The sequence below is a fragment of the Bacillota bacterium genome (assembly GCA_012837335.1).
Lineage (GTDB): Bacteria > Bacillota > Limnochordia > Darwinibacteriales > DTU012 > DTU012.
The window spans coordinates 1-57,671 of record DURM01000008.1 but is presented as its reverse complement, the minus strand read 5'-3'; the positions used below and the strand labels follow the sequence as shown (position 1 = coordinate 57,671).

At 48.4% G+C, this 57,671-nt stretch carries 49 protein-coding genes, 6 tRNA genes and 1 other RNA gene (1 of these 56 running past the window's edge); 49 read left to right on the top strand and 7 right to left on the bottom strand.

Features of this window, described 5'->3' with window-relative positions; all coding sequences use genetic code 11:
• From gap to secG, 17 genes are all read left to right on the top strand, one after another.
• Nucleotides 1–131, top strand: partial view of a type I glyceraldehyde-3-phosphate dehydrogenase gene (gap, locus tag GX019_01090; protein HHT35748.1) — the 3' end only. Its footprint begins 874 nt before the window's first position; the window shows 131 of its 1,005 coding nt (coding positions 875–1,005); its start codon lies beyond the left edge, outside the window; its stop codon occupies nucleotides 129–131.
• A 61-nt stretch (nucleotides 132–192) separates the two neighbouring features.
• Nucleotides 193–1,377 (top strand): phosphoglycerate kinase, encoded by a 1,185-nt coding sequence (locus GX019_01085; protein HHT35747.1) that lies wholly within the window; start codon nucleotides 193–195, stop codon nucleotides 1,375–1,377.
• A gap of 12 nt (nucleotides 1,378–1,389) precedes the next feature.
• Nucleotides 1,390–2,142 carry a triose-phosphate isomerase gene (locus GX019_01080; protein ID HHT35746.1) on the top strand — a complete coding sequence of 251 codons (753 nt, stop codon included), beginning with the start codon at nucleotides 1,390–1,392 and terminating at the stop codon, nucleotides 2,140–2,142.
• Between the two features lie 21 nt (nucleotides 2,143–2,163).
• Nucleotides 2,164–3,705, top strand: coding sequence for a 2,3-bisphosphoglycerate-independent phosphoglycerate mutase (locus GX019_01075; protein HHT35745.1), 1,542 nt, complete (start codon nucleotides 2,164–2,166; stop codon nucleotides 3,703–3,705).
• A 25-nt stretch (nucleotides 3,706–3,730) separates the two neighbouring features.
• On the top strand, nucleotides 3,731–5,014 hold the full coding sequence (eno, locus tag GX019_01070; protein ID HHT35744.1) for a phosphopyruvate hydratase: 1,284 nt from the start codon (nucleotides 3,731–3,733) through the stop codon (nucleotides 5,012–5,014).
• 179 nt (nucleotides 5,015–5,193) lie between these two features.
• Nucleotides 5,194–6,183 carry a LacI family transcriptional regulator gene (locus GX019_01065; GenBank protein HHT35743.1) on the top strand — a complete coding sequence of 330 codons (990 nt, stop codon included), beginning with the start codon at nucleotides 5,194–5,196 and terminating at the stop codon, nucleotides 6,181–6,183.
• A 75-nt stretch (nucleotides 6,184–6,258) separates the two neighbouring features.
• Nucleotides 6,259–7,617, top strand: coding sequence for an extracellular solute-binding protein (locus GX019_01060; protein HHT35742.1), 1,359 nt, complete (start codon nucleotides 6,259–6,261; stop codon nucleotides 7,615–7,617).
• 78 nt (nucleotides 7,618–7,695) lie between these two features.
• Complete coding sequence (locus GX019_01055) at nucleotides 7,696–10,599, top strand: extracellular solute-binding protein (protein ID HHT35741.1); 2,904 nt, start codon at nucleotides 7,696–7,698, stop codon at nucleotides 10,597–10,599.
• Entirely contained in the window at nucleotides 10,600–11,574 is a 975-nt protein-coding gene (locus GX019_01050) for a sugar ABC transporter permease (GenBank protein ID HHT35740.1), read from the top strand.
• Between the two features lie 3 nt (nucleotides 11,575–11,577).
• Nucleotides 11,578–12,435 carry a carbohydrate ABC transporter permease gene (locus GX019_01045; GenBank protein HHT35739.1) on the top strand — a complete coding sequence of 286 codons (858 nt, stop codon included), beginning with the start codon at nucleotides 11,578–11,580 and terminating at the stop codon, nucleotides 12,433–12,435.
• Between the two features lie 10 nt (nucleotides 12,436–12,445).
• Complete coding sequence (locus tag GX019_01040) at nucleotides 12,446–14,548, top strand: hypothetical protein (GenBank protein HHT35738.1); 2,103 nt, start codon at nucleotides 12,446–12,448, stop codon at nucleotides 14,546–14,548.
• On the top strand, nucleotides 14,538–16,727 hold the full coding sequence (locus GX019_01035; GenBank protein ID HHT35737.1) for a hypothetical protein: 2,190 nt from the start codon (nucleotides 14,538–14,540) through the stop codon (nucleotides 16,725–16,727). The genes GX019_01040 and GX019_01035 overlap by 11 nt, the downstream gene beginning before the upstream one ends.
• Nucleotides 16,724–17,587 (top strand): sugar ABC transporter permease, encoded by an 864-nt coding sequence (locus tag GX019_01030; protein ID HHT35736.1) that lies wholly within the window; start codon nucleotides 16,724–16,726, stop codon nucleotides 17,585–17,587. The genes GX019_01035 and GX019_01030 overlap by 4 nt, the downstream gene beginning before the upstream one ends.
• A 13-nt stretch (nucleotides 17,588–17,600) precedes the next feature.
• The gene (locus GX019_01025) at nucleotides 17,601–18,575 is read left to right on the top strand and encodes a carbohydrate ABC transporter permease (GenBank protein ID HHT35735.1); all 975 of its coding nucleotides are present in this window, start codon (nucleotides 17,601–17,603) and stop codon (nucleotides 18,573–18,575) included.
• A gap of 84 nt (nucleotides 18,576–18,659) precedes the next feature.
• The gene (locus GX019_01020; protein HHT35734.1) at nucleotides 18,660–20,135 is read left to right on the top strand and encodes an alpha-N-arabinofuranosidase; all 1,476 of its coding nucleotides are present in this window, start codon (nucleotides 18,660–18,662) and stop codon (nucleotides 20,133–20,135) included.
• Between the two features lie 2 nt (nucleotides 20,136–20,137).
• Complete coding sequence (locus tag GX019_01015; GenBank protein HHT35733.1) at nucleotides 20,138–20,404, top strand: hypothetical protein; 267 nt, start codon at nucleotides 20,138–20,140, stop codon at nucleotides 20,402–20,404.
• A gap of 84 nt (nucleotides 20,405–20,488) precedes the next feature.
• On the top strand, nucleotides 20,489–20,707 hold the full coding sequence (secG, locus tag GX019_01010; protein HHT35732.1) for a preprotein translocase subunit SecG: 219 nt from the start codon (nucleotides 20,489–20,491) through the stop codon (nucleotides 20,705–20,707).
• 53 nt (nucleotides 20,708–20,760) lie between these two features.
• On the opposite strand, the gene ssrA is transcribed toward secG, so the two are convergent.
• Together ssrA and smpB are read right to left on the bottom strand one after the other, a co-directional pair.
• Nucleotides 20,761–21,115, bottom strand: a transfer-messenger RNA (tmRNA) gene (gene ssrA, locus GX019_01005).
• A gap of 39 nt (nucleotides 21,116–21,154) precedes the next feature.
• Nucleotides 21,155–21,619 (bottom strand): SsrA-binding protein SmpB, encoded by a 465-nt coding sequence (smpB, locus tag GX019_01000; GenBank protein HHT35731.1) that lies wholly within the window; start codon nucleotides 21,617–21,619, stop codon nucleotides 21,155–21,157.
• 193 nt (nucleotides 21,620–21,812) lie between these two features.
• Between smpB and GX019_00995 the strand changes: the two genes are divergently transcribed.
• The 10 genes from GX019_00995 (at nucleotide 21,813) to GX019_00950 (ending at nucleotide 28,205) form a co-directional block, all read left to right on the top strand.
• Nucleotides 21,813–23,597, top strand: a complete 1,785-nt coding sequence (locus GX019_00995) for an AMIN domain-containing protein (GenBank protein HHT35730.1) — start codon at nucleotides 21,813–21,815, stop codon at nucleotides 23,595–23,597.
• Between the two features lie 22 nt (nucleotides 23,598–23,619).
• The gene (locus GX019_00990) at nucleotides 23,620–24,126 is read left to right on the top strand and encodes a GerMN domain-containing protein (GenBank protein ID HHT35729.1); all 507 of its coding nucleotides are present in this window, start codon (nucleotides 23,620–23,622) and stop codon (nucleotides 24,124–24,126) included.
• Nucleotides 24,127–24,149: 23 nt separating this feature from the next.
• Entirely contained in the window at nucleotides 24,150–25,022 is an 873-nt protein-coding gene (locus tag GX019_00985; protein ID HHT35728.1) for a glutamate racemase, read from the top strand.
• Entirely contained in the window at nucleotides 25,019–26,425 is a 1,407-nt protein-coding gene (locus GX019_00980; GenBank protein ID HHT35727.1) for a UDP-N-acetylmuramoyl-L-alanine--D-glutamate ligase, read from the top strand. Before GX019_00985 ends, GX019_00980 begins: the two co-directional genes overlap by 4 nt.
• Nucleotides 26,403–27,173, top strand: a complete 771-nt coding sequence (rph, locus tag GX019_00975; GenBank protein HHT35726.1) for a ribonuclease PH — start codon at nucleotides 26,403–26,405, stop codon at nucleotides 27,171–27,173. The genes GX019_00980 and rph overlap by 23 nt, the downstream gene beginning before the upstream one ends.
• Complete coding sequence (locus GX019_00970; protein ID HHT35725.1) at nucleotides 27,166–27,771, top strand: XTP/dITP diphosphatase; 606 nt, start codon at nucleotides 27,166–27,168, stop codon at nucleotides 27,769–27,771. Before rph ends, GX019_00970 begins: the two co-directional genes overlap by 8 nt.
• 66 nt (nucleotides 27,772–27,837) lie before the next feature.
• Nucleotides 27,838–27,915: transfer RNA gene (locus GX019_00965), tRNA-Pro, on the top strand.
• Nucleotides 27,916–27,926: 11 nt separating this feature from the next.
• Nucleotides 27,927–28,000, top strand: a tRNA-Gly gene (locus tag GX019_00960).
• A 13-nt stretch (nucleotides 28,001–28,013) separates the two neighbouring features.
• Nucleotides 28,014–28,089, top strand: a tRNA-Arg gene (locus tag GX019_00955).
• Nucleotides 28,090–28,128: 39 nt separating this feature from the next.
• Nucleotides 28,129–28,205 (top strand) — tRNA-His (locus tag GX019_00950).
• 19 nt (nucleotides 28,206–28,224) lie between these two features.
• On the opposite strand, the gene GX019_00945 is transcribed toward GX019_00950, so the two are convergent.
• Entirely contained in the window at nucleotides 28,225–29,100 is an 876-nt protein-coding gene (locus GX019_00945; GenBank protein HHT35724.1) for a diacylglycerol kinase family lipid kinase, read from the bottom strand.
• A gap of 128 nt (nucleotides 29,101–29,228) precedes the next feature.
• Here GX019_00945 and GX019_00940 point away from each other — a divergent pair, with 128 nt between their 5' ends.
• Nucleotides 29,229–29,390: a hypothetical protein gene (locus GX019_00940; protein HHT35723.1), complete on the top strand. Its 162-nt coding sequence runs from the start codon at nucleotides 29,229–29,231 to the stop codon at nucleotides 29,388–29,390.
• Between the two features lie 34 nt (nucleotides 29,391–29,424).
• Here the strand turns inward: GX019_00940 and GX019_00935 are convergent, their stop codons facing one another.
• Complete coding sequence (locus GX019_00935) at nucleotides 29,425–29,811, bottom strand: hypothetical protein (GenBank protein HHT35722.1); 387 nt, start codon at nucleotides 29,809–29,811, stop codon at nucleotides 29,425–29,427.
• Nucleotides 29,812–29,886: 75 nt separating this feature from the next.
• Between GX019_00935 and GX019_00930 the strand changes: the two genes are divergently transcribed.
• A complete protein-coding gene (locus tag GX019_00930; GenBank protein HHT35721.1) occupies nucleotides 29,887–30,999 on the top strand; it encodes a glycosyltransferase family 4 protein in 1,113 nt (370 codons plus the stop codon).
• The gene (locus GX019_00925; GenBank protein ID HHT35720.1) at nucleotides 30,993–33,170 is read left to right on the top strand and encodes a hypothetical protein; all 2,178 of its coding nucleotides are present in this window, start codon (nucleotides 30,993–30,995) and stop codon (nucleotides 33,168–33,170) included. The genes GX019_00930 and GX019_00925 overlap by 7 nt, the downstream gene beginning before the upstream one ends.
• On the opposite strand, the gene rodA is transcribed toward GX019_00925, so the two are convergent.
• Nucleotides 33,114–34,250 (bottom strand): rod shape-determining protein RodA, encoded by a 1,137-nt coding sequence (rodA, locus tag GX019_00920; GenBank protein HHT35719.1) that lies wholly within the window; start codon nucleotides 34,248–34,250, stop codon nucleotides 33,114–33,116. The two genes, GX019_00925 and rodA, sit on opposite strands and share 57 nt — an antisense overlap.
• Nucleotides 34,251–34,376: 126 nt before the next feature.
• Here rodA and GX019_00915 point away from each other — a divergent pair.
• The 11 genes from GX019_00915 to GX019_00865 all read left to right on the top strand — a co-directional run bounded on the left by GX019_00915 (nucleotide 34,377) and on the right by GX019_00865 (nucleotide 44,884).
• A tRNA-Lys gene (locus GX019_00915) sits at nucleotides 34,377–34,452 on the top strand.
• A gap of 7 nt (nucleotides 34,453–34,459) precedes the next feature.
• Nucleotides 34,460–34,545, top strand: a tRNA-Leu gene (locus GX019_00910).
• Nucleotides 34,546–34,693: 148 nt separating this feature from the next.
• Nucleotides 34,694–36,046: a trigger factor gene (locus tag GX019_00905; GenBank protein ID HHT35718.1), complete on the top strand. Its 1,353-nt coding sequence runs from the start codon at nucleotides 34,694–34,696 to the stop codon at nucleotides 36,044–36,046.
• Between the two features lie 54 nt (nucleotides 36,047–36,100).
• Entirely contained in the window at nucleotides 36,101–36,703 is a 603-nt protein-coding gene (gene clpP / locus GX019_00900) for an ATP-dependent Clp endopeptidase proteolytic subunit ClpP (protein HHT35717.1), read from the top strand.
• Between the two features lie 21 nt (nucleotides 36,704–36,724).
• Complete coding sequence (clpX, locus tag GX019_00895; protein ID HHT35716.1) at nucleotides 36,725–37,978, top strand: ATP-dependent protease ATP-binding subunit ClpX; 1,254 nt, start codon at nucleotides 36,725–36,727, stop codon at nucleotides 37,976–37,978.
• A gap of 89 nt (nucleotides 37,979–38,067) precedes the next feature.
• Nucleotides 38,068–39,777 (top strand): ATP-dependent protease LonB, encoded by a 1,710-nt coding sequence (gene lonB / locus GX019_00890; protein ID HHT35715.1) that lies wholly within the window; start codon nucleotides 38,068–38,070, stop codon nucleotides 39,775–39,777.
• 68 nt (nucleotides 39,778–39,845) lie between these two features.
• Nucleotides 39,846–42,251, top strand: a complete 2,406-nt coding sequence (gene lon / locus GX019_00885; protein ID HHT35714.1) for an endopeptidase La — start codon at nucleotides 39,846–39,848, stop codon at nucleotides 42,249–42,251.
• Nucleotides 42,252–42,253: 2 nt separating this feature from the next.
• Nucleotides 42,254–42,820, top strand: a complete 567-nt coding sequence (locus tag GX019_00880; GenBank protein HHT35713.1) for a YihA family ribosome biogenesis GTP-binding protein — start codon at nucleotides 42,254–42,256, stop codon at nucleotides 42,818–42,820.
• Nucleotides 42,821–42,840: 20 nt separating this feature from the next.
• Nucleotides 42,841–44,013 (top strand): GGDEF domain-containing protein, encoded by a 1,173-nt coding sequence (locus GX019_00875; GenBank protein HHT35712.1) that lies wholly within the window; start codon nucleotides 42,841–42,843, stop codon nucleotides 44,011–44,013.
• A 15-nt stretch (nucleotides 44,014–44,028) separates the two neighbouring features.
• Nucleotides 44,029–44,562, top strand: a complete 534-nt coding sequence (locus GX019_00870) for a hypothetical protein (protein ID HHT35711.1) — start codon at nucleotides 44,029–44,031, stop codon at nucleotides 44,560–44,562.
• Nucleotides 44,563–44,635: 73 nt separating this feature from the next.
• A complete protein-coding gene (locus GX019_00865; protein ID HHT35710.1) occupies nucleotides 44,636–44,884 on the top strand; it encodes a hypothetical protein in 249 nt (82 codons plus the stop codon).
• Nucleotides 44,885–44,911: 27 nt separating this feature from the next.
• On the opposite strand, the gene GX019_00860 is transcribed toward GX019_00865, so the two are convergent.
• Nucleotides 44,912–46,855 carry a pilus assembly protein PilM gene (locus tag GX019_00860; protein ID HHT35709.1) on the bottom strand — a complete coding sequence of 648 codons (1,944 nt, stop codon included), beginning with the start codon at nucleotides 46,853–46,855 and terminating at the stop codon, nucleotides 44,912–44,914.
• Between the two features lie 120 nt (nucleotides 46,856–46,975).
• Between GX019_00860 and pepF the strand changes: the two genes are divergently transcribed.
• Nucleotides 46,976–48,784, top strand: a complete 1,809-nt coding sequence (gene pepF / locus GX019_00855; GenBank protein ID HHT35708.1) for an oligoendopeptidase F — start codon at nucleotides 46,976–46,978, stop codon at nucleotides 48,782–48,784.
• Between the two features lie 69 nt (nucleotides 48,785–48,853).
• Here pepF and GX019_00850 read toward each other — a convergent pair whose 3' ends face one another.
• Complete coding sequence (locus GX019_00850) at nucleotides 48,854–49,714, bottom strand: hypothetical protein (GenBank protein ID HHT35707.1); 861 nt, start codon at nucleotides 49,712–49,714, stop codon at nucleotides 48,854–48,856.
• Between the two features lie 120 nt (nucleotides 49,715–49,834).
• Between GX019_00850 and xylB the strand changes: the two genes are divergently transcribed.
• The 7 genes from xylB to GX019_00815 all read left to right on the top strand — a co-directional run bounded on the left by xylB (nucleotide 49,835) and on the right by GX019_00815 (nucleotide 57,566).
• Nucleotides 49,835–51,361 carry a xylulokinase gene (gene xylB / locus GX019_00845; GenBank protein ID HHT35706.1) on the top strand — a complete coding sequence of 509 codons (1,527 nt, stop codon included), beginning with the start codon at nucleotides 49,835–49,837 and terminating at the stop codon, nucleotides 51,359–51,361.
• A complete protein-coding gene (locus GX019_00840) occupies nucleotides 51,336–52,886 on the top strand; it encodes a SpoIID/LytB domain-containing protein (protein HHT35705.1) in 1,551 nt (516 codons plus the stop codon). Before xylB ends, GX019_00840 begins: the two co-directional genes overlap by 26 nt.
• A 196-nt stretch (nucleotides 52,887–53,082) precedes the next feature.
• Nucleotides 53,083–53,514, top strand: a complete 432-nt coding sequence (locus GX019_00835; protein ID HHT35704.1) for a hypothetical protein — start codon at nucleotides 53,083–53,085, stop codon at nucleotides 53,512–53,514.
• A 122-nt stretch (nucleotides 53,515–53,636) separates the two neighbouring features.
• Complete coding sequence (locus tag GX019_00830; GenBank protein HHT35703.1) at nucleotides 53,637–54,356, top strand: cell wall-active antibiotics response protein; 720 nt, start codon at nucleotides 53,637–53,639, stop codon at nucleotides 54,354–54,356.
• A complete protein-coding gene (locus GX019_00825) occupies nucleotides 54,340–55,479 on the top strand; it encodes an iron-containing alcohol dehydrogenase (protein HHT35702.1) in 1,140 nt (379 codons plus the stop codon). Before GX019_00830 ends, GX019_00825 begins: the two co-directional genes overlap by 17 nt.
• Nucleotides 55,480–55,629: 150 nt before the next feature.
• The gene (locus GX019_00820) at nucleotides 55,630–56,760 is read left to right on the top strand and encodes a caspase family protein (protein HHT35701.1); all 1,131 of its coding nucleotides are present in this window, start codon (nucleotides 55,630–55,632) and stop codon (nucleotides 56,758–56,760) included.
• A gap of 11 nt (nucleotides 56,761–56,771) precedes the next feature.
• Nucleotides 56,772–57,566 (top strand): hypothetical protein, encoded by a 795-nt coding sequence (locus GX019_00815; GenBank protein ID HHT35700.1) that lies wholly within the window; start codon nucleotides 56,772–56,774, stop codon nucleotides 57,564–57,566.
• Nucleotides 57,567–57,671: the final 105 nt, after the last annotated feature.

Below are 57,671 nucleotides of genomic sequence, written 5' to 3'. Positions count from 1 at the left end.
CCATCGTTGACGCTCCCCTGACAACTGTTATGGACGGCAACATGGTTAAAGTAGTTGCTTGGTACGATAACGAGTGGGGTTACTCCATGCGCGTTGTTGACCTGATCGCCTACATGGATTCCAAGAAGTAATAAAACTGCAGAACAATGAGGGGGATTTTCCCCCTCATTAACTGAGTTAGGAGGTATCCGGATGAATAAAAAGATGATTCAAGACGTGGATGTAAAAGGCAAACGGGTGTTAATGCGTGTTGATTTCAACGTTCCCATGAATGACCAGGGAGAAATTACTGACGATAAACGGATTACCGCAGCCCTGCCCAGCATTCAATATTTAGTTGAGCAGGGTGCCAAAGTTATTTTAATGTCTCACTTTGGCCGTCCGAAGGGCAAAGTAGTTGACTCGATGCGAATGGATCCAATTGCCGAGCATTTAGGCAGGCTTTTGGGTAAAACTGTGATTAAAGTTGACGACTGCATTGGGCCTGAAGTTGAAGCTAAAGCGGCTGAAATGCAGGACGGCGACGTGATGCTGTTAGAAAATGTCCGTTTCTACGCTGAGGAAGAAGCCAATGATCCGGAATTTGCCAAGAAATTAGCAGCTTTAGGCGATGTCTACGTGAACGATGCGTTCGGAACAGCGCACCGCGCTCACGCTTCCACAGAGGGAGTTGCCCATTATCTGCCTGCAGTTGCCGGATTTTTAATGGAAAAAGAGCTGAAGTTCCTGGGCGGAGCGGTTAACGATCCAAAGCGGCCGTTTGTGGCAATCCTAGGCGGAGCTAAGGTTCAAGATAAAATTGCAGTGATTGAATCACTGTTGAATAAAGTTGACACATTAATTATCGGCGGCGGCATGGCTTACACATTCTTAAAAGCCAAAGGCTATGAAATCGGCAAATCTCTTCTGGATGCTGATCGCATTGATTTCTGCCGCACCATCATGGAGCAGGCTGAAGCTAAAGGCGTTAAGCTTCTGCTTCCTGTTGACATTGTTGTTGCGAAAGAATTTGCAGCTGATGCTGAGAACAAAGTCGTTGCAGCGGATCAAATTCCTGCTGACTGGGAAGGTCTGGATATCGGACCCAAGACTGTTGAACTGTTCAGCGAAGCGGTGAAAAGCGCAGCTACAGTAGTCTGGAACGGTCCAATGGGCGTGTTCGAGTGGGAAGCTTTTGCCAATGGCACCAAACAAGTTGCGCAAGCTATGGCTGAAAGCGATGCAATTACTATCATTGGCGGCGGAGATTCCGCAGCAGCGGTTGAGCAGGCCGGTTTAGCTGAAAAAATGACACATGTTTCTACCGGCGGCGGCGCTTCGTTAGAGTTTTTAGAAGGCAAGGAGCTGCCTGGTGTAGCTGCACTCAATGATAAATAGGAGGAAGGGCTAGTGCGTAAACCTATTATTGCGGGCAATTGGAAGATGCATAAAACGGTATCAGAAGCACTTGAACTCTGTGAGCGCCTGGAACGAGCTGTGGAGGATACTGATGTGGAAGTAGTAGTCTGCCCGCCTTTTACTGCTCTATCTGCAGTCTGCAGCTTAGGGATGGATAAGGTTAAAATTGGCGCTCAAAATGTAAGCATCGCTGAATCCGGTGCTTACACCGGTGAGATTTCACCAGAGATGCTGGTAGATGTCTGCTGTACCTATGTGATTATCGGTCACTCTGAACGGCGGCAGATTTTTGGCGAAACTGACGAAATGGTCAATCAAAAAATCCATTTGGCATTGAAGCACCATCTCAAACCTATCGTCTGTGTTGGCGAGACTCTAGAAGAGCGCAGGGCAGATCAGACAGAAGCAGTGGTTGTCAGGCAGACCAAGGCTGCTTTTGATGGCGTCAGCGCAGATAAAGCTTCAGAAATTGTTGTCGCATATGAGCCGATTTGGGCGATCGGGACTGGAGAAACTGCCAGTGCCGAGGATGCCAACGCAGTAATCGGTACCATCCGAAAAACCCTGGCTGAAATTTACGATCAGGCGACAGCCGATCAAATCCGCATCCAATACGGCGGCAGCGTCAAACCTGGCAATATCAAGGAATTAATGGCGCAGCCGGAAATCGATGGAGCATTGGTTGGCGGCGCCAGTTTAGATGTTCAAGACTTTACTGCCATTGTACGATATAAAGAGCAGTAAAGCAGGATAGGGGGCTTTGTTATGAACAAGAAAGGACCGGTTGCACTAATCATTCTTGATGGTTTTGGTCTCAGCGGCTATCCAGAAGGTGATGCAACTAAAGCAGCGAATACTCCGACAATCAATTGGTTGTGGGAGAACTGTCCCCATGCCACTTTGAAAGCCAGTGGTGAAGCAGTGGGATTGATGGAAGGACAAATGGGAGATTCTAACGTCGGCCATTTAAATTTGGGCGCTGGCAGAATCGTTTATCAAGATGTGGCGTTAATTTCTAAAGCAGTGCGGGATGGAGACTTCTTCCAAAACGAGCAGCTGTTAACTGCTATTAACCACGCCAAAGAGCAGGGCACTAAACTGCACTTAATGGGTTTGGTTTCTCCCGGCGGGGTGCACAGCCACTCCACCCATTTATATGCGCTGCTGAAGATGGCTAAGGACAGCGGATTGACAGATGTTTATGTCCACGCCTTTTTAGACGGCAGGGATGTTCCGCCATCCAGTGCTAAAGAATATTTAGCCGAGCTTGAAGCAGAAATGCAGAAAATAGGCGTAGGCAAAATTGCCACAATTTCCGGCAGATACTATGCCATGGACCGGGATAAACGCTGGGATCGGGTAGAAAAAGCGTATCTGGCTCTAACCGCAGGGCAGGGACGCTTCTCCGACTCAAGTTCTGCAGCCATTACTTACGCTTATGAAAATGGCGAAACTGATGAGTTTGTAATTCCGACTGTCATTGTTGATGAGAATCAGCAGCCTACAGCCAAAATTGAAAACAATGATGCGGTAATCTACTTTAACTTCCGCGCTGATAGGGCTCGGGAACTTACCTGGGCATTTACCAATGATGAATTTGACGGTTTTGCGCGTCCCGGCGGCAAGCTTGATCTCTGCTTCATTACCATGACTCAATATGATGTAACTGTTAAAGCGCCGTACGCGTTTCCCCCTCAAGACCTGAAAAACACTCTCGGCGAATATGTGTCCAGCCTGAACTTAAAGCAGCTGCGCATCGCCGAGACTGAAAAATATGCCCATGTTACCTTTTTCTTTAACGGCGGCATCGAGCAGCCATTCCCCGGCGAAGATCGGAAACTGATTCCTTCGCCCAAGGTGGCTACCTATGATCTCCAGCCTGAGATGAGTGCCCCGGAAGTAACCGAAGCGGTAGTGGAGTTGATCAATGAAGGCAAGTATGATTTGATCATCCTCAACTACGCCAACTGCGACATGGTTGGGCATACCGGTGTGATGGAAGCGGCGGTGAAAGCGGTAGAAGCAGTTGACACAGGCCTGGCAAAGGTCTTGGAAGCGCTGAAACAGCAGAACGGCGCAGCGCTTGTTACCGCTGACCACGGCAATGCTGAGCAGATGGTGGATCCAGATACAAAAGAGCCGCACACTGCTCATACCACTAACCTGGTTCCCATTTGGCTCTTTAACGCCGGTGAAGGCAAGCAGTTAAAATCCGGAATTCTGGCGGATATTGCTCCCACACTTTTAGATTTAATGGGACTGGAAAAACCGCAGGAAATGACCGGAGAGAGTCTTGTTACCAGCTAGTTACCATAGTAAAGGAGGAAATTAAATGATTATTCAAGATGTATGGGCCCGCGAAGTGCTTGACTCCCGCGGCAATCCAACAGTTGAAGTTGAAGTTTGGCTTGAAGATGGCATCGTAGGCAGAGCAATTGTACCTAGCGGTGCCTCAACCGGACAGTTTGAAGCAGTAGAGCTTCGCGATGGCGATCAGGACAGATACTTAGGTAAAGGTGTTCAACAAGCAGTTGACAATGTTAACGATGTAATTGCACCTGAGCTGATCGGTATGGATGCCACCAGACAAGTAGAGATCGACAAGCTGTTAATCGAGCTGGATGGCACTCCCAATAAAGGCAAATTAGGCGCCAACGCAATTTTAGGCGTTTCCCTGGCAGTTGCTCACGCTGCTGCTCAGTGGGTTGGACTGCCTTTGTATCAGTACATTGGCGGAACCAATGCCCAAGAGCTGCCTGTGCCGATGATGAACATCCTCAATGGCGGCGCTCACGCTGATAACAACGTGGATATTCAGGAATTTATGATTATGCCGGTGGGAGCCAAATCCTTCAAAGAAGCTCTCCGCATGGGCGCAGAAGTTTTCCACAGCCTGAAGAAAGTGCTTGCTGGTAGAAACTTGAACACCGCAGTGGGCGATGAGGGCGGGTTTGCTCCGAACTTAAGCTCTAACGAAGAAGCGATTGAAGTGATCATCGAAGCCATCACTGAAGCGGGCTACAAACCAGGCGAAGACATCTGCCTTGCCCTCGACGTAGCTGCTACTGAAATGTTCAAAGACGGCAAGTATGAGTTAGCCGGCGAAGGTAAAACCCTCACCACTGATGAAATGATTGCTTTCTATGAAAACCTGGTTGATAAATACCCAATCATTTCGATTGAAGACGCTTTAAGCGAAGATGAGTGGGAAGGCTGGCTTAAACTGACTGAAGCTATCGGCGATCGGGTACAGCTCGTTGGCGACGACCTGTTTGTAACCAACACTGAGCGCTTGGCCAAGGGTATCGAGATGAGAGTTGCTAACTCCATTCTCATTAAAGTGAACCAAATCGGTACTCTCACCGAAACCCTCAATGCTATTGAAATGGCTAAGAGAGCGGGCTACACAGCAGTTATTTCCCACCGCTCCGGTGAAACTGAAGATACCACCATTGCTGACCTGGCAGTAGCCACTAACGCAGGCCAGATTAAGACCGGTGCTCCAAGCCGGACTGACCGTGTTGCTAAATACAATCAACTGCTTCGGATTGAAGAAAATCTGGACGATGTTGCTAAATACAGCGGAATCAAGACTTTCTACAATCTCCGCAAATAGACTTCAATTATGAAAAGACTATCGCTCCTGCAGCGGTAGTCTTTTTTAGTTTACTTTTTTTGGAAATGATGAAGGAAGATTGTTAAGAAAGTAGAATGATTAATTAACCGTAAACGTTTGCGTGTTAATAATTTCTTCACAATGTAAACGTTTCCGATTATTTTAAAGGAGATAGAGATATGGCACCAGCTACACTAAAAGACGTGGCCAGGCTGAGCGGAGTTTCGCTAGCGACAGCTTCAAGAGCAATTAATAACCGGGGGGAGGTTAATCCGGAAACTCGGGCGAGAGTGCTGCAGGTTGCAGAGCAGATCGGCTATGTGCCCAGTTCTTTGGCCAAGGGGCTCTGGTCGGGAGAAACCAGAGTAATCGGAGTAATCATTACTACAATCGAGAACCCATTTTATGCCAACGTTGTTTCCGGAATTGAAAAAGTCTTAAAGGAACAGGGCTATAATATTCTGCTGTGCAGCTCCTATGAAGATATCCAGCAGGAATCGGGAGCCATAACTGTACTTCTGGAACAGCGGGTGGATGGCTTGATCTTAGCTCCCGTCCAGAGCAAACCGGAAGTTGTTGAAAGGCTGCAAAAGAATAATCTTCCTTTCGTTCTGGTGGGCAGAACAATTCCCGGAATCGATACCAGCTATGTGGTCTGTGATGACTATCAAATAGGGGCAATGGCAGCTGAGCATTTAACTGCTAAAGGACATGAGCGGATTCTGTTCATCAACTCATCGCTTAACTACAGCGCGCAGTTACGGGCGCGAGGTTTTGCGGCCAGAATGAAGGAACTGGGGATTAAACTCGACCCGAAGTGGATTAAATCAGTACCTTTCCACACTGATGCAAAGTATAAGTTGTTTGAAGCTCTGGAGCAGGGGTTGGAACCCAGCGCAGTTTTCTGTTTCTGTGATTATATGGCGCTTGAAATACTTCACGGAATCAAAGAAAGGGGTCTTAAGGTACCCGATGATATAGCGGTAATGGGCGTGGATAATCTGCTGATTACTGAAATCACGGATCCGCCGCTGACCTCCATTGATATCCAAAACCAGGAGATGGGGATTTTAAGCGCAGAAATTCTTCTCAGAAAGCTGCGGGAGCCAACTGCCAAGCCTGAGCAAATGATTTTATCACCTAAACTGGTTGAAAGAGCTTCAACCTAAAATTGGGGGTGGTCTTGGAGCGTCCCAAATGTCCAGCTTTTAACGACCTAGCGAAATTTTAGAAAGGAGATTGTTATGAGAAAAGCTGTAGTGTGCTTAGTGCTTGCATTATCTTTACTGTTCAGCTTGTCCGGTTTTGTCGTTGCTCAGGACGATGTTGTTGAGCTGTGGTATATGGGTTGGGCGTGGCCCGGCGACCAGCCGCAGGAGCCTCGCCTGGATGCGTTTATGGAGATGTATCCAAACATTATCGTTACTTATGAGTATGTTGAAGCGGGACAATTTAATGATCGGATTACCGCTTTAGCTGCTGCCGGTACACTTCCGGACGTCCTGTGGATTATGGACAACAACATGTATGTTTATAATCAATGGGTAGCCGATATTACCGACTTTTTGGAAAATGATCCAACTTTTGATCCGGATCTGTTCTGGGGTAACTCTCTTGAACCAATGCAGTTTAAAGACCGCTATTTCGGTCTGCCGTTCCAACTGCAGGCAAGCTTCCTCGTGGCGAATCTCGATGTTCTGAATTACTTTGGCATGCGCCTGCCGGATCCGTCCTGGACTTGGGATGATCTGTGGGCATTCTGCCAGAGAATGAACCGTCCGGCTCAAAACTACTACGGCATGGAAGATCCGTGGATGTTCTGGGCATTTATGCCGCCGGCATATCTTGACGGCACTACCTGGGATGCTCTGCGTGTTGATGGTACCCGCTTAATGATGGATGACCCAAATGTAATTGAAGCCCTCAAGACTGCAATCCGCTGGGAAAGAGAAAATGCAGCAGTAAGCATTGGATTAGCTGATGGTTCAATTCTGACTCCATGGGATCACCCGGCGTTTGTTGACGCATACGGCAACGTTTCGCCTTGGATGCAGAATAAGGCTGCGTTCCACGTAGGTTGGAGCTGGTCCTTCTCCTGGTGGACAGAGAACTATGAATCTGAGTGGGATATCATTCCTTATCCACATGGTCCTGCCCGTCAAGCAACTCCTCTGATCGTAGACCATATGGGTATTTCTCCAACCACCAAGCATCCGGAAGAAGCATTCACCTTCCTGCGCTGGATGAGCTACGATCAAGACGGCTGGGCAGCGAGAATGCAGGCAGAAGTTCCTGTTCCTTACAGTATGCCGACCATCGATGCGCCTGAAGCTTGGGATCTTTACTTCGGAAATGAAAACGTTCCGGCAGGCATGCGCAATGTCCATGCAACTCTGGATGGCGGCGTGGTTGATCCGAACCGCTATGTTCCGGAATTGGGCTATGTCTGGGACAACTTTATCACACCTGCACGCGATCAGCTGAGACTTGGCGCTGCTGCGTTTGAGGATGTTATGCCAGCAGCTGTAGAGCAGGCAAACAAATATCTTGAAGAAGCGTGGGCAGCTAACAACGCTAAGCTTGATGCAGCACTTGGTAAATAAGCTTTAAGTTAAAACGTTCGCTCTCTTCTTATGGAGGGAGCGAACGTGCTACCGCAGTTCTGGTAAGGGGGTTGTCACATGCAGAAGTCTTGGAAAATCGTCTCTGCACTGATATTAATACTAATAATCTTAGCCGGCTCTGCTGCTGCAAGCAGTATTTTCAGTGAGCCGACCTATGGAGATTATCTTGTAAATTTGATTGACCAAGGTATCCAGCAGATTCCTTTAAACCAGACTGGAATAATTATACCTGCTGTTTATTATAATGAAGTTTCTGATCCGGCTAAATTCAGGACAGAAGATGATTTGCTGTATTGGCAGGCTGATGACGGCTGGGTTGAGTACCAAATATTTGTAGACCAACCCGGCTTATATAATATTATGGTGGAGTATATGCCTCTCGGCAGCCAGATGTTTAACATTGAGATTGGCATCGAGATAAATGGTGAATATCCATTTCGAGAAGCGCGCCGCACTGCCCTGGATCGCCAGTGGCGCAACAGCGTTTATCCCTTTGAGCGGGATGATTTTAATAATGAAAGACGGGCCTTCCAAGAGCAGATTTTTACCATGCGTTCCATGAGACTTAGCGATATTAACGGCAAGTACGTGGAACCTTTTAAGTGGTATTTTTCTCAAGGCACTCATACAATTCGAATACATGGACTCCGCTCCCACGTGATTCTAAAAAGCATTGCTTTAGTTCCTCCGCAGGTGGTGACCGAGTATCAAAAACCCCAGCTTGATTTGAAGGCCGTTAAAGAATGGAAGCTGGAAATCGAGGCCGAGAATCCGCTTTCCAAATCTCACTCATCGGTAATGGTAAACGCCAGTGGTGATCCCTTGGTTACTCCCCGTGAAGATGGTGTCACGATTTATAATACTTTATACTGGCACGCTGCCGGTGAGTGGGCAGAGTGGGAATTTACTGTGCCAGAAGATGGCTATTACCAGATCGGGCTTCGATTTGCCCAGAACTTTAAGCATAACATGCCTACCTACCGCAAAATCGAAATCGATGATCAAGTCCCCGCACCAGAACTGCTGCTGTATTCATTTCATTATGATCAAAACTGGCAGTCAACTTTCTTTGAAGCTGCTGATGGTGAGCCGATGCTCTTTTACCTCACCAAAGGAACGCACAAACTGCGCTTAACTGCGATTAATCAGGTTGTTCAGCCGACAATCAATACTATTTTAGATGTAATCTCCGATCTGCGGGACTTATCCATCAGTATCGCCATGGCCACCGGCCGCAACCCGGATCGGTATCGGGATTGGGATTTGGATAAGCAGATACCGGATGCAATTGATCGGATTTTAGACAGCGCAGCGCGGCTTAGAGCAGAGTATCAGAGATTAAAAGCCATTACCGGCAGAGCTCCTGATGCTGCAGCCAACCTAATTGTCAGCGCGGAACAGCTGGAAGCTCTAGCAGAAGAGCCGGAAATGCTGCCGCTTCGCTATACTCAGCTATCAGTTGATTCGGGTTCGATTTCGGAAGTGATTGGCAACGTGATTCTATCGCTTCAGGATGAACCGCTGCAGATCGATAAAATCTTCATTACATCACCGGGGCATCCGCTGCCGCCGGGCAAATCGAGCTTTGCAGCGCGGACCTGGGTCACGATTAAAAACTTTGTCCAGTCATTCTTTAAAAATTATAATGCTGTTGGCTTAGGCGATGAAGATACCTTAGAGATTTGGGTCGGCCGGGGACGAGACTTCGTCTCGGTGATGCAGCAGCTTACCGATCAGTGGTTTACACCCCAAACCGGCATCAAAGTGGCGTTCAGCTTAATGCCTCGAGAAGACCAATTGATTTTGGCTAATTCCAATGGAACTCCCCCGGATTTGGCGGCGAGTGTCTGGTATACTACACCGTTTAACTTAGCGAGCCGGGGTGCGCTGGTTGATTTAACGCAGTTTCCGGATTTTGACGAGGTGGCTGCTCGCTTCCATCCCGGCGCATTCTTGTCCTATCACTATTTAGATGGCGTTTACGCCATGCCCGAAACCCAAAATTTCTGGGTCTTGTTTTATCGCAAAGACATTGTTGAGGAATTGGGCATCGAGCTTCCGGATACCTGGGATGACGTTGTTGAACTCTTGCCGCTGCTTCAGCAGATGGGCATGAATTTCTACATTCCGGTTTCAGCCGGTACCGGTATCAAAGCCTTAAATGTTATGGCGCCATTTTTCTATCAAGCGGATGCTGAGCTTTACTCACCTGATGGACTGCGCACAAGTCTGTTAACTCCCGAAGCCCTCACCGGCTTCAGGCGTTTAACCGATCTATATACGGTTTATGCCTTAGATAACTTCGTAGCATGGTTTTTCCAGAACTTCCGCTCGGGAGATATACCGCTTGGTGTCTCGGATTACAACACTTTTGTCCAGCTGAAAGCTGCTGCTCCTGAGTTGCGGGAGCTGTGGGGCATTGCGCCCATGCCTGGAGTTAAGAAAGATGATGGCGAAACTGTCCGCTGGGCACCCGGGGCGATGCAGTCGATTATTATGTTTGAATTAAGTGATCATAAAGAAGAAGCTTGGGAATGGATTAAGTGGTGGACTTCAGCAGAAGTACAGGCTCGCTTCGGCAACGAAGTGGAAGCCATGTTCAGTGTGGCTTATCGCTGGAATACGGCCAACTTAGCAGCTATTACTCAGATTCCCTGGACCTTAGAAGAATTAGAGACGATTAAAGAACAGTGGCGCTGGCTCAAAGACGTTCCCCAAGTACCAGGCGGCTACATTCTCGAGCGGGAGCTGTCCTTTGCTTGGAACCGCGTGGTAATCGGCACTGCGTCAGGAGCCCAAAATACGCGGCTGGCTCTGCATGAAGCAGACCGGAATGTCCGCCGCGAACTGCTCCGCAAACAGCTTGAGTTTGGTTTAATTAACGAAGAGGGCGAACGAGTAGTAGAGTTTAGTATTCCAGTGGTTAATGAGCCTTGGGATTGGGAAAAGGAGGGTCAATAGATGAAATCTCAAACTCCGGCATATGAGCGGGCGCTGCGGCCTACTTCACCGGGGCTCGGAGCAAGGCTTAGGAGCTTCGGCCGGCGCCTCTGGCAGGACCGGGTATCCTATGTCATGGTTGCCCCATATGTAATCTGCTTTACGATTTTCATTCTCCTGCCGGTTTTAGGAGCGATCGGGCTTTCCTTTACCTTTTACAATATGATTGAAACACCTCGGTTTGTAGGGCTGCTCAACTATATCTATCTTTTTACTGAAGATGATGTATTTATGACCCATGTCCTGCCCAATACCTTTACGTTTGCCATAATTGTGGGTCCGGGCGGATATCTGCTGTCGTTTCTGTTAGCCTGGCTGATTGCCCAGCTGCCCCAGCGGATGCGGACCGTCTATAGCTTAGCTCTGTACACCCCTTCGATGGCAGCCGCGGTGGCCATGTCAGCCATTTGGCTGGTTTTGTTCAGCGGAGACCGGGTTGGCTATCTGAACAGCTTTTTGCTGGGGCTGGGAGTTATTACCGAACCGATTAACTGGCTCCACAGTGAGCAGTGGCTGATGCCTGTTATGATTATCGTCACACTGTGGAGCAGTATGGGAGTAGGTTTCTTGGCAATGATGGCCGGTATTCTAAATGTTGATCCCCAGCTGTATGAAGCAGCTCGGATCGACGGAATTAAAAATCGGGCTCAGGAGATCTTTTACATCACAATTCCATCGGTTAAACCGCAGATGCTGTTTGGAGCAGTGATGTCAATTGTCAACACTCTCCAAGCGGGGGCAATCGGGGTGACTCTGTCTGGTCAAAACCCAACTCCCAACTACGCGGGTCAGCTGATTCTCAACCATATCGATGACTTTGCTTTCCAGCGCTTCGAAATGGGTTATGCCGCGGCAATTTCCGTAGTTCTGCTGATTATTGTTTATATATCCAGCAAGCTTGCGTGGGCACTTTTTGGGCCAAAGGAGGGGGAATAATCGATGCGCTTTCGGCTCTTTAAGATGGACTTAACCCAAATTATCCTGACGCTGTTCTTAAGTTTTCTAGCTGTTTTTATGCTGCTGCCGATTGTGTTCATCTTCATGCAGGCGTTTAAGCCTTTAAGCGAATTATTTCTTTATCCACCCCGCTTTTATGTGATGAATCCTACGCTGGACAACTTTTCTCAGCTGCTGACTTCGGTAGATGCTGCGGTGGTACCGGTAGTTAGGTATCTGTTTAACAGTGTATTTTCGGCTGCGGCAACGGTGATTGTAGTAGTTGCTTTCAGCACGATGGTAGCATTTGCCCTATCTAAACATAATTTTCTCGGCAAAAACGCGATTCTCAATATGACCATTATGGCCTTGATGTTTGCTCCTCAGGCAGTGATCATTCCCCGTTACATCATTGTGCAGCGTCTGGGAATTATTGATACATACTTGGCCCATATCCTGCCGCTGGTAGCAGCGCCCGTGAGTGTGTTTTTGTTTAAGCAGTTTGTGGATCAGGTACCCGAAGATCTGCTGGCTGCCGCCAGAATCGACGGTGCGTCAGAGTGGCATATCCTGTTTCGGATTATTTATCCGATCTGCCGTCCGGCAGTGAGCACAATCGCGCTGCTGACTTTTCAATCAGCGTGGAATACCATGGAGCCATCGATTTATTATATTGAAAACGAAGCCATGCGGACGCTGCCGTTTTTCCTCGGCACCCTCACTTCCGGTCTAGCTAACAATGTGGCCGGACAGGGAGCAGCGGCTGCCGCAGGTTTGCTGATGTTTCTGCCAAACTTGATCTTCTTCCTGGTCATGCAGAACCGAGTAATTCAAACTATGGCACATTCGGGCCTGAAGTGAGGTGGATTCGGTGCAGCGATTTTACAGGTTATCAGTTAGTTTAGTGATTATCGGTCTGGTGATTGTTGGGCTGAAAGTGCCGATCTCAGCTGCCGTTCCGTACCCCAGTTTCAGTTTTGATGCCTGGGGCCAGCCGGTTGTGTCTCCGGCCCCCTATGAACCGATTCTCATGCTGGATGGGTTTGATATCCGCTTGGAGGATCCCTGGTCAATATCAGGCTATGCAATAGTGCCCTTCAGTCAGCCGCAGGGCTTAGCAGTAGACAGCAAGAACCATCTCTACATCGCGGATGCAGGCAATAACCGCATCGTCGAGTATGATGATGAGTTTAATTATTTGCGCTCGATCGGGGATAGTTCCGGCCAGGGACGCCTGTCGCGGCCGCAGGGTGTATTTGTGCATGAGGATGGCCGCATCTTTGTGGCGGATACCGGCAACAGCCGGGTGGCTGTATTCAGCCCTACCGGTGAGTTCATGCAGGCGTACGGCAGACCAGATTCCCAGATCTTTGGCGTGGATTACCGGTTTGCCCCGGTATCGCTGGTAGTGGATCACCGCGGCTCACTGTTTATCGTTACCGAGGGCGGCTATCGGGGCTTAGTGCAGCTGTCAGAATCTGGTGAGTTTCTTGGTTTTATCGGCGGCAATCAGGCCGGTTTTGACTTAATGTGGGTCTTAAAGCAGATCTTCTTTACTGAAGAACAGTTAGGACGGGAAAAACGGCGCCTGCCCGGTTCTCCCAGCTTTGTAACGATTGATCAGCGCGGGCAGATCTACACTGCTACGATCTCGACTAGTCATGCTCAGGTCAAGCGCTTTAACCTCGGCGGCATCAACACCCTGCCGGAAAGAGATTATGGCGCACCCTATTTCCGCACCGGCGTTTCCATGTTTAATGCTGTAGCTGTAGATCCGAAAGGCATTATTACGGCAGTGGATGCTAATACCGGGCAGATTTTCCAATATACCCCAAACGGAGATAAGCTGTTTGTTTTTGGCGGCCGCAGTATTGCTGCGATTGAGAGAATGGGTTTGATCAACCAGGCAGCGGGGCTGGCGATCCGCTCCGATGGTCTGATCATCGTATCCGATTCCCGCAGCAATACCCTGCATGTCTTTAAACCGACGGAATTCGCCCAGTTAGTTCATGAAGCGGTTTATTTGTTTGAAGACGGCAGATACGATGACAGTGCTAAATACTGGGAAGAAGTACTGCGGCGCAATTCCAACTTTGACTTTGCGCACCGCGGATTGGGCATGGCAGCCTATCAAAATGAGGAGTTTGAGACAGCCATGGACCATTTTTATCTCGCCCAGTACGCTGATGGTTACTCCGATGCATTTTGGTGGGCAAGGCGAGCTTGGCTTCTGAACCACTTTGACAAGGTCCTGATTATTTTAGCAGCAGTTTGGGTTGTTTATCAGATTGTTAATCGCGTGTACCTGCGCCACCGCCCCAGACAAAAGCGGGATTGGTATCGGGTTAACCGTCTATTAGGCGATTTAATGCACGCCAAGACGGTTATTTTCCATCCCTCGGAAGGCTTTTATGATGTGCGCTGGTCCAATAAAGGATCGTGGTTATCTGCCTGCGTCATTGTGCTGCTGGCATTTGCCACCAAGCTCTTTTCCCTTTACTATACCAACCTAATCTTTATGAGCATTGACCGCAATCGCATTAATCTCGGCATTGAAGCCATGACGTTCATTCTGCCGTGGGTGATCTGGGTAATCGGCCACTACCTAATCAGCGCGCTCAAAGAGGGTGAAGGCAGATTCAAAGATGTGTTTATCGCCAGTGCTTATTGTCTCGTTCCTTATATCGTCATCATGCTTCCTTTAACCCTAATTTCCAATGTGATGACAAACTACGAGGCGCCTGTTTACCATTTCTTCCAGAATGTGGCAGTGATTTGGAGCGCAATTCTGTTCTTTGTCATGGTCTACACCATCCATAACTACGAGATCTTCGAAGCGATTCCCAACTGCATCCTATCGGTGCTGATGATGGTGGTGATTGGTGCAATCGGCGGTTTAGTGATTGGCATGACCTTTAACGTCAGCGACTTTGCTGTAGGTCTTTACAAAGAGGTGATCTACCGTGTTTTCTAGCAAACGGATGCTCATGATGACAGGATTCCTGCTGATATTTGTAACTGCCGGTGTCAGCGTTGCAGCGGTAGAAATACCGGAAGATTTTCAGCTTACTGCTCAAAACGAATATCTTGAGCTGTATGCCCGCCCTGAGGACGGACAGCTGATTGTGCGAGATCGTGCCGGGGGAGTCTGGTACTCCAATCCCGATGTGAGCACAATCGATGGATTTATGTGGCTTTCTGATGCGTGGCAGGGCAATCTTCAGTCGCCAATTTATCTAGATTACTTCGACAAAAGGCGCAATGTGCGGGGAGCTAACGCTTATTCAAAGGATGTGCAGATTGAGTATGCCGAGATCGATAATGGTTTTGCCATGCGCTATTACTTTGAAAACACGGGCATCGGTTTTACGGTGGAATACACCCTCGCCGATAACTCACTGACTGCCTATGTGCCTTGGGAACAGGTCCAGATTGGCAATGGCGACCTGCAGCTGCTGGCCTTGAGGCTGCTGCCGTTTTTGGGAGCTCAACCCAGTGAAGCAGATCCGTCTGGTTATATGGTTGTTCCTGATGGATCCGGTGGGTTAGTGTGGTTTAAGGAGCAGGTGTCTCTTTCCCAAACTGGGTACAACCAGTGGATTTACGGTTTGGATCCGGCTTCGGCAGAGCCCACTTACGATCCCTACCGTGAGCCTGTGGTAATGCCCATTTTCGGGATGAAAACTTGGGACCAAGCATTTCTCGGCATTATTGAGGAAGGTCAGGAGTCCGCAAAGGTAATTGCGACTCCGGCAGGAGTTATTACTAATCTTAACTGGATTACTGCCGAACTGTGGTACAGTCAATCCATTATCATGCGGACATCTCGGCAGGGAGGCGGCATCCGCATTTTTGACGAAAATCCAATTCCCGGCGATCGCCGGATTAGGTTCTACTTCTTGACCGATGACCAGGCGGACTATGTGGGAATGGCTCAGACCTACCGCGAGTATTTAATCGCTGAGCAAGGTGCCAAGCGCATTGACTCAAAAACCTGGCAGGCGCCGCTTTTGGTTGAGCTGTTAGGAGCCGATTATGAGACCAACATTTTCGGGCCGGTCATCAAGCCTGTTACCACCTTTGAGCAGGCAGTTGAAGTTGTTGACCAGCTGCTCGCCAGTGGTGTTGATAACTTAATCATCAATTTCAGAGGCTGGAACCGGATGGGAATCCACGGCAATCTGCCAAGGCGGTTACCACCGGAGAAAGAACTGGGCGGAGAAGAAGGACTTCGCTCACTGGTTGACCAGCTGCATGAACGCGGCATTAGAATTCTGCTGGCCGATGATTATACGATCGCGCGCGGTTCAAACAATGGATTTCAGCCGTCTACTCAGGCCAGCCGCACTGCGTTTAATGACTTAATCCGGATGTCATCCTATGGCTTTGCGATTGGCGCGCCGGACGTCACCACCTATCTGATCTCGCCTAAGATCAGCTTGGAGTATGCAGAGCGGGATATTCCCAAAATCGCCCAGTATGGAGTGGACGGTCTGGTGCACCTTTCCATTGGGTCTGCTCTGAACAGCGATCACAATCCCAACATCGAAGCGAAGATTCAACGCCGCGATGCGCGCTTGCTTTACAAACAGCTGATCGATTTAACCCGGGAGTATGTTGACACCATCGGCGTTACTACCGGTAACGCGTATTTAATCGGGTCGATAGATTTCATTCAGGATATTCCCCTGCAGACTACCCAGGATTCCTTTATCGACCAGTCGATACCTTTTTACCAAATTGCTGTGCACGGGCTGGTAACATATTATACCGACCATCTCAATCTCAGCATCAATCCTACCAGAGATCTGCTGCGGGCGGTTGAGTACGGCGCGCTGCCCAGCTTTGTGCTGACAGCTGAGCCGTCATGGCATCTCCGCTACACACTGTCCAGCGACATGTACAGTACCTATTATCTTGATTGGCTGGATCGAACCGTGGAGCAGTACCAGAAGATTAATCTAAAGCTGCAGCAGGTGCATGATCAGTTTATCGTCGACCACAGACCGCTAGCGGCTGATGTGTTTCTGACTGAGTATGAAGATGGAACCCGCTTTGTGGTTAATTACGGCACCCGCCCTTATGATTACAGCGGCACAACAGTGATGGGCAATTCCTTTGCCGTCTTTGATAAGGAGGGACAAATCCAATGAAACTGAAGCTGTCCTTAGCTGCTCGTCGTTCGCTGGAGGGATTTACCTTCATCCTGCCGTGGCTGGTAGGTTTTATCGTGTTTATGGCTTTTCCGCTGGCTTATTCCCTGTATATGAGTTTTACGGAAGTGCAGGTAACCGCCACTGCCATCAACTTCACTTTTGTCGGCTGGGATAACTATATCTACGCGTTCCTGAGCGATAACGTTTTTCCCGTGGAACTGGCAGCTTTTGTTCAGGAATCCCTGATTTCTGTGCCGATTATCGTGATTTTCTCACTCTTGGTCGGACTGTTAATTAACGAGGAAGTGTGGGGTAGAGGCATCTTCCGGGCGATTTTCTTCCTGCCGGTAATCTTCTCAACAAGTCAGGTAATTACCACGCTCTTTGATCTGGGAGCCGGCGGAGGCAGCTTTATGACGCGGTTTAACGTGTTCAACATGCTGATCAACGCGCTGCCTGAGTCACTAAATGAACCGGTCACCGCTGTGCTGTCCCGCTTTACTCTGGTGCTGTGGAGCTCTGGTGTGCAGATTCTGCTGATTCTGGCAGCGTTAAAGACTATCAGTGACAGCGTCTACGAGGCGGCTGCTATTGACGGAGCAGGGCGGTGGGAATCATTTTGGAAGATCACTCTGCCAGCACTGCGGCCGTTTATAGTCTTAACTACTGTGTATACGATTGTGGAGCTGTCTGTATCACCATTTAACCAAATGCTCGGCACGATCAACAGGCATATGTTCAGCGTGCGGACAGGAATGGGCTACGCCGCGGCATTGGGTTGGATTTATTTCGCCCTGATCTTGGTTGCGTTAGTAATTGTCTATACTCTGGGAATGCGGAAAGTGGAAAGATACTAGGGAGGGGAGCGCGGTGAGTATCAGACCTACATTTGCACAAAGAACTGATGCGCTGCGGGAGGGGCTGAGGCCGCGGTGGCTGAGTCTGAGAGGAATCCTGTTCGGCCGGGGCATGAAGACCGGTGTGATCAACAAGATTATTGTGTTCATCCTCCTTGTTGATGTAGCGTTTATTTATGTTTACCCAATTCTTTACATGCTGTCCACAATGATGATGAGCACGCTTGATCTGGTAGATCCTACCATTCGCTGGATTCCCACAGCCCTGAATTGGGATAACCTGGCAAAAGCATTTGAAGGACTCGAGTACTGGCAGGGACTGGGGCAGACTGTGTTTATAGCAGCAATTGCCACTGTTGCCCAGACTATATCCTGCGCAGTTGCCGGATACGGATTTGCCCGCTACAACTTTCCGGGTAAAAACATCCTGTTTTTGCTGGTGTTCCTTACCTTTATCGTGCCGCCTCAGACAATCGTGATCCCGTTATACCTGCTTTACCGGAATTTTGGCTGGTTGAATACTTATTATCCGCTGATTGTGCCGGAAATGCTGGGATTGGGATTGAAGGGGAGCTTATTTATCATAATCTACCGGCAGTTTTTCATGGGCCAGCCCCAGTCGTTAGAGGAAGCAGCTCGCTTAGACGGGGCTAATTCAGTAACGATCTTTACCAGAATTATGCTGCCGCTGGCAAGACCGGCTGTGCTGGTAGTCAGCTTGTTTTCCTTTGTCTGGCACTGGAACGATTACTACCTGCCTTCGATGTTTGTCTCGAATCAAAATATGTGGTCGCTGGTGCGCAGACTCCAGGGCTTGCAGCAGACTCTTGATGAGATTTACGATGTGAACCCTTATGGCTTGAGCACAATGACTGAGCCGGTGCGGATGGCCGGAGCGTTTTTAGTGATTTTCCCAATTCTGATCCTTTATTTCATTGCCCAGCGCTGGTTTACGGAAAGTATTGAAAGGACTGGTTTGGTAGAATAAGTCTGGTTTAAGCAGGATTTTAAGCCAACTAGTCTAATAGAAGGAAGGGAACTTGTTCCAGCAAAAAAACAAGGAGGTTTAGCGATGACGAAAATTATTATTAATGCTGATATAAAGCGGGGTAAAATCAATCGGAACATCTACGGTCATTTTTCGGAACACCTGGGTCGCTGTATTTACGAAGGCATTTGGGTGGGAGAGGATTCACCCATCCCCAATACCAAAGGTATCCGCAATGATGTGATTGAAGCATTAAGACAGCTGCAGATACCGGTTTTACGCTGGCCTGGCGGCTGTTTTGCCGATGAATACCACTGGAAAGACGGCATCGGTCCAAGAGATCAGCGCCCTGAGATGATCAACACCCACTGGGGCGGTGTGGTTGAAAACAACCACTTTGGAACCCATGAATTTATGCTGCTGTGTGAATTAATCGGTGCCGAGCCATATATCTGCGGTAATGTAGGCAGCGGCAGTGTCCATGAAATGGAGCAGTGGGTGGAGTACATGACCTTTGATGGCGAATCGCCGATGGCCAACTTGCGGCGGGAAAACGGCCGGGACGAGCCTTGGAAACTGCCTTATTTCGGGGTTGGTAATGAAAACTGGGGCTGCGGCGGCAATATGCGCCCCGAGTACTATGCGGACTTGTACCGGCGCTATGCGACTTATGTCCGCAACTATCGAGGCAATAATATCTACAAAATCGCCTGTGGTGCCAACGGCCATGACTTCCGCTGGACCGAAGTTATGATGCGGGAAGCGGGACGGATGATGAATGGCTTAAGTCTCCACTATTATACTGTACCTGGCACATGGGGCGATAAAGGTTCGGCAACAGATTTTGACCACAAAGAGTGGTTTGTGACTCTGAAAAAAACGATGGTTATGGATGACCTGATTACCCGCCACGGTGCAATTATGGATTTCTATGATCCCCATAAGCGGGTCGGGCTGATTATCGATGAATGGGGAACTTGGTATAATGTAGAGCCGGGCACCAACCCAGGCTTCCTGTATCAGCAGAATACCATCAGAGATGCTCTGGTAGCGGGAATTAACTTTAACATCTTCCACAAACACTGCCAGCGTGTGCAGATGACCAACATTGCCCAGACTGTTAACGTACTCCAGGCAGTGCTGCTGACCGAAGGCGATAAACTAGTTAAGACCCCGACCTACCATGTATTCGATATGTATAAAGTTCACCAGGATGCGGACGCTGTGGACGTTTACTGTGAAAGCGACCTGTATCAGTTTGAAAATGAATCGATTCCACAGGTGACTGTTTCCGCGTCCCGCAATGCCGAAGGTCAACTGCATATTTCCCTCTGCAATTTGGATCCGCAAAATGCTGCTGAGATTGACTGCGACCTGCGGGGGATGGATGCAGTGTTTGTCAGTGGAACAATCCTGACAGCAGATGTCATGAATGACCACAACACCTTCGATGAGCCTGATAAAGTTGCGCCATCTGCTTTCGATGAGGCAGTTCTGAATCAAAACAAACTGAGCGTGAAACTGCCGCCAATGTCGGTCGCAGTCCTCAAGGTGGAATAGCAATGGACGAGAAGCGGGATTTGTGCAAAGGCTGCAGTGAGTCGGTTGAGGTCTCTCCTGATTCAATCGCGCAGATGGTTGCCCAGGTGGAGCGCTCCGGCCAAGCTGTTGAGGACGAAGTCTACAACAGACGTTTAGGCAAGTGTCTGGACTGCTCATACCTTGAGTACGGAACCACATGTATGTTATGCGGCTGTATTGTGCAGGTTAAAGCTAAGTACCGAACCGGTTCCTGTCCCCATCCCCAGCAGTCCCGCTGGGATGAATAATCCGACATTTATTGGTTGCAGACAGGCTGTTTCTGTGGTAAACTGTAAGAGGTAACTGTTATGGCAGGGGGGTGTCTGCTCGAGATGCAAACCTTTTTAATGGTGATTCAATTTCTAGTCTGCATAGGACTAACTGTCGCTGTGGTACTCCAGGAGAGTAAAGGTGAAGGTCTGGGATCGATTGGTGGCGGCGGCAAGATGTTCTTTAACAAAGCTTCGCAATCAGAGATTATTTTAGAAAGGGCCACTAAGTACTTAGCATGTGCCTTCATGGTGATTGCAGTAGTACTGAGCCTTCTGTAAAATGCAATAAAATAAACCTAGCAGGTAAAACTGCTAGGTTGTTTTTTTGTTTATGGTGGAGGTGAGCGGAGTTGCACCGCTGTCCATAGGTGAAACCACACCAGCTTCTCCGAGCGCAGCTGCAGTTTTAATTTTCATCATTTACCCCTCTCTGCAGCCAGATGAGTAAACGACTAACCCGTTAATTTCCCTAATCAACCCCGGGTGATGCCGATTAGGTAGCCTGCTGGGTTGACACCTGCACTATTCTCACAGGCAAAGAATAACGAGGCGTTAGCCTGCTATGCAGCAGCTAAGGAATAATTATCGTTTGCACTTATTGTTAAGTCCCAAGGTTTAACGAGGTGGTTGGGGACCTCGGCTCGCTTCTGATGCCATTCCTACCTATGTCGAACCTAATTCACCCCCAGAGGTGTATCTATACTTTAACATAAACGTTAGTAAAGATCAATGGTAATTAGTACTCTTAAGAACCCGTTCTATGCGGCGCTCCGCGTCTTTTCGGGCGAGTGTTTCCCTTTTGTCATGAAGACGCTTGCCTTTTACCAGTGCCAGCTCGACTTTGCACCTGCCATTTTTCCAGTACAATTTTAGGGGAACCATGGTGTAGCCTCGCTCTTGGATCTTGCCCACAAGGCGATTGATCTCCCGCCGATGCAGCAGCAGCTTGCGGATGCGCAGCGGGTCGTGGTTAAAGCGGTTGCCCTGCTCATAAGGGCTGATGTGCATTCCATGGAGAAATACTTCGCCATCTTTAACCCTGGCAAAGCTGTCCCGCACATTAACCCGGCCCAGTCTTAATGACTTGACTTCGGTTCCTGTCAGAACTATTCCTGCTTCGATGGTTTCAATAATATGGTAATCATGGCGCGCCTTGCGATTTTCAACAATAACTTTGATGTCGTCAGCCACGCAGCTTCCCCCTTACTATTGGTATTTATAGTATAGCAAACCAGGACTTATCCTGCAAGGTGGAAGCATTTTCTGCAACTGCTTTGACACGGAGAGAGCAGAAAACATATAGTAATAGGGCATTATTTTTGTGGCAGGAATTTCCATCAGCAAGAGCGAAACATCGTTTGACCGTGCTTTTAGGAGGATCAACATGCAGAAATACGGACTAATAATATTTATCGCCCTTATTATGTTTTTTTCAGCAAATTCTGCCGCAGATGCTGCTTTCAGCTTCTATATTGGTGGGCAGAAGGTAGAACTGGCAGCATCTCAGGTAGTGAATGGCAATATCCTAATTCCGGCTTCAGTACTGAGAGACTACATGGCTGCTGACGTGGAAAGTGATTTGGAAGCAGGTAAGCTTTCCATCTCATTCCCAACCCACACTATTATAATGGAGATCGGTTCGCCGACAGCAAAGGTGAATGGGGAAGAGCAGATTATGGATGTTGCTCCCCAAGCTGTCGATGGGGAGTTTATGATTCCTCTTCGTTTTGTTGTGGATTTATTAGGTCTGCAGCTGTCTTTTGATGCTAAGCAGGCAGTTCTTTACATAAACTTATCAGATGAACTGGCGGATTGGGTTAGGGCTCGAGCAGAAGGAGAGCCGGCTGATTTGAATCTGCCCGAATTTCTTAATCCGGAGCAGAGCACAACTATTGGTACGCCGGTGTTGAAAAAGATTGTGTTTATGGGAGGACCCAGATCGCGGGTTTTTATTGATTTGGATGGATTTGCCGCGTATGAAAGCTTTTTGCTGACTAATCCGGATCGGATGGTAATTGATTTGACCGGTGTTCGCTGGGATGGTCCGTTCCCGGAACAGGTGATTAATGACACACTGGTGCGCCGGATCCGCTCTGATCAGTTTGATCACCGCACGATCCGAATTGTGTTTGATTTGAACCGGGCTACCGATTATGAGATTAATCGCTGGCCTGATGGTGGATTAGAGATCGAATTTAATTATCAAATTAGGGATATTGGCTATTATAGAGATGAAGAGCAGAATCCTCGGATCTGGTTTGAAGCCAATGAGCAGCCCATGTTCAGCGTTCAGATGCTGCCTTCGCCGATGCGGCTGGTACTGGATTTTCAATCCACAACACTGCTGGACGGAGCCAGAGAGCTGCAGGTAGGCGATCCGCCGCTGCGGTCGGTGCGCATCAGCCAGAACACTCCATCGATTACCCGTATGGTTTTGGATTTAGACGGACCGATGATTCCGATTGAAGTCGAAGAGATTAATGGCCGCTATGAAATCATATTATTCGAAGGAACCGAGCAGGAGTATCAGGCGAAGCTGGAGCGGGAAGCTCCGAAACCGGTAGAACCGGAGCTGTTGATTCCAGAAGATCGGAAAATTGACGACAGCCTGCCCCTTGCTCACCGCATTTTAGTTGTTGATCCCGGTCACGGAGGCTCCGACCCCGGCACAATTGGGAATGTATTGGGAGTATTTGAGAAAGATGTGGTACTGCCCATCAGCCTTGAGCTGGGACGCCTGCTGGAAGAGCAGGGTGCCATTGTGGTGTATACCAGAAATGATGACCGCTACGTATCCTATTTTGATCGGGTAGCAATAGCGAATATGGTAAACGCGGAAATCTTCATTTCTGTCCACGCCAATTCTTATGAGGGCACCGCAGCCAGAGGGGTTGAAACCTTGTACAATCCTCTCTATCTTGAAAACTTCCGCCTGGCACAAGTTGTCCAGAGTGAACTGGTGAACCATTTGGATGCCAAGAATCGAGGTGTGCGCCCCCGGACAGACCTGCATGTTTTAAACAATGCTGAAATGCCTGCCGTTTTAGTCGAAGTCGGTTTTGTAAGTCACCCGGAAGAAGAAAAACTGCTGATTGATCCTGACTACCAGAAAAAGATAGCTGAAGGTCTGCTTAACGGTGTACTGCTGTTTTTCCAAAATTACCGCTGACGGCTGAGGTAGGTGTTTACTAATGACCAAACTTAAACAGTGGATTGCTGTCATACTGCTGATTGTAAGTGTCGGGTTTTTGATTCGAACAGCTTTCTTTCAAACAGAGAGCCCGGCCAGCTCAGAGCCTTTCTGGGTGGTCTATTTTGCATCCGGTGAGGATGTCTATCTGCAGCCGGAAATGCGAACTGGCAGCCCCACGCTCGGAGACCGACTGCAGGCTTTGGTTAACGGACCCCAGAATAAAAGTTTGAGACCGATCCTGCCAGAGGGAACCCAAGTGATTAATTACCAAGTTGAAGGTAATTTGATTCTGGTCAATTTCAACGCAGCGCTGGTCGAAAATCATCCGGGAGGCAGTTCGGCAGAGCTGATCACTGTTTATGGGTTGGTTAATACCTTGACCGAAGATGCCCAAATTGAGTATGTTCGCATTCTGGTTGAGGGGCGAAGTATTGCAACTATCGCCGGTCACGTTGATTTGTCACAACCTCTCAGCAGAGATGAATCATTAATCGGAGCACGATAATAGATATAAGTGGAGGATAAATTATGGAAATGGCAAAAGCACCAATCGGAATTTATGATTCCGGTGTGGGAGGCTTAACAGTCTGGCTGGCTTTTAAACAACTGGTGAAGCAGGATCTGATTTATTACGCTGATACTGCCCATATTCCTTATGGAGACAAGACTAAGGAACAGATCTTGTTTTATTCCCACGGCATCGTGAGTTTCTTAAAACAACAGCGGGCGCGGGTCATTGTTGCTGCCTGCAACACGTCATCCGCCCTTGCTTTACCTACCCTGCAGTTAAGCGCCAGTATTCCCATGTTTGGCGTGATTGAACCGGCGGTGAAAAAAGCTGCCGCTGCCACCAAAAACAACCGCATCGGCTTAATTGCCACTGTGGGAACGGTAAACAGCGGCAGCTATCAGAAAGAGTTCCGCAAACTTGCACCGGACATTCAGGTCTTTGCCCAGAGCTGCCCCAAGCTGGTGCCTTTAATTGAAGCAGGAAAAGTCGATGGTCTGGAAGTGTATACAGCTCTTCATCAATATTTAGATCCACTGGTAAAACAGGGGATCGATACTTTGATTTTGGGGTGCACCCACTATCCGTTTTTGCTGAAACCAATCCGAGAGATCATCGGACCGAGAATAAACATTGTTGATCCCGCATGGCAGCTGGCTGAAGATGTGCGGGATTGGCTGCAGGATCACGGCTATGCTGAGAACCCGCAGCCATCTGCCGAGGTCTTTTGGACCAGTGGAGATCCGGAAGAATTTCGCAAAAAGGCCAGCTTTTTTATTGGACAGGAGATCAAGTCAGTGCGCTTTCATAAGCCGGCAGAAGCCCTGCCGAGCGCGATGGAAGCTTTTCTGGGCGAGCTGTCTCCGGTGTGGCGAGGAGAGAAAGATCAATGAAACAATGGCAGGGAAAACAGGTAGCGGTGGTTGGATTGGGCATCAGTAATGTGCCCTTAATTAGGTATCTGCAAGCGCATGGAGCGGCGATCTCAGGCCGGGACCGCAAAACCGCCGCAGAGCTTGGGGAACGGTATGAGCTTTTGCGGGAACTTGGTGTGGATCTGCGCTTAGGAGCAGATTACCTCGTTGATCTCGACCATTATGACGCGGTGTTTCTCACACCGGGGATACCGAAACATCTGCCGGAAATCCAAGCGCTGATCGGCAGAGTTCCACTTCTCAGTGAAGTTGCGCTGGTGCTTAAGCAGGCCAAAGCTCCGGTTTTTGGTATAACCGGCAGCAGCGGCAAAACCACTACCACCACTTTAGTTGGGGAAATGCTCAAAGCCGCCAATATCGAGTGCCATGTCGGCGGCAATATTGGCACCCCATTAATAGAGCGAATTGAGGAGATTCCTGCAGATGAGCCGATAGTTATGGAGCTGTCCAGCTTTCAGCTGGAGCTGCTTGAGCAGAGCCCCCATTTAGCTCTAATTACCAATATCAGCGAGAACCATCTCGACGTGCATCTGACCATGGACAAGTATATCCACGCAAAAAAGCAGATCTACCTGCACCAAACCCCTCAAGATGTGGTGGTGCTTAACTTCGATGATCCGATTGTTGCAGCCATGGCTGAGGAGGCGGTTGGATCGGTCTACTATTTCAGCTTAAGAACTAAAGTCAATCCCGGCATCTATGTTGATGAGGCAGACATGCTGGTTTTCCAAGATCAGGCAGGAATTGTGCCATTAATATCGAAGCAGGACATTGGTTTAATCGGAGAGCATAATGTCCAAAATATTATGGCTGCTGCTCTTGCTGCTCACCTAGCCGGTGCAGATTGGGACGCAATCCGTACAGTCGCTCGGAACTTTAAGGGAGTTAAACATCGACTTGAACCAGTTGCAGTCATAAATGAGGTAAGTTATGTTAACGACTCAATAGCTACAAGCCCTGCTCGAACAATTGCGGGAATCGAGGCTTTCACAAATCCAGTGATTTTAATTGCAGGTGGATACGATAAAAAACTTAGTTATCGGGGCTTGGCTGAAGCGGTAGTTGAAAGTGTCAAAGCAGTGATTCTAATGGGCCAGACTGCTGACCAGATTCAGCGGGAAATCTTAGCCGTAGAGCCTGAATATGGGCAGATTTACCGCGCTCATGACCTTAATCACGCAGTTGATATCGCTTCTCAGTTGGCTGGATCCGGGGATACTGTGCTTTTATCACCGGCATGCGCCAGCTTTGATATGTATCCTAATTTCGAAGCCCGCGGCGATCATTTTCGCAGGATTGTGCAGGACTTAGCTGCCAAGATGGATGAAAGTACTAAAAATGGAGGTATGGTTAGTGGATAGAGTGGATGGTCGTAAAGCGGATCAACTGCGGCCGGTAAAAATTGAACGGAATGTAAACAAGTATGCAGAGGGCTCGGTACTGATCACTGTGGGAGACACCAAAGTACTTTGTACTGCTTCTGTGGAAGATAAAGTTCCTCCTTTTCTGCGGGGAATGGGTGAAGGTTGGATTACTGCGGAGTATGGTATGCTCCCCAGGGCAACCGAGGTGCGCAACATTCGCGAGGCATCGCGAGGAAAGCAGGGCGGCCGCACCCATGAGATCCAGCGCCTAATCGGAAGAGCACTGCGAGCAGTGGTGGATTTAAAAGCAATCGGAGAGCGGACAATCTGGATTGACTGTGATGTAATTCAGGCTGACGGAGGTACCCGTACCAGCGCCATTACAGGTTCGTACATTGCTTTAGTGGATGCTTTGAGCAAGCTTAAGGAGCAGGAAAAATGGGAAACCATCCCGGTCAGCGATTACCTGGCGGCAGTCAGCGTCGGAGTTGTCGATGGTGAGGTTCTTTTGGACTTATGCTATCAGGAGGATTCCCAAGCGGAAGTAGATTTTAATGTTGTAATGACTGGTTCCGGACAGCTGGTGGAAGTTCAGGGAACAGCCGAAGGAAAGACATTCAGCCGTCAGGAGCTAAATGCCATGCTGGAGATGGCAGAAAAAGGCGTAGACGAGTTAATTAAAATCCAGAGACGCGAATTAACATCAGGTTTGACTACAATGTGGGGAGGAACGTCTGGTGACTGAGCCGGTGTTGGTAGTTGCGTCAAAGAATCAGCACAAAGTAGAGGAAATAAAAGCCATCCTCGCTGATTTGCCCATTATCGTGAAGGGGGCAGCGGAAATAGCTGATCTACCCGAAATTGTTGAAGATGGGCGCACATTTACCGCGAATGCGGTCAAAAAGGCGCTGGAAACAGCCAAAGCTTTAAATCTGCCTGCTATCGGAGATGATTCTGGACTGGTAGTGGAGTTTCTCAATGGGGAGCCGGGGATTCATTCGGCGCGGTACGCTGGCATACCCACTAATGATCAGCGCAATAACGAAAAGCTGCTGTACAAAATGCAGGATGTTCCCTGGGAAAAGCGGGACGCGCACTTCGAGTGTGTTATCGCTTATGCTGAACCTAATGGCGAGGTAGAAATCTGCACCGGGGTCTGCCGAGGCAGGATTGGTTATCAGCCGCGGGGGGATAATGGATTTGGATATGATCCGCTTTTCATCGTTCCGGAGTATGATAAAACCTTTGCTGAACTTGATGCCGAGGTCAAAAATAAGATCAGCCACCGCGCTAAAGCTTTAAGTCAACTCCGCAGCATTTTGATTGAAAAATTTTCCCGATAATGTGTTGACATACCTGTTCAGATATGGTATCATAGCATTTGTCAGTCCGATATAAGGCGACAAAATCGGGGCGTGGCGCAGTTTGGCTAGCGCGCCTGCCTTGGGAGCAGGAGGCCGGAGGTTCAAATCCTCTCGCCCCGACCATGATTAAAAAAGCGGGTGTAGCTCAATGGTAGAGCACTGGCCTTCCAAGCCAGCTGTGAGGGTTCGATTCCCTTCACCCGCTCCACTTTTGAAACGATGCGCCTGTAGCTCAGGGGATAGAGCATCGGACTTCTAATCCGAGTGCCGCAGGTTCGAATCCTGCCAGGCGCGCCATGTGGTCTATTAGCTGTTATAATTATATATATTAGTGTGGTGGGTATAGCTCAGTTGGTTAGAGCGCCAGGTTGTGGCCCTGGAGGTCGCCGGTTCGAATCCGGTTACTCACCCCATTTTTTTATTAATTTTTAATTACACCCCAACAATAACTTCTGCTTTCTCCGGATAAATCTCCGCTTCTAAAGGCGTAGTGCCTGCTAAATCCCCGTCAAATGACTTAATCAGGGGCTGCTCCGCTTCAATCCTTACTTTCTTACCCTGGAGAATTTCAACCTTCGGATGGTTTACGTGCTTGCCGAAATAGACTGTCGGCAGCGCCCGCATCAGCTCGAATTTCCCGACTTCTTTAATAATCACGACCGAAATCAGACCATCGTTGTAGCGAGCATCAGGTGCAAACTTCAGACCTCCACCTCCGTAGGGCATATTCATCAGCACAACGCCCACAACCTTAGTATCAATCTCTTTGTGATCAAGAGTAATCTTAACCCGATAGCTTTCCAGCTCCCGGATTGTTTTGGCTACCGAAGCTAAAAACACCGGCGAACCTTTCAGCCAGGAATCGCGGTGTGCGTTGACATTCACCAAAACAGTGGATGGAAATCCGATTGTAGATACTACCCCAAACATCCGGTCCGTTTCCTTAACAACATCAACTTTAACTGCCCTGCCATTCTGGATGAGATCTAGGGCGGCTAGCGGATCGCGAGGAATATCCAACCCCCGGGCGTAGTCGTTTCCTGTTCCGCCGGGAATAATCGCTAATTTAGATTCTGTTTCCCAGATACCGCTTAAGACCTCGTTGATGGTACCGTCACCGCCTAGAGCTGCGACAATCTCATGCTTGCGGCTGGCCTGATAAGCAAGCTCAACAGCGTGCTTGGGACCTTCAGTAAGGAAAAGTTCAAAATCTTGGTTCCGATCCCGCAAAACATTTGCGACAGATTCAGCTACTTTGCGGCCGCGACCTCTTCCTGCAGATGGATTTGCAACTATTGCTATACTCATACTACCACTCGCTTCCTAAATCTAATGCCCTAACAATTTCTTCCCCACTTTGGAATCTTCCTGCAATCAAGCGGGAAGTTTATTTTTTTGTGCTCCTGTCTATACTATCAGGGAAGGGAGGGTGGTAGATGGCAAAAAAGCGGAAAGTCGATCAGGTCAACCAGAATCTCAACAAGAAGCTGCAGCGTACCGATAATTACTATGAAACTGCAGATGAACTATTGGGAAAACCGGAAACAGAAACTAATGTAAAACAGCAAGTCAACAATCCTAAGAAACGGAAATCTTAACGATAAAGGGAGCAGCTCTGCTGCTCCCTGAGTTTTAGCTGTTGAACAGATATGCGAAAGCGTGGGTAAGCCGAGTAGTAGCTGAAATAACGCCAGTTTGATTCTGGTTGAGAACTAGATCATCCAGCTCGAACAGGATCTGATCTATTTCCATGACTGCGCTGAGCCGATTGGGGGAATTAGGTTTCAACCGATCCCACTCGGCTAACAGCAGCTGAGTATAGTACTGGCACAGGAGCCATTCTTCGTCAAGCGCTGCTTGGGCAGCTTTATCAGTCAGATCCTGGAGATTAACGGTACTGCTGCGGATTTCGGGACCTGGTTCAGGTACTGGAGGCGAGTTCTGTACGAAAGCCTGATAAGTACCAAAGAAAACAGCAGCCACCAGCAGTACAGTGACTATAACAATCGGTCTGCTCATCGGTCTACCTCCTCGAGAATAGGGTGCCCACAATCGGGTTATAAATAAGCTGTCAGCGAAGGAAGGGATCAGCCGTTGAAAGTAGCTTGGGTTATACGTCCCGCAGCGGGCGGCATTAAGCAGCACTTAAACTACTTGCGTAGGGGTCTCAGCAGCTGCTGTGAGATCATTGTCTGCGGCCCCCAAGAATTGGAAGAGTGGGCTGAAGGCTGCCCCTTTTATCCTATCGAGATCACAGATGGGATCGAGCCTAAGCAGGATCTGAAAGCAGTTTGGCAGTTGACTAAAGTGCTGCGGGCAGTTAAACCAGAGCTGATCCATATTCACGGCTTAAAATCTGTAATGATTGCTGTTCCGGCAGCTAAACTCAGCGGAGTTAAGAAAACCTTGTTTACCGCCCATAACATGCTTCCTCAACCCCAGACGCGCTGGTATCGAGCGACCCATGGGCTGGTTAACCGCACTCTGCTGAAGGCCTTGGGTCGAATCATTGCGGTCAGCGATACAGTTGGCAGTGAGCTGGCAGAGTTTGTACCCTACAACCGCATTGTCACGATCCGCAACGGCGTGGATTACCACCGGTTTGAAGGCTATTCCCGCCGAGAAGCGCTGGCTTTAATGGGGCTTGACTCAAAACATTTCATTATTGGTGCAGTCGCTCGACTCATCGCGGAAAAAGGGATTGCCTGCCTGCTGAAGGCAGCGGTGCTTCTGCGGAACGTCCTACCGCAGATGCGGATAGTAATTGTGGGAGATGGTCCGATGCGCCACCAGTTAGAGCTGTACAGCCAAGCGCTGCAGTTGGAACCATATGTGAAGTTTTTGGGTTTTCGCAGCGATGTTCCTGCCTTAATGGCTGGATGGGATCTGTTTGTGCTGCCTAGTTTAAGCGAAGGCTTGAGCGTAAGTGTGCTTGAGGCGATGGCCGCGAAGCTGCCGGTGGTAGTTAGCGATCTTCCCAGCACGCGAGAGGTGGTGGAGCAGGGAAAAGGTGGCTATTTCTTTGCCCCTGACAATGCTCCGGGATTAGCAGCTGCCGTACTTAAAATTGCCAAAGACCAGAGCAAGAAACGCCGCATGGGGGAGCATAATTATCAGTCGGTCATCCGCTCCTTTGGGGTTGACCACATGATTCAAGCGACAAAGCTGCAGTACCAACAACTTATAGAGGAAGGGACCGTGTGGTGAAAGGGCTGAGACAGCGCATTTTGCGGGTAATTCTGCTGGCAGCAATTGTGAATTTATTGAACATCCCGGTCTTGGCTGCAGGACCGAAACTGGTTCTAGTTCTCTGGCACGGTTTGACTTGGGATGATCTTAAAGCTAGTCAGCTGTACGCTGATGGTTTGATGGCGCTGGGGACCATGAATACCCGCATCGGTGGCGGGGAGATGATTTCCGGTGCCTATCTTACGATAAGCAGCGGTTCCCGTGCGTTTGGAACGCATGGAGCTGCCGCTATGTATCACAGCCATGAGCAGACTGGTGGGGTTAAAGCCGGGCAGCTCTATGAGCTGAGAACAGGCCGGACTGGTAACAATCGGATTGTCAATCCGCAAATTGCATCGATCAGAAGTGCATTTGCTGAGGCCAAATATCCACTGGAGGTAGGTGCTCTGGCAGATGCCCTTCGTCGCGCTAACTTGAAAATAGGTGTGTTTGGAAACAGTGATCTGCAGGATCAAAGGGTTCGCTGGGCCGCTTTGGTCGGTATGGATAGTGATGGGCAAGCAGCGCTGGGGCTGGTAAGTGACGAAGTACTAATTGAAGACTCCGCCTATCCCCACGGAAAGCGGACTGATTACCACAAACTTTTGGCAGCTGTCTTAGGTTCAGATGCGGACTTGGCAGTGGTGGATCTAGGCGATCCCTACCGCTTAAGCACATATGTCCAACATCTGATACCCGAACAGCTGGATAAGCTGAAAGCACGCATGGTAAGGGAAGCCTGGGATTTTATTGCCGAGCTTTATGCTGAGCTGCCTCAAGCCGAAATACTCATCGCCGCTCCTTATCCTTCTGCTGACAGGGCAGAAGTTGGCCGCTGGTTTGCGCCTGTGATTGTCATCGGCGGTGATGCCGGCTTGTTAACTTCGGGTACTACCAAGTGGCCTGGAATTATCAGTAATATTGATCTCGCTCCCACCATAGCTAATCGGTTAAACGCCGATAAAGGGCCGATGCTGGGGCGGGCAGTGACGGTTGACCGAATGGAGTCTCAAGCGGCGCTGGCTCTAATCGAGCAGCTCGAGGAAAGAGTCTTTTGGGTTAATCAGCACCGCGGCAGTGTGCTTCGAATTCTGGTAGGGATTCAGGTGGTTCTCTATCTTGTTACCCTGGCACTCTTAATTATTCCCAAGGTGCTGAGCCGCAGGTTTGTTAGGTCGGTTCAGCTGTGCCTTGTGCTCAGCTTATCACTGCCGCTGATTCTCTTACTTCTGCCCCAGGGCTGGTATTGGCCTATGCTGATCATCCTGCTTTTGGTTCTGGTTAATCTGCGCTGCCAAAACCAGCTGGCCAGCATCATGGCAGTTGCCTTAATCACAGCGGGACTAATTATTGTTGATGTGATTCGAGGTGGGGTATGGATTCGCTATTCCTTTCTCGGGTATGACCCGGTAGGAGGAGCCCGCTATTACGGCATCGGCAATGAGTACATGGGTATCCTGATCGGGTCTGCGATTATGGGTTGGGCACTGCTTCGGGAAAGACCTTGGGTGAAAACAAAAAACACCGCATTCTTAGATCTGGCGGTGTTTTTGGCAGTTGTTTTTATCATTGCTGCGCCCCAATGGGGAACTAATGTTGGCGGCATGATAGCCGCTATCTGCGGCTTCGGTATCGCCTGGCTGCTTGCTCACAGTCGGCTGCCTTGGTACAGCTGCGTGGTTGTCGTCGGTTTGGCAGTGGCAGCAGCTTTAATAGGCTTAATGCAGCTTGACGTCGGGCGCCCCGAGGATCTCCAGTCCCATATCGGGCAGACTACCGGGCTGATCAGTGCCAACGGATTAAACACAGTAAAAGATATTATTGTTCGCAAGCTGAGCATGAATCTGCGGCTGCTCCGCTACAGCATCTGGAGCAGGGCGCTGCTGATCGCGATTGCGGCTATGGGTGCCAGCCTCATTTGGCCAAGCCGCTATCTGCAGTGGCTGCTGAAAAACTACCCTGATTTGGTAGTGGGCATTGTCGGGACTTTAACTGGAACCACCGCGGCGCTCATCTTTAATGATTCCGGGGTTGTGGCAGCGGCTACCTGCAGTTTCTTTGCAGCTACCACTATGCTGACGCTAGCCTTGTCTCTAAAACATAATCTTCTGCCGGCGCAGTCCCACGTTGAGAAGGATCCCCACAGCTAATAAGCTGGTAAGGAGAGTACTTCCTCCATAGGTAAGGAAGGGCAGGGGCAGTCCCGTAATCGGCATGATTCCCATAGTCATGCCGATGTTGATTACTAAGTGGCACACAAAGTAGCTGATGCAGCCGACAGCCAGGAGGCTGCCAAAACGGTCTTTAGCATTGATGGCGATTTTAATCCCGCGCCAGATAAAGAACGCGTATAAAAGCAGAATAGCGCTGGCACCGACAAAACCGAATTCCTCGGCGGCCACAGAGAAGATAAAGTCGGTGTGATTGGCTGGGAGAAAATACAGCTGGCCCTGGGTGCCGTTTAAATAACCTTTGCCAAAGAATCCTCCCGAGCCGATGGCGATCATGGATTGGATCACGTTCCAGCCATCACCCGTGGGATCGGAATAAGGATCGAGGAAAATCAAAAGTCGTCTCAGCTGATAAGGTTTGATGATCTTGATAACTTCATAATAAGAGAGGAGAATAGCCGCAAGCGCTGCCGCTATGCCCACTGCAGCAATAATGCCGAGATGGCGCAGATCTCCGCCGCCAATATAAGTCATGGCAAATACAATTCCCACAAATACCATCGCAGTACCCAAGTCCGGCTGGGAAAAAACTAAAGCCATGGGGACACCGATTATTACAAAAGGAAGGAAAATCTTGCGGCCTTCGATATTGCTCTGTTTTTCCATCAGATGAGCCAAGACCACAATCATCACTAATTTGGCAAGCTCCGAGGGCTGGATGTTGAAGCCTCCTAAGCTGAACCAGCGTTGGGAACCTTGAGCTATTTTCCCAGTGATAAGAATAACGGCCAGCGCTAAAACTGTTACCAAATAGCCGATTTTTGTCCAGCGGCGCCAAGCGCGATAATCGATTGACAAGACTACGATCAACCCCATAAACCCAACTAAGGCAGCTATTGCCTGCCTTTTAACATAATGAAAAGGATCAGCATTGAGATTAAGCAGTCTTGAGGCTGATGCTGAATAGATTACAAAAAGTCCGAGCAGGATTAATCCTAGGACAGCGAGAATTAGAGGGATGTCTAAATTGCGCCAGTACCGGCGTGGGATTTCTTTCACGCTCACCGCTCCTTATGTTTTCTAATTATATTATACATGAGATCCGGGGTTTAGAAAACTAAGAGAAAAAGGTCTTGACCAAACAAAACCTCTTTGTTATAATAACTAAGCGTGATGATATGGTTTGAGCCATTAGCTCAGTCGGTAGAGCACCGGACTTTTAATCCGGGTGTCCCGCGTTCGAGTCGCGGATGGCTCACCATTAACCTGCAGGCGTGGCGGAATTGGCAGACGCGCTAGACTTAGGATCTAGTGGGCAACCCCCGTGAGAGTTCGACTCTCTCCGCCTGCACCAAAATTTGGTTAGTCGAGGGCGGTAAAAGATAGATTGCCGCTCGATTTTTTTGTATTCAATTACATAGGCGGCAGGATGTTTATTTTTAAAAAATATGGTTAATACTACCAATTAATGTCGGTAGTAGCGATTGTGGGGAGGAAATATCATGAATGTTAATTTGGAGAAACTCGAGAACAGTAGAGTTCGGTTAACAGTAGAGGCCGATGCTGCTAAACTTGAAGAAGGTTTAGCTCACGCATATCGCACTGTTAATAGGCAGATTGCTATTCCCGGATTCCGCAAAGGGAAAGCGCCGCGCAGTATTGTGGAAAGATACTACGGAGTGAGCATCTTTTTTGAAGATGCCCTGGATTATTTGGTTCCGCAGTTATACGAAGCAGCAGTTAAAGAAACTGGCATTACCCCGGTTGACCAGCCTGAGCTTGATCTTGAGAAAATCGAACCCGGTGAAGGATTAAGCCTTGTCTTTGAAGTTGATGTTTATCCGGAAATTGAATTAGGCCAGTACAAGGGACTGTCGGTGGAAAAGCGGGTTAGAAAAGTAGATAAAGCCGATGTTGATCGGGAGCTGGAACAGCTGCGGATGCAGCACAGTGAGCTGATCGCCGTTGATTCCCGTGATGATGTTCAGGAAGGCGATTTTGCCAATATTGACTTTAAGGGCTACCTGGACGGCAAGCCGTTCTCAGGTGGAGCTGCTGCCGGATATACACTGGAAATCGGTTCCGGACAGTTCATTCCCGGATTTGAAGAACAGCTCATTGGTATGAAAGTCGGCGAAGAAAAGGATATAAATGTAACTTTCCCAGAACAATACTACAACGAAGAGCTTGCCGGTAAAGAGGTTACATTTAATGTTAAGATTAACGGACTGAAAGAGCGGTCTCTGCCGGAGCTTGATGATGAGTTCGCTAAAGATTTAGGTGAATACGAAACTTTGGCAGAATTAAGAGACAGCATCAGGGAAAGATTAGAAGCATCCTTGACCCGCGTAACCAAAGAAGAAATGGAGAATAAATTAATAGAGCAGATTATTGAGAACAGCACTATAAATCTGCCCCGCTCCATGATTCAGGGTCAGGTAGAAACCATGTTCAACAATTTTAGATTCAATCTGATGTATTCTGGAATGACACTTGAGCAGTATCTGGAGTTTACCAACCAGACAGAAGAAGAACTCCAAAAAGAAATGGAACCGGAAGCAATCAGGCAGTTGAAGCGCAGTCTAATTCTGGATGAGGTCGCTGAGCGGGAAGGAATTTCTGTTTCAGATGAAGAAATTGAACGTAAAATCGATGAGATGGTAGAAGAAAGCAGCGATCCAGAGCAGACTCGTCAGAACTGGGAAAACAGTAGAGATAGATTAACTACCATGATCAAAATTGACAAAACTTGGGATTTCTTATTCGAAAACGCTGAAGTGACTGAGGTTGAAGTCGATTCAGAAGATGCAGCTGAAGAAGCAGCGGACGAGGACGAGGCTTCTGCGACCGAGTAATGTGCTGAGACTCTGCTCGAATATACTTAAAGCTGCAGAAAGGAGTCGTGAACAATGAGCACTTTAGTTCCAATGGTGGTTGAACAAACCAATCGGGGAGAAAGAGCGTTTGATATTTATTCGCGTTTGCTCAGAGAACGGATTGTGTTTCTCGGAGGACCGATTAATGATCATGTTGCTAATTTAGTTGTAGCGCAGCTGCTTTATCTGGAGTCGGAGGATCCCAGTAAAGATATTCATTTGTACATTAACAGCCCGGGTGGCGAGGTTTATTCCGGACTGGCTATTTACGATACAATGCAGTACATTAAACCTGATGTATCTACCATTTGTGTAGGCTTAGCAGCCAGCATGGCCGCCCTGCTTCTAACAGCAGGAGCGAAGGGTAAGCGGTTTGCGCTGCCCCATTCCCGGGTGATGATTCATCAGCCGATGGGTGGCGCCCAGGGTCAGGCAACTCAAATTGAGATTGTTGCTAAAGAGATTCTGCGCTTGAAGCACATGGGAAACCAGATTCTCCACCATCACACAGGGCAGCCACTGGAGAAAATTGAACATGACACAGATCGTGATTACTATATGTCGGCGGAAGAAGCAGTAAAATACGGAATAATCGACGGCATCATGCATCACAAAAAAGATATGAACGAGGCGTAAGCGCTTGAGAGAGGTGATAAGATGTTAAAATTTGGCGATGAAAAAGGGCAGCTGAAATGTTCTTTCTGCGGTAAACAGCAGGAACAGGTAAAAAAGCTCATCGCCGGCCCCGGGGTGTACATCTGCGATGAATGTATTGAGCTGTGCAACGAGATTATCGAGGAGGAGTTCACTGAAGAAACAGATGCTTATTTCCACAGCATTCCCAAGCCGATGGAAATTCGCAAAACTCTCGATGAATACGTAATCGGACAAGAGCAGGCCAAAAAATCGTTAGCAGTAGCGGTGTATAATCACTACAAACGCATTAACAACGTTGGCAGAGCAGATGATGTCGAACTGCAGAAGAGCAATATCCTCCTGCTTGGTCCAACCGGCAGCGGTAAAACCCTGTTGGCTCAAACATTGGCAAAGATCTTAAATGTACCGTTTGCAATCGCAGATGCTACCAGCTTGACTGAAGCTGGATATGTGGGTGAGGATGTTGAAAACATCTTACTGAGACTGATCCAAGCAGCCGATTACGATGTAGAGAGAGCTGAGCGAGGCATTATCTACATCGATGAGATAGACAAAATTGCTCGCAAATCGGAAAATCCGTCGATCACCAGGGATGTATCCGGAGAAGGAGTGCAGCAGGCACTTCTGAAAATTCTGGAAGGAACAATCGCTAGTGTGCCCCCGCAGGGAGGCCGCAAGCATCCCCACCAGGAGTTCATCCAGATCGATACCACCAATATTCTCTTCATCTGCGGCGGAGCCTTCGATGGTTTGGAAAAAATCATTGAGCAGCGCATTGGTGAAAAAACAATGGGCTTTGGCGCTGAGATTAAGACCAAAGAAGAGAAAAAGATTGGCGATATTCTCCGCCAGATCATGCCGGAAGATTTGCTGAAGTTTGGTTTGATTCCAGAGTTTATCGGCCGTGTGCCAGTAGTTGTATCCTTGGATGCCCTGGATCAAGAAGCTTTAATCGATATTTTGGTTAAACCGAAAAATGCACTGGTCAAGCAGTTCCAGAAACTGTTCGAAATGGATGATGTGGAACTGGAGTTTCAGCCTGATGCTCTGCAAGCAATTGCTGAGCTCGCTTTGGAACAAAAGACTGGCGCCCGGGGTCTGCGCTCGATTCTTGAATCGATTATGCAGGACACCATGTACACAGTTCCGTCACAGTCTGATGTGAAGAAGTGTGTGATCACCAAAGAAGCAGTGCTTAAACATGAGCCGCCGCGGCTGATTCGAGTTGACCAAGCCAAGGATGAAACCGCATAGATATAAATAAGGCAGGTGCAGTACCTGCCTTATTTTTTTTGCCTCCGCGGATATACTAAGTCTGTTAAGGATATCAGGGAGGTAGTGCCATGGATTTGATGGGTATCTTTGGTTTGGTCAACTTTTTCTTTGCTGTTGTGATCGGCTTGTATTTCTACAATCTCCTCAAACAGCAGCAGGGGAATAAGACGGCGGTTGACCGGGAATCAAAAAAAGAAATGGAAAAATTACATAAACTGAAAGCCATATCCCTCACCGAACCTTTAGCAGAGCGGACGCGACCCGCTTCTTTCTCTGACTTGGTTGGGCAGGAAGATGGCATTAAGGCTTTAAGGGCTGCTTTATGCGGTCCCAATCCCCAGCATGTGATTATCTACGGTCCACCGGGAGTAGGTAAAACCGCGGCTGCCCGCGTAGTGCTTGAGGAAGCAAAACGGAGCCCCCACTCTCCCTTTAGACCCGATGCTAAATTTGTCGAGATTGATGCTACCACAGCGCGTTTTGATGATCGGGGTATAGCCGATCCTTTAATGGGATCAGTGCACGATCCTATCTATCAGGGAGCTGGACCGCTCGGGATCGCCGGCATTCCCCAGCCGAAACCCGGGGCGGTGACCAAGGCTCACGGCGGTGTTTTGTTCATCGATGAAATCGGGGAGCTCCATCCCATCCAAATGAATAAACTCTTGAAAGTGCTCGAGGATCGCAAGGTTTTCTTGGAAAGCGCATATTATTCTTCAGAGGACACCAATATTCCCCAGTATATCCATGAGATTTTCCAAAATGGTCTGCCTGCAGATTTCCGGTTGGTCGGAGCCACTACCAGGATGCCCCACGAACTGCCTCCGGCAATCCGCTCCCGCTGTCTGGAAATCTTTTTCCGGGCGCTTACACCTCAGGAAATCAAAAAGATAGCCAAAAACGCAGCAGAAAAAGTGGGTTTTCACATTTCTGATGATGCTCTCGCTGAGGTGACTAAGTACGCCAACAACGGTCGCGACGCAGTTAATATGATTCAGATTGCAGGCGGAATCGTGCTTTCAGAAAACAGAAATCAAATTGATAAGAAAGACATTGAATGGGTAGTCAACAGCGGTCAGTACAGCCCTCGCCCTGACGTGCAGATCCCCGACAAACCTGCGATAGGTTCGGTGAATGGTTTAGCGGTTTACGGACCTAACCTGGGTACTCTGATCGAGGTAGAGGCAGTAGCTATCCCGAGTGAGCGGGGACAGGGCAAAATCCAAATTACCGGCATTGTTGATGAGGAAGAGACTGGCAGCGGCTTTGGCCGCACAGTCCGGCGCAAATCCCTGGCTCGCTCTTCTATTGATAATGTCATGACTGTGTTGCGGGCCAATCTAGGACTGTGTCCCCAGGACTATGACCTGCATATCAATTTTCCCGGCGGTGCCCCGATCGATGGTCCGTCAGCGGGGGTCTCCATTATCACCGCCATATACTCTGCGATTACCCGAATCAAAGTGCGCAATGACATTGCCATGACTGGAGAGGTGTCCATTCATGGTACCGTTAAGCCGGTAGGAGGAGTTCCCGCCAAAATCGAAGCCGCTCAGCTGGCAGGGGTTAAGAAAGTGTTGATTCCCAAGGACAACTGGCAGGACATGTTTGCAGAGTTCAAAGGCATTGAGATCGAGCCGGTAGTTCAAATTGAGGATGTAATAGCAGCGGCTTTACTGTGGGAAGAAGGCGATGCGGCAGTCAGAGTGGGTACTAAGCAGGGCGAACTGCTCTCAGCGGCTGGAGTCTATCCAACTCAAGGAGCGCAGAAACTCTGACTTTCTTCCACGGCTATGGATTTTTGGATCATTATGGTATAATGGTACCAAGGGTAGATGTCTGCGTAATGGAGGTGGAAATAATGAAAGATATGGTATATCCTTTACTAGCTTTACGAGGCATAATCGTATTCCCAAACATGGTTACACCACTTGAGGTTGGCAGAGAGCTATCGATCCATGCGCTGGAAGCAGCCATGACCGCTGATAAGAGGTTGGTTTTGGCTGCCCAGAAAGATGCCAGTGTTATCGAACCGCTCCAAGAGGACATCTTTACTGTTGGTACCTTGTGTGAAGTAAAACAGCTGCTGCGAATGCCTGAAGGCCAGATTCGCGTTCTGATCGAAGGTCTGCAGCGTGTTGAGATAGGTTACTTCACTGAAAACGACGAATTTTTTGAAGTTGCTGTAACACCCATGGACAGCATTGTCAGTTATGATCTAGAGGTGGAAGCCTTACAGCGCAGTGTCTTGGACTTTTTTGAGAAGTATGTGAAGATGTCTAAGAAGATCCCAACTGAAGCAGTTGGTTCTGTAAGCAGTATCAGTGATCCTGACCGCTTTGCCGATGCAGTCGCCGGTCAGATTATTACTAAGATAGAAGATAAACAGCAGTTACTTGAAGAAACGGATGTTAAAAGCCGACTGGAGCTGATGCTTCAGCTTCTAGCCAAAGAACTGGACCTGCTAGAATTAGAAAGAAAAATTCAAGTTAAGGTCCGCAAACAGATGGAAAAAACTCAGCGCGAGTACTATCTGCGGGAGCAGATGAAAGCGATTCAGGGTGAGCTGGGCGACAAAGATGACCGCGTCAGCGAAGTGGAAGAGTATAAAAAGAAGCTCAAAGCAGCAAAACTGCCTAAAGAAGCCAAAGCCAAAGTGATTCACGAGCTGCACCGCTTCGAAAAAATGCCGCCCATGGCCGCAGAAACAGTCGTAGTCCGCAATTACTTGGATTGGATGCTGGCTCTGCCGTGGTCCAAGACCACAAAGGACCGCTTGGACATTAATGAAGCTGAGCAGATTTTGGATCGGGACCATTTCGGACTCGACAAGGTTAAACAGCGGATTTTGGAGTATCTTGCGGTACGGCAGCTGACCAAGGAGCTGAAAGGCCCGATTCTTTGTTTAGTCGGACCTCCGGGAGTGGGGAAAACTTCGCTTGCTCGTTCGGTAGCAGAAGCTTTAGGCAGACAGTTTGTCCGCATTTCTTTGGGTGGAGTTAGGGATGAAGCAGAAATTCGAGGTCACCGCCGCACTTATGTAGGTGCGCTGCCGGGCCGAATCATTCAAGCGCTGAAAACAGCCGGCAGCCGCAATCCGGTCTTTCTCCTAGATGAGATCGATAAGCTGGCTTCCGATTTTCGGGGCGATCCTACTTCTGCGCTTTTAGAAGCTTTAGATCCGGAGCAGAACAATGCATTCAGCGATCACTATTTGGAAGTTCCTTTTGATTTGTCGCAGGTAATGTTCCTAACCACGGCGAATGTACTGTATCAGATACCGGCTCCGCTGCGAGATCGGATGGAAGTAATTGAAATTCCGGGCTACACGGAGTTGGAGAAACTGGAAATCGTCAAACGCCATCTCTGGCCTAAACAGTTAAAGGTTCATGGCCTCAGCGAAGACCAGGTAATTATTTCGGAAAACACCTTTGCGCGCGTGATCTCAAATTACACCCGCGAAGCCGGTGTGCGGAATTTGGAGCGGGAACTGGCCGCAATCTGCCGGAAAATTGCCACCGAAGTTGTGCGCGGCGGCAAAACACCGATTAGGGTAACAGTCAGCTCACTTCACAAGTACTTGGGAGCACCAAGATACAAGCATCAGCTGATGGATACCGAAGATCGCATCGGTGTTGCGACCGGTTTAGCTTACACATCGGTGGGAGGAGAAATGCTCTCCATAGAGGTAACGATCATTGAGGGCAAAGGTAAGATAATCCTGACAGGCAAGTTGGGCGAAGTAATGCGGGAATCAGCTCAGACCGCGATCAGCTATATCCGCTCGCGGGCAGCCCAGCTGGGGATAGAGCCTGATTTTCATGAGAAATACGATATTCACGTGCATGTCCCGGAAGGAGCAATTCCGAAAGATGGTCCATCAGCAGGGATCACCATTGCTACCGCAGTGGTCAGCGCCTTAACAGGCCGTCCTGTTAAGCATCAGGTGGCAATGACCGGAGAGATTACGCTGCGGGGCAGAGTTCTGCCAATCGGTGGAGTTAAAGAAAAACTGCTGGCAGCTCACCGCGGGGGAATTTCCCATGTGCTGCTTCCTAAAGACAATGAAAAGAACTTGGAAGACATCCCTGAAGATGTGCTTCGCAAGATTGAGATAGACTTTGTTGACCATATGGATACGGTTTTAGAGATTGCACTGGCAGATACAGATGATGAAGACAGCGACAAGAATTTGGATTTTGTACCGCCTGAACAGTATCCCGATTCTCAGCAGTGGATTGAGCGGCAATGAGTATCAATATCCACGATTGTGAGTTCATAACCAGTGCGGTCAAATCCAACCAGTATCCGGTACATCCGTATCCGGAGATTGCCCTAGTAGGACGTTCAAATGTTGGCAAGTCTTCTCTGATCAATGCTTTGGTCAACCGCAAAAAATTAGCAAGGGTGTCGGGACAGCCCGGCAGAACCCAAACCCTGAATTTCTACCGGGTAGATCGACTGGTTCTGGTCGATTTACCCGGTTACGGGTATGCCAAGGTGTCAGAATCGGTCAGAGCTCAGTGGAAGCCCATGATCGAAGGTTACTTGACAGAACGCGAGAACTTAGTGGCGATCTTAATGATTGTTGATATCAGACATCGCCCGACAGCCGATGACCAAATGATGGCTGAATGGATCGCCGCTATGGATATACCTGCTTGGGTAGTAGCGACAAAAGCTGATAAAATTAGCCGCGGAAAATATAAACAGCACATGAATCGAATAATCAGCGCACTACATCTGCCAGGACTTATTTTCTCTGCTGCCACCAAATCAGGACGAGAAGACCTCATTGCGGTGCTAAATCAGTTTATGTAGGGTAAGTGAGGGATTCGTTGATGAAAACCAACACAAAGTTAATGGTTGTCAGTACGGCAGCAGCGCTGACAGCTGCTGCCGGTTTGATCTTTTTCACTCCAATGCTGGCTTGGGAGCGGTGGACGGAACTGCTGCTCCTGCTGGTGCTGCTCGTCATCTTTAAATTTAGGGGAATAGGGGTATCCCGCTATATCAGGCATTCTCTATCTGTTTCTATCTATCTGACAGCCATCTTTGTCTTTGGCACCGGGGAAGCTATGTGGTTGGCAATTTTAGCTAATCTCATCTACGGCCTTATGGCTGATATTGATTTGATCAAGGTCTTTCTTAATTTGCTCCAGCGGTCGCTAACCGTTCTGCTGGTTGGGTTGGTTTTCTCATTTCTCCACCCTAACATTGGGGAGCTTTCGGTTCCCCACAGCTTGCCGGCAATGCTGATCGGCTTGGTGCTGTATAACTTTGTTAATCTTGTCTTAGTATCTGTTATTACTGTGCTGCTGGACAGCAGCGCTTATGCCGGCATCAAGCATATCTTCCACCCGCGGATTTGGTTCTATTATCTGATGTTTGGATATGTTGGAGTGATTTTCTCGTTTTTTATCGCCACCTGGCAGATGGAGGGTCTCTTGATTTTTGGTGCGCTGCTGCTTGGAATTTCCGAGATTATCCGCTACAGTTTCTATCTTGTGGCTGAACAGCAGCGGAGAATTCAGGCTGAGCAGGAACTAGTTTTAGATTCTAAAACCAAAGTTTATAATTACCGGTTTTTGAGCGAATGGCTGGATCAGGACAGCGACTATCCGGTAACGATGCTGTTCATTGATATTGATGATTTTAAGCTGTTCAATGATACATATGGGCATGAATACGGTGACGAGGTTCTTAAGACAGTTGCCCAGACAATTCGCAGCAGTGTCCGGGATGAAGACTATGTAGTCCGTTTTGGTGGGGAGGAGTTTGTGGTAATTCTGCCTCACACTAATCGCGCTCGTGGTTTGGTGTTTGCTAAAAGAATCCAGGCTAAGTTGGCAGAGCTGTCAGAACTGGAACTGGAACGGGAGCTGACAGTGTCAATTGGAGTTGCCAGCTACCCTGATGATGCACAGGACCGCATGGAACTGCTGCGTCGGGCTGATATGGCGATGTACAGGGCTAAAACTTCAGGAAAAAATCAATGCTGTACCTGCAGTTAAAGAGGAGGAGCCGATATGGTAAGGAGTGTTTTGCTGACAGCGCTTGTACTGCTGATTCTGCTCAATGCCCAATCTCTGACGATCGTGATCTATGAAAGCGACCGCGATACAGAAGATTGGCAGTGGCACAGCAATGATTCCCGCACTCAGATTGTCATCGGTTTTGACAGCGAGCAGTGGGTAAATACCCTCGAATCTTTCGATTATGATTTTCGGAAATATCACCATTTTGATGACAGCGAATTTATCCCGATTCTAGTTTATTTAGGAGAGCGTCCAGATGCCGGATATGAAGTGGAGATCAGCAGCATAGTTAAGCAGGATGAGCGTACAGTTATCACCATTGCCCGCCGGTCTCCATCCAAGGGAGTTAGCTATGGCTTCGGTCCAACTCATCCCTATGATTATCTGCTGCTTAAGCGGAGCCAGCTGATCAATGAAGAGATTATTGTGCAGGATCAGTACGGCAATGAGTTAGTCCGCTACCATCAAGTTTTTACCGGTGAAGAGCAGCAGTACGAATATGTTGTAGTATTTCAACACCCGTAAAAGGAATTATAGGAAAAAAGTAGAAGTAGATAATTGCACCCAAGAGAAGAGATTCACGGGAGGCATAGATATATTGAAGGCAGAGATTCCTGAGCATTTGTGGGAAATGGCCACAGAGGAACAGCAATTTCTGCTGAAAAATCTGCCGCCGCAGCTCTTGGATATTTTAATTAGGATGAGCGACAAAGATCTGCTGGTGCCGAAAAGCTGCAGATACCTAGAATCGCTCTGGAATGATCTCTCTCTGCTGCGGGACATGCAATTGGTAAAGCAAAAGGAACGGGATGTACTTTACCAGTTTTCCTTAAATCTCGGCAGTTAGCTGACAGGGAGGCAAGATGCCTCCCTGTCAGCTTTTATGATCTATGAGCAGTTCAATTTGATCTCCATCGTTGATGGGATCAGTGTATCCCGCTGGTTTGCCGTTCAGCACAAACTTAATCTGCTTTACTTGGTCAAGCTGCTCCGGCTGATAAACCCGGAAAATATCAGTGAGAATAAACCGAGCTTTAGGTTGAGCCTGGTATTCAATCCGGTCACCATCTTCCACGGCTTGGTCCAAAGTTCCGGGTTTGCCGTTAACAAGCACCCGCACCGGTCCCTGCAGTCTTACCGGCTGATTATTAACGCTTACCACAATCGCGTTCGGCTGAACATCGATCCCAGCTTGTTTTAAAGCCTCGGCGATTGTTTCCAGCGGCTCAAAAGTCAAACAATCACCATCATTCAGAGTGTAAGTAAGCGGCTGAATCTGGTTGTTAACCTTGATTTGCGGCATTACGGTAAGATGTCTGCCGTTGATGGTTAACCGCTTGGCAAGCTTTAACTGAGCGGCCGCATCTTTGAGTGTAAACGCTTCCACTGCCTCATCGGTTTTGATTTCAATTCTGTCGCCGGCTTTTATTTTCGAATGCAGATACGCGGGCTCCCCATTGCGGTACACGTGGGTTCGACCTGCGCTGCGGGAGCTGATGGTGAACGGCTTTTGATTAACCGAGATTGTCAGGGCTGTTTGGCTGGATGTGAGCAGATCTTCGATGCTGTAACCGCTGTTCAGCAGCGCATCTCCGACTGTAGCATTGGTCAGGCGCAGAAACTGAACCGGCTGACCGTTAATAGTAACTTTCTGCATTTCCATAGCCGCTCGATCTAAATGATTGCAGCCAATGCAGATCGGGGTGATCAGCTGTGGTCCCAAATACTCCTCGGCACCAAGTACATGGCTGAGGCTGGCTCGGTCCCGAATGCGCACTAAATTAGGTGCCAGCTCCAAGCGTTTGGCCAGCTCCTGCTCCAGTCCCGGTGTTAAGCTGCCGCCACCGATTAAAATCACACCCTTAGGCGGTCCATCATTTAAAGCAAGAATTTCAGCTGCGATCTCCTCAGCCAGCTGCTGCACAGACGGCTGGATCAGACTGAGCACATCTTCCACTTTTAGTTCTAACTGATTGCCCAGCACATCAAGGCAGGCAATCTCTGTTTCCTGACAGAGCTTGCGCTTAACCTGCTCCGCTTCCATGAAATCCAGCAGGTATGCTTCGGCGATTATTCTGGTGATTAAATCGCCAGCTTGAGCGATCATGCCAAAAGCTTTAACCGTACCGCCCGCGGTAATAGCAATATCGCATGTGCCTGCGCCCACATCCACCAAAGCTAGATTCAGCAGCCGCATTGATTGAGGAATCACCGCGTTCATAGCGGCAATCGGTTCCAGGGTTAAGGACTGCATTTCCAAGCCAGCAGTGCGCAGAGCTGTTGTCAGCGCATCGATTACAATGCGCGGCAGAAACGTTGCAATTACCTCAACCGATGCTGAGTAGCCCTGATGGCCCAAGAGATTTTGGATCGGCTGGTCATCAAGGTAGCTTTGAATAATGGAATAGCCCACGCATAAATAGGTATCAACAGCGGTCTGAACCTGATACTGGTTCATTTTATCTAAGGCGTCGGCGACTGCGCTTAATTCCAGCTCGCTCAGGTCATGGCTGGTGATTACCTGATTGGGAGCCAGCTTGATGGTAGCCTGACCCTGCTGGGTTTTCAGGGACCGCCCCGCGGCAGCTACAGCTGCAGTTTTGATTGGCTGTGCTATGCAAGCTGCGGTTTGAGCTGCCGTTTCCTTGATAATCTGGGCTACTTTAGGAATGTCATGGATCTGCCCGTCCTGCATCGCATTGGGCAGCTGCTCATTCATAACCACATGCTGAATTAGGTAATGGTCCTCAGCTTTCTCCATTAATAAACCCGCAATTTTTCTTGTGCCGATATCTAAGGCAAATACAGTTTCACTCATGTACTCTCATCCTCAAGCAGTGATGATACTTTACTTCCACAAAAAAGTCCGACTTTCCTTTGTAGTTTTTGGTATAATAGTACCACATAGGCAAAAATAGGATTGCAAGGAGATGAAAGTATGAGTACGAAAACTGTGCCGAAGCGCAGCGAAATTCCCAGCGAGCATAAGTGGAAGCTGACTGATATTTATCCTTCTGACGATGCTTGGAGGGAAGACTTTGAAGCGCTGAAGGAGTTTATTCCCCGATTGCAGGATTTCCGCGGTAAGTTAGATTCGCCGGAGAATCTTGCGGCATGTCTGCGTGCCCAGGATGAAGTGGGCATGAAGTTTGATAAACTGGCTGGTTATGCCATGATGAGCAAGGATCAGGACAACACCAATCCGCTCTACCAGGAGTTCTACGATCGGGTAATCAATATCAGCGCGGTAATTGCCAGCAATCTGGCTTATGTGGAGCCGGAGATCTTAAGCCTGCCCGAAGAAACGGTTCGCAAATGGGCCCAGGAGCATGAAGAGCTGAAAGTATACCAGCATTATCTGGACAATATCCTCAGAACCAAACCCCATACACTGCCCACCGAGCAGGAAGAGATTTTAGCGAGCGCTGGCGAGATGGCTCAAGCGGCCAGCCAGATTTTTAGGATGTTCAACAATGCCGATTTGAAGTTTCCCACCATCAAAGATGAGGACGGCAGTGAGGTGGAACTGACTCACGGCCGATACATCAGTTTCATGGAAAGCAAGGATCGGAGTGTGCGCAAAAGCGCTTTTGAAGCCATGTATTCTACTTATGGCAAGTGGAAGAACACTTTGGCAGCTACCTATACTTCTGCGGTCAAAAAGGCACTGTTTTTTGCTAAGACTCGGAAGTACGATTCATCTCTGGAAGCTGCTTTGAATGCCGATAATGTTAAGCCGGAAGTATACCATAATCTAATTAAAACTATTCACGACAGCTTGCCGACTTTTTACCGCTACACAAAGCTGCGGAAACGCATGCTTGATTTAGATGAGCTGCATATGTATGATATCTATGTGCCTCTTGTGCAGGATATCGATATGGAGATAACCCCTGAGCAGGCTGTTGAGATGGTGAAGGAAGGTTTAGCTCCACTTGGGGAGCAGTATTCTGCCGATCTGGCTCGGGGCTTCGCAGAAGGATGGATTGACTGGTTTGAAAACCAAGGGAAAACCAGCGGAGCTTACTCTGCCGGTGTTTATGGCGTGCATCCTTATGTGCTGATGAACTATGAAAACAATGTTGACAATATGTTCACGCTTGCTCACGAAATGGGTCACGCGATGCACACTTATTACTCGGATCTGAACCAGGAATATGTAAACTCAGATTACACAATTTTCGTAGCTGAAGTCGCATCGACTGTTAACGAGTCACTGCTGATGCATGATTTGCTTGCGAAAACAACCGATCCGAAGCAGAAACTCTATCTGCTCAACCATTATTTAGAGCAGTTCCGCGGGACTGTTTTCCGGCAGACCATGTTCGCCGAATTCGAAGAAATTGTCCACAGACAGATTGGCAGTGGCAATCCCATGACTGCCGAAAGCCTCTGTCAAACCTATCATGAGCTCAACCAGAAATACTACGGACCAGATGTTGTCAGCGATCCGGAAATTGCCCTGGAGTGGGCTCGGATTCCCCATTTCTACCGTCCGTTTTATGTATATAAGTATGCAACCGGATTTTCAGCAGCAGTGGCGCTGTCCCAGCAGATTTTAGAAGAGGGAGAACCGGCTGTTGAGCGCTATCTCAACTTCCTCAAGAGCGGCGGATCGGATTATCCTCTCAATCTCTTAAAGCGAGCTGGGGTGGATATGACTACTCCAGAACCGATTGTCAAAGCGATTGAGGTATTCGGCGGTCTAATTGACCAGATGGAGCAGTTGATAGCGGAGGTTGAATAAATCGGGATTTGGGTTGGAAAATTCCGCAGGGTTTTTTAATTTTGTCAAGAATATTATATATGTGTTAAATCACCGCGCGACATCGGCTGTTTGAGGCAGTTTGGCTCTGATGCCGATCTCCTCTAAAGTCGCGTGGAGTGGTCGAAAATCCGCAGTCAACCTGCAGTGGTTCCAGCAGCACATGATGGGCGCATTTGTCCTAATTGTTGTCAAGTTCTTGTACAGCAGTGCAAGCTCTTTGCTGGCCCGCAGGTTGGCTCCGGCTTTACCCGGCAGTTGATCTGCTTCGGCAAGAATTGCTTCCAAACTGCCAAAGCGCTTCAGCCACTTTACTGCTGTTTTAGGTCCAACTAAGCTGATTCCCGGAATGTTATCACTGGAGTCTCCCATTAAAGCCTTCAAGTCAGGTATCAGCTTTGGAGCTACCTGTGTTTCAGCTTTAACAGTGTCCGGTGTATAGATTTTATTTTCTCTGCTGTTGGGGATTAAGACGGTAACCCGCTCATTGACCAGCTGCAGGGTATCGCGATCAACGGTAACAACATACGCTTCGGTATCATCCGGCAGAGCGCGGGTAAGTGTACCGATTACATCATCGGCCTCATAGCCAGGCAGCTTAATGATGGGGATGCTGCATGCCGTCAAGAGCTCTTTGATTAAAGGCAACTGAGCCTGGAGATCCTCAGGCATGGGCGGCCGGTTGGCTTTGTATTGGGGATAGAGCTTGTGGCGGAAGGTAGGTTCATGGTGATCAAATACTGCCACTAAGTATTTTGGCTGCATTTGGTTGATCAGCGAGGAAAGGGTGTTGTAAAAACCAAGTACGGCATTAATTGCTGTGCCGTCTATGTTGCGAATTGAGTTGGGCAGACCGAAATAAGCGCGATATACCAGAGCAAATCCATCGATTATTATACAGCATTCATTCATTCTTAAACTCCTTTAAGCAATACATTATCGTCATTATAACATAAACAACAAGCTAAGACTAGTTCAGCAACTTCCGTGAACAGCGGAGAGAGTGAATAAAGCAAGTAAGGAGAGACGGGCATGGGTTATTTAATAGGTTTAGATATTGGCACATCGCAGGTTAAAGCACTGCTGATTACCGTCGATGGCGAGATTGTTGGTTCTGCATCACAGGAATATCCCCTGTATTCGCCTCGACCCGGATGGACAGAGCAGGAGCCAGAAGAACTGTGGCAGGGAACAGTTACTGCGTTAAGAAAAGTACTCGATAAATATGATGTTGATTCAACCGAAGTCAAAGGTATCGGTCTATCCGGTCAGATGCACAGTTCTGTATTTCTTGACAGTGAAGGGAATGTGATCCGACCGGCAATTTTATGGAATGACAGCCGCACCACAAAACAGTGCTATGATATTGAAACCATAGTTGGGAAAGAGCAGCTGCTCAAAGAGGCCTGCAATCCGGCGCTGGAAGGGTTTACTGCGCCTAAGGTTCTGTGGCTGAAGGAAAATGAGCCGGAGAATTTCGAAAAAGTGCGCTGGTTGGTGCTGGTTAAGGACTACATCCGCTTCCGCCTGACCGGTGAGTTAAAAATGGAACTGAGCGATGCTGCCGGTACCCTGCTGCTGAATGTTAAGGAGCAGCGGTGGTCGGATGTGATTATGAACAAACTCGGTCTTCCCATGGAGATCCTGCCGGAGCTGGTAGGATCGAGTGAGATTGCGGGTACAATCACACCAGAGGCCGCAGATATAACCGGATTAGCTCCTGGCACTCCGGTAGTCGGCGGCGGCGCTGATAACGCGTGCGGTGCTGTTGGAGCCGGGATAGTGGCAGCCGGGCGTGCTATGATCAGTTTAGGGACAAGCGGTGTGATGCTTGCCCATTTGGATGTGCCCAAGCTCCCTAATGGCGGTACAATTCATATGTTTAACCACGCGGTTAAAGATCGCTTTTATATGATGGGTGTAATTCTTTCTGCCGGTTTATCATTCGGGTGGTTTAGAAATCATTTTGGGCAGATGGAAACTGCAGTTGCGGGCAGTCTCGGCACAGATCCCTACACACTGCTCAGCACCGAAGCAGAACTCAGTCCACCGGGAAGTAAAGGCCTGATCTTCCTGCCCTATCTAACCGGAGAGCGCACTCCTCACGGCGATGGCAATGCCCGGGGTGGTTTCTTTGGTTTGAGCGCTTCTCATGGGCGGCGCGATCTGGTCCGGGCAATTTTAGAGGGAGTTGGCTTTGCTTTTCGCGATTCGCTCTGTCTGCTGCAGCAGGCAGGCTGGACCGGAGACTCCATGAGATGCATCGGGGGCGGTGCTAAGTCCCGCCTGTGGTTAGAGATTTTAGCAAGTATTCTGGGGCTGCAGATGCAGACACTCAATGTGGATGAAGGTCCTGGTGTAGGCGCTGCGCTTCTGGCTGGAGTAGGTGTTGGCGCGTTCAGTGATCCTAAAGAGGCTTCCGAAGCAATCTTAAAGGTGACCAGCACTATCGATCCTAATGAAGAATGGCATGGTATTTATTTAGATGTTTACCAGGTTTACAAGAGTCTCTATCCGGCGTTAAAACCAATGTATGATCAAATGGCAAAGCTCTTTTAGGCAGCTGATCAAGGTGGGTGTCTGGGATTTGGTGTATCGCTTGAAGTATTGGTTAGTTTTAGTTTTGCTTATTTTTACCTGCGGCGCAGTCAGCGCCCGCAACGCAGAGTTTCGGGTTGCGATTAAAACTGATGGATTCACCGAATTAGATCACGACCAGGCTGTGGTCAGCAGTGATGGCGGCCCGATAATCCTGATCGGTTTCGAGCACAACTTTGTCAGTTCCGGTCCGGTTACAATTGTCCCTACCGCTGAAGGTATTTTAGTGGCGGATGATCACGAACAGTTATTAATGGGATCCCCGGTCTGGGTCTACCCTGAGCATAACTGCCGCTTAACATTGGAAAGTATTAAGCGGGGAGATGCTTGGGGTTTTAGTCCCTCTTATCGGGGCTTTCTAGAAATCACCTTAACCGAGTCCCACAAACTGCAGATCATCAATACGGTAACTGTTGAAGACTATCTCTATGGGGTGGTGCCCAGCGAAATGCCGGTTTCATCGCCTTTAGAGGCGCTGAAAGCTCAGGCTGTCGCTTCCCGCACCTATGTTGTCAGGGCGATTATTGAGGCGAGATCAGCGGGGCGCAGTTACCATGTTGATGACAGCGTGTTTGCCCAGGTCTATAACAATCGGCAGGAGGACAGTAGGGCAAAGGAAGCTGTTGATCAGACTTCCGGCATAGTCATGCTTGACAGCAGCGGTCTTTTGGTGCGTTCCTATTTCCATTCCACTTCCAGTGGTTTTACCGCTGCAGCCCATGAGGTATGGGGAGGAAGCACCCGCTCAAGTTTTCCCGGAACCCCGATTTCCTATCTGCTCTCCCGTTCTGTTTTGACTTCGGATCTCGTAGTAGATTGGAGCGACGAAGAGCAGGCTTTCGCATTTTTGCGGGATAAAACTATTGATAGCTATGAAAAGCAGTCTCCGTGGTTTCGCTGGCAGGTTAAGTTCACCCGTAAGCAGCTGGAACAAATCATCAATGCCAATCTTGCTGATCGCTATCGGGCTCAGCCTGAATTTGTGCTTACGCAAAACAGCAGCGGAGAGTTTGTATCAGCTCCTATACCGGAGGATGGAATCGGAGAGCTTTTGGATATCAAAGTCAGTGCCCGCGGCAGTGGGGGCAATGCCCTGTCAGTTGACATCGTCAGCACTAATGGCACTTTCCGGGTGAGCAAAGAATTGAATATCCGCAGTTTATTGTGTCCGACTAATCGCTATACTGGCTCAGAGGACATTGTTATTCACAGAATGCATGATCAAATATTGAATTACTCTCTGCTGCCCAGCGCTAATATCGCGTTTGAGATTAACCGGAATAATAATGAAATTGCGGAGGTAATAGTTTACGGCGGCGGCATCGGTCACGGTGTCGGTATGAGCCAATGGGGAGCAAGAGGGATGGCTGAAGCTGGTTACAGCTATGAGGATATTTTACAGGCATTTTATCAGGATATTACCCTCATCGATATTTACACCGTATCAGATTGGCACAGTCTGGTTTTTGAAGTTGAGAATAGGTGAAAAGTAAATAAATATAGCGAAGTTGTAAATTTATTTTGACTTATAATGCATAATATGATATTTTATAATTAGAGACTCATTTATTCCGGAAACGTTTACGGACTTATTGAGGGCAGTTATAATTGCACAAATATTGGACAATAATAAGTACTGGAGCGTTGAGTTTGAGGCCAATATTTGAGAAGGAGTGAAAACTGTGGGATATGAAGATTCTTTAAGGCAGGCCCGGGAACTGTTAATCTCGGAGATTAACCATCTTAAAGATGAATTAGCGAAAAAAGAGCAGCATCTGCGCAAACTTGATTCGTTTCTTAGAGAACCATACACGAGCGGCCGCAACGGAACTTCACTGACCAAGTCAGTAGTGGAAATAGTTTACAGATTGGTGAAAGCTGAGAACGAGCCAATTACTGCTAAGGCCGTGGTTAAGGAGTTCTTTAAGCACCGCCAGGATGTCAATGAGTCGACAATCCGCTCCACACTGTATCAAGTTAGCCGCAAGCAGAAGCCCACAGAGATTGAAGTGGAAGGATCCGTAATTGCGGTTGAGATTATTAAGGATGGACCGACCTATGATGTGGCGGTGGTCAGCGAAGCCGAACCAAGTTTCAAGGAAGCTCATGCCTAAATATAGTACTGCTGAGCCTGATCCTCTCCAAAGGATTGGGCTTTTTATTATATAAAACCAAGGCAGGATTTTCCCATTATTGTATTGAAGTTTAAATGCATGAAAAATATGGGGGAGAAGTTATGCGCAAAATCCTGATTGGATCTATCACAGCAATACTCGCAGCTATTTGGATTTTGAACGTATTAGGTGTTATTGACTTTGGCCTGATTTATGTCATATCGCGACTCTGGTTTGTAATTCCAATGTGGTATGGGTTCAAGCTGCTCAGGCAGGAAGAGAGAAGCATGAAGATCTCGGGATTTGTGCTGATGGTCTTTTCCGGATTCATGCTGGCGTTAAACCTAATTGAGCTGTTTACCAAGGGCCAAGAGTCCATTTATTATTTAATGATCATGGGCATTGTAGTTTTTTGGCCGGTGATTATTTTTATCTTTTTGATTGCCGTCATTATCAGCCTTTTTGAGCGAGGGGAGACTGTATACAAAGCTTACCTCTTGCCCAAGACTGTTGTATGCCCCAAAGAAGAACTGCTGGATACATCGCTGATCGCGGTGTTCGGCAAGCTGACTTTTGTGATGAGCGAGGAATCGATTACGCATCGGGCGGTGCGCTTAGACGTACTTTCACTTTTTGGCAAAGTTGAAATCATAGTCCCAGAAGATGTAGGAGTGTTAGCTGAAGTTAAAACGCGTTTTTCATCGACGAGATTATTTGGTGAGCGAAACCGCAAAATATTAGGTGGAGAAACTCTTCAAAGCCCAGCTGCAAATGAAGCCAATCCGCGCCTGCTGCTGGTAACCCGTTCGTGGTTTAGCAGTGTAAATGTACGCAGTGAGTGAATCAGAGGGAGTTGATCGAGTGCTAAATTTCAGCTTTTATATGCCTACGGAGATTATTCAGGGTCAGGAAGTGGTTGCGCGCTGTGGAGATAGATTTAAGAAGTTCGGCAGTAAAGCGCTCTTGGTTACCGGAAAACACTCAGCAAAGGCCAGCGGTGCCTTCGGGGACGTAACAGCGGTTCTGGACAAGTATGGGATTGCTTATCAGGTTTTTGATGATGTGGAAAACAATCCATCCACCGTTAACGTTGTTCAAGGAGCTAAAGCTGCCCGCAAGTTTAAACCGGACTTCATCGTTGGAATCGGCGGGGGATCAGCTTTGGATGCTGCGAAGGCTATTGCAGTATTAGCGGTCAACAGCTTTACACCAGAGCATCTTTACAGCGGCGATTACCCTAATCAGCCACTGCCGATCATTGCTGTTCCCACAACAGCCGGCACAGGCAGCGAGGTAACCCAGTATTCGGTGCTGACACTTCCGGACAAACAGACCAAAGCTGGATTTGGTGATCGGAGCATCTTTCCAAAGATTGCTTTCTTAGATCACCGCTATACTGAGTCTTTGGAACTTGATATCACCCGCAACACAGCGGTTGATGCCCTGTCTCATCTAATCGAGGCATATTTATCGCGGAGGGCTTCCGGCAGCAGTGACATGCTGGTGAAAACTGGCTTGCGTTTATGGGGGCGAGCCCTGCCAGATTTGAAGTCGGCTGCTTTCTCTACTGGAATGCGGGAAAGCCTGCTGACAGCATCGGCTCTTGGCGGCATGGCGATTGCCCATACCGGTACAACGGTAGTCCACGCCTTGGGATATCCTCTTACGTATTTCCATGGGATACCCCACGGTAAAGCCAATGGCTTGCTGATGGCTGAATATCTCCGCTATAACCTGCAGTACGCCAAGTCACGAGTAGAGAGAATCCTGCAGCTTTTAAACTTAAGGGATATTGGTGAGTTTGCAGAATTGATGCAGACACTGCTGCCTACAGATCTGCGCCTGACTCCGGAGCAGATCAACGAGTATGGCATAGCAGCAAGCAGAACCAAGAATGCCACACACTCCCTTGGAGAAGTAAATTCTCAGGTGTGCATTGACATATTAAACAACAGTTTGGGATGAGAAAGATTTCTCATCCTCTTTTTATAAATTTTTTCCAGAAACATAAACTTTTTCCAAGGTCACTGGATATTAAGAGTAGAGAGGGTGTTGAGCGGTCAATAAATATCTCTCTCCAGCGAAACATAACTATAGAAGAAAGTGGGTGATCCAATGAAAAAAAGTTCAATTGTGATGATAGGTATATTAACAGCAGCTGTGCTTTTAACAGGCTGCCAGTTTATTTTCTCTGTTGAAGTTCGCTATGGGATCATTGAAGGCTGGGTATACGAATCAACAGCGCGTCCTGAGGACATTATTGTAATGCCTTCTAATGAAACACCACGGGGATATCGGCGCTTGCCTGATGCTATCGTGGAAGTTAGGGATTATTACGACAGCGGTTTAATAGTGCAGACCAAAGCCGACAGCAGCGGCAGAATCTATATTCCCCAGTTAACTACCGGCAAAAAGCTGCTGATAATCCAACATCCGTATTATTCTGGCATCCGAGTTGAGATTCCAGTTTATGTTTGGCGGGATACAGTTAGAGTAACTTCTGAGCCAACGGTGCACTATGTGATTGTAGGCATTGATGAGTATCCGAAGATGAAAGCTGAGAATCTCAAGGTTTCGGAAAAAGATGCGAAAAACATCAAGACAGTGCTCGTAGACGGCAACAGGATGAAAGGTTATGCTGATATTTTGACTAACAGGCAGGCTACCAAGAGTAATATTAAACGGGCCATCGAAAATGCAGCCCGTTCAGCCAAACCCGGTGATTCGCTAGTCTTTTATTTCTCGGGATATGCTGATCGGGAGATTTACGCCGGAGGAGAAGCTCGTCCTCTCGACCACATCGTTCCCTATGATGGTCAAGACTACGGAACAGCTGAGCAGATTAGAAATTCCATGATTACCGACGGTGAACTGAGAGATTGGCTGAGCAAGTTCCCCAATAAGAATGTTACGGTGATCCTTGATGTGGCTTATGCGAAGACCTTCTTCGATGGTAAAATCCGCAGCCAAAGCCTAGGAGCAATAATGCCGATGGCTCTGCAGGGCACAGGCTATACAGTGCTCGGGGCAGCTTCCGATGGCGAAAGAACTAATGTCAGCCAAGATAAGGGAAGTTTATTTACCACCATGCTGATTGACGGTATCAAGTCTATTGGAGACGATAAAATAACTGCTTGGACCTTGTTTAACTACGCTGAGAATGCGATGAGGCAGTTCCCGCAGAACCCCCAGTTTGAAGGTCCGAAGCATACTGTGATTTACATCCGCAACTCTTATTACTGGTAGGAGGGAAAATGATGAAACTGAGATTAGTGCCTTTGGTACTGCTTTTACTGCTTGTGACCGCATTTCCCGCTGCAGCTCTGGACAGTCGTGATCTGCAGAATTATAACACCACTCCCATGGCAGTTGCCTGGAGAAATGGCGATATTATCTATGTAGCTGTGGTGAATGAGTACAGTAACCGCGACACGTATCGCCTGGAGGTATATGATGTTCAGCGGCGCAGCTCACTGGCTAAGCGGGAAGTGCTTGTTCCTGGCAAATCTATTCTAATCGAATCTTTCGATGTCCGCGATTTCAAAGGAGCTAGGTTCCCCATTGAGGAGATTACTATTTACCGGGGCTACTATGGCCGGGCAATTAAAATCCAGGATAGTGAGCTCTTTAATGTCAAGGATTACCTAGTGCCCGCGAACACTTCGATTGCGATTGAAGTTGAGCTCGACAGCATTCGTGGTTCTAACAAAATCGGCCGAATTATGGTTGATGATGATTTCACTCTCTTAAACGAACGCCTCTATGGCAGAATTACCGTGAATTATGAGCCGGGAATCGCTTACTACCACTCTAATGTGATTGAATATCAGCCGCCAAAGCTGATCCTAACAATGCGGACACCTTACGTCCGTGATGTAGATCTGCTTAACTTCAGCATCCGGCATCGCCCAGACGGAGTTTGGCGCGATGAGGTGATTGTTGGTCCGGCATTAATCGTTTACAGCCGCGATTACCGCGTTCTTGACAATACCGGAACGTATACCCGCACCTCCGATTCAACTGACCTCCCCGGAGATTGGGTTGTAAGATAGTAACTTATTCCTGAAGCAATTTGTTCACCAGTAACATAAGTTGTGAATGAAGGATAGTCATGTAGTAGGGTACGAGGGAGGTATCTGAATGGGCAAGAGACGCTT

Coding starts and splice junctions, on each gene's coding strand:
- eno (HHT35744.1), top strand. CDS start 3,731: ATGATTATTCAAGATGTATGGGCCCGCGAAGTGCTTGACTCCCGCGGC.
- GX019_00935 (HHT35722.1), bottom strand. CDS start 29,811: ATGAGCAGACCGATTGTTATAGTCACTGTACTGCTGGTGGCTGCTGTT.
- GX019_00985 (HHT35728.1), top strand. CDS start 24,150: ATGGAAATGGCAAAAGCACCAATCGGAATTTATGATTCCGGTGTGGGA.
- GX019_00990 (HHT35729.1), top strand. CDS start 23,620: ATGACCAAACTTAAACAGTGGATTGCTGTCATACTGCTGATTGTAAGT.
- GX019_00940 (HHT35723.1), top strand. CDS start 29,229: ATGGCAAAAAAGCGGAAAGTCGATCAGGTCAACCAGAATCTCAACAAG.
- GX019_00945 (HHT35724.1), bottom strand. CDS start 29,100: ATGAGTATAGCAATAGTTGCAAATCCATCTGCAGGAAGAGGTCGCGGC.
- GX019_00830 (HHT35703.1), top strand. CDS start 53,637: ATGCGCAAAATCCTGATTGGATCTATCACAGCAATACTCGCAGCTATT.
- GX019_01015 (HHT35733.1), top strand. CDS start 20,138: ATGGACGAGAAGCGGGATTTGTGCAAAGGCTGCAGTGAGTCGGTTGAG.
- GX019_01030 (HHT35736.1), top strand. CDS start 16,724: ATGAAACTGAAGCTGTCCTTAGCTGCTCGTCGTTCGCTGGAGGGATTT.
- lon (HHT35714.1), top strand. CDS start 39,846: ATGGAGGTGGAAATAATGAAAGATATGGTATATCCTTTACTAGCTTTA.
- GX019_00905 (HHT35718.1), top strand. CDS start 34,694: ATGAATGTTAATTTGGAGAAACTCGAGAACAGTAGAGTTCGGTTAACA.
- rph (HHT35726.1), top strand. CDS start 26,403: ATGGAGGTATGGTTAGTGGATAGAGTGGATGGTCGTAAAGCGGATCAA.
- clpX (HHT35716.1), top strand. CDS start 36,725: ATGTTAAAATTTGGCGATGAAAAAGGGCAGCTGAAATGTTCTTTCTGC.
- GX019_01050 (HHT35740.1), top strand. CDS start 10,600: ATGAAATCTCAAACTCCGGCATATGAGCGGGCGCTGCGGCCTACTTCA.
- lonB (HHT35715.1), top strand. CDS start 38,068: ATGGATTTGATGGGTATCTTTGGTTTGGTCAACTTTTTCTTTGCTGTT.
- GX019_00860 (HHT35709.1), bottom strand. CDS start 46,855: ATGAGTGAAACTGTATTTGCCTTAGATATCGGCACAAGAAAAATTGCG.
- GX019_01020 (HHT35734.1), top strand. CDS start 18,660: ATGACGAAAATTATTATTAATGCTGATATAAAGCGGGGTAAAATCAAT.
- GX019_00840 (HHT35705.1), top strand. CDS start 51,336: ATGATCAAATGGCAAAGCTCTTTTAGGCAGCTGATCAAGGTGGGTGTC.
- GX019_00825 (HHT35702.1), top strand. CDS start 54,340: ATGTACGCAGTGAGTGAATCAGAGGGAGTTGATCGAGTGCTAAATTTC.
- GX019_00875 (HHT35712.1), top strand. CDS start 42,841: ATGAAAACCAACACAAAGTTAATGGTTGTCAGTACGGCAGCAGCGCTG.
- GX019_00820 (HHT35701.1), top strand. CDS start 55,630: ATGAAAAAAAGTTCAATTGTGATGATAGGTATATTAACAGCAGCTGTG.
- GX019_00995 (HHT35730.1), top strand. CDS start 21,813: ATGCAGAAATACGGACTAATAATATTTATCGCCCTTATTATGTTTTTT.
- GX019_01065 (HHT35743.1), top strand. CDS start 5,194: ATGGCACCAGCTACACTAAAAGACGTGGCCAGGCTGAGCGGAGTTTCG.
- GX019_01085 (HHT35747.1), top strand. CDS start 193: ATGAATAAAAAGATGATTCAAGACGTGGATGTAAAAGGCAAACGGGTG.
- GX019_00850 (HHT35707.1), bottom strand. CDS start 49,714: ATGAATGAATGCTGTATAATAATCGATGGATTTGCTCTGGTATATCGC.
- GX019_00980 (HHT35727.1), top strand. CDS start 25,019: ATGAAACAATGGCAGGGAAAACAGGTAGCGGTGGTTGGATTGGGCATC.
- GX019_00815 (HHT35700.1), top strand. CDS start 56,772: ATGAAACTGAGATTAGTGCCTTTGGTACTGCTTTTACTGCTTGTGACC.
- GX019_01075 (HHT35745.1), top strand. CDS start 2,164: ATGAACAAGAAAGGACCGGTTGCACTAATCATTCTTGATGGTTTTGGT.
- GX019_01045 (HHT35739.1), top strand. CDS start 11,578: ATGCGCTTTCGGCTCTTTAAGATGGACTTAACCCAAATTATCCTGACG.
- clpP (HHT35717.1), top strand. CDS start 36,101: ATGAGCACTTTAGTTCCAATGGTGGTTGAACAAACCAATCGGGGAGAA.
- pepF (HHT35708.1), top strand. CDS start 46,976: ATGAGTACGAAAACTGTGCCGAAGCGCAGCGAAATTCCCAGCGAGCAT.
- GX019_01055 (HHT35741.1), top strand. CDS start 7,696: ATGCAGAAGTCTTGGAAAATCGTCTCTGCACTGATATTAATACTAATA.
- GX019_01060 (HHT35742.1), top strand. CDS start 6,259: ATGAGAAAAGCTGTAGTGTGCTTAGTGCTTGCATTATCTTTACTGTTC.
- GX019_00870 (HHT35711.1), top strand. CDS start 44,029: ATGGTAAGGAGTGTTTTGCTGACAGCGCTTGTACTGCTGATTCTGCTC.
- xylB (HHT35706.1), top strand. CDS start 49,835: ATGGGTTATTTAATAGGTTTAGATATTGGCACATCGCAGGTTAAAGCA.
- secG (HHT35732.1), top strand. CDS start 20,489: ATGCAAACCTTTTTAATGGTGATTCAATTTCTAGTCTGCATAGGACTA.